Below are 57,671 nucleotides of genomic sequence, written 5' to 3' on the forward strand. Positions count from 1 at the left end.
ACACTCTTGCAAGCACAATATCTCCGTGCATAGCATTGTTTGTTTCAGTAGGGGGAATAAATACATCACCCGCATCTTTTTCTTCAGGAACTACGAACGCAAACCCTTTTGCATGTCCGCTTACTTTCCCTTTGACAAAATTCATTTGTTCCGGCAGCCCGTAGCGGTCATTTCTTGCTCGGATAATTAAACCCTTCTCTTCCATAATAACAAGTGCCTTAACAAACTCTTTGAATGACTCTGCATCCTCCGTATTAAATTCTTTTGCAAGCTCTTGGACAGTCAAAGGTTTGTAATTATCCCTTTTCATAAAATCCAATATTTCATTCATATAGGGCTGATTTTCTTCTTTCACATCATGTCCCTCCTTTTTCCTTATTCGTATTATCTCTATTACCAATCAAGTGATTCCAAAAATGCATATACATCCTCGTGAAGCTGATCTCGCTCTTTATCAAAGGTAATGGTATGACCAGATTCTTCGTACCACTTTATATCTTTTGTAGGAGACTCGACGCTATTATAAATAATATTGGCGCTGTCTGTATTAATCATATGATCATGACGACCTTGTACAACAAATGTCGGTGCATAAATCATATCAACTGAATTTCGCACTTCAGCGATTAATTCCTGTAAAGACTTTAACGTGTTCATTGGTGTTTGTTTGAACTCTTCCATTTCTTGTTCAATCTGTTCAGACGATTTACCTTCACGCTTTTTATATTCGCGTGCATACGCTAAAACACCTTCATACATGACTTCTTCACTCTTTATATACATAGGCGCGCACATAGGCACAATACCCTTTATAGGTACAGTGTAACCTAATTTCAGTGAAAATACGCCACCTAGTGAAAGACCTACAGCGGCAATACTTTCATGGCCTTTACTTTTCAAAAACTCATAGCCTTCCATGACATCTTTCCACCAATCTTTTGGACCAGTATGAACAAGCTCTTCAGGCGCTACACCGTGTCCTTTATAGTGAGGTGCGTGGCATGTGTATCCTTTTTTCTCTAAAAAACGACCTAACATACGAACATCAGCAGAATTTCCGGTAAAACCGTGAAGTAATAAAACAGCCTTTTCGCCGCCTTCAAATGTAAATGGCTTTGGTTGTGCAATTTTCATATATCATTTAACTCCTTTTAGTTATAATATCTGCAGTCATAATAGAAAAAAACATGTATTTATGTGACGGTCATCACATAACAAGAGATGTGTCCGTCAACTTTTACGCTTTTATACTATATTTAGTACTTTTTTCTAAAGCTATATTATATCATTACTTAAAAATGAAATTAAAGTATTCAACACGCCCATTAAAAAAGCCACCTAATACATAAGTTGGTATACACCAAGTACGTATGCATTAGGTGGCAGTCTATCCAGTAACATATTAAAGTTTGAAATAAGATACAGCAAGTGTTAACGCAAAGAATAAGATAGATAACACTACTGTCAAACGGTGTAAAACTAAGTCAATTCCACGTGCTTTTTGTTTTCCAAATAACGTTTCAGCTCCACCGGAAATAGCTCCAGATAATCCAGTAGTTTTGCTTGATTGTAAAACGACCACAACAATCAATGCAATTGAAACAATCACTAGCAAAGTAATCAGCAATGTATGCACTAAGACACACCTCCTACACCAAGTAATAGTCAATCAGCGGGGTTTCTTCATCCCTTCTGATTGGCATTACCGGGGATAAAGTACGCGCACTACGCTAAGGTTAATTTATCATAAAAAACCCTCTCATACAAGTAATGACAGCGAAATACACCGGATTTTAACATAAAAAAACGGATGACAATCGTCATCCGTTTTTTATGATTTCAACTTATTTTTTTAAGTTGTAGAAAGATTTAGCGCCATCGTATACAGCTAGAACACCTAGCTCGTCTTCGATGCGTAGTAATTGGTTGTATTTCGCAATACGGTCTGTACGGCTCATAGAACCAGTTTTGATTTGACCAGCATTTGTTGCAACAGCGATATCAGCGATTGTTGCATCTTCAGTTTCACCAGAACGGTGAGAAACTACTGCTGTGTAACCAGCACGTTTAGCCATTTCAATAGCTTCGAACGTTTCAGTTAATGTACCGATTTGGTTAACTTTGATAAGGATAGAGTTACCTACGCCTTGTTCGATACCTTGAGAAAGTTTTTTCGTGTTTGTTACGAATAAATCGTCACCAACAAGCTGTACTTTGCCGCCAATGCGCTCAGTTAATAGCTTGTGACCATCCCAGTCATTTTCGTCTAAACCGTCTTCGATTGAAACGATTGGGAATTCGTTAACTAACTGCTCGTAGAAATCTACCATTTCAGCAGAAGTTACGCCTGTACGACCTTCGCCTGCTAAGTCATATTTACCAGTTTCTTTGTTGAAGAATTCAGAAGAAGCAACGTCCATACCTAATTGGATGTCTTGACCAGCTTTGTAGCCAGCTTTTTCGATTGCTTCAACAATTACTTCTAATGCTTCACGGTTAGAACCAAGGTTTGGAGCGAATCCACCTTCGTCACCTACAGCTGTATTTAAGCCTTTTGCAGATAAAACAGATTTTAACGCGTGGAATACTTCAGCACCCATACGGATTGCTTCTTTGAATGTAGGAGCTCCTACAGGTAAAATCATGAACTCTTGGAAGTCAACGTTGTTATCAGCATGAGAACCACCGTTGATGATGTTCATCATTGGAGTTGGTAATTGCTTCGCGTTGAATCCACCAAGGTAACGATATAATGGAAGACCTACGAAATCAGCTGCTGCGTGAGCTACTGCCATAGATACACCAAGGATAGCGTTAGCACCTAATTTACCTTTGTTTTCCGTACCATCTAGCTCAATCATAAGGCGGTCGATACCGATTTGATCAGTTGCGTCCATACCTACTAATTCAGGAGCGATAATTTCGTTTACGTTTTCTACTGCTTTTAATACACCTTTACCTAGGTAGCGAGATTTGTCACCATCGCGTAATTCTACTGCTTCGTGTTCACCAGTAGAAGCACCACTTGGTACGATTGCGCGTCCGAAAGCGCCTGATTCAGTATATACTTCTACTTCAACTGTTGGGTTACCGCGAGAATCTAATACTTCGCGTGCATAAATGTCAAGAATTGTTGGCATTTTAAAACTCTCCTTTATAATTAATTATTTAATTAATGTTTTACCTGTCATTTCTTTTGGCTGTGCTACATCTAGAAGAGTAAGCATTGTAGGAGCTAGATCCCCTAGAATACCGTCTTCACGAAGCTCTAAGCCTTGTTTTGTTACAATTACCGGAACAGGATTCGTTGTATGAGCCGTCATTGGATTACCTTCAAGTGTAATCACTTCATCAGCATTACCATGGTCTGCTGTGATAATTGCTGTACCGCCTTTAGCTAAAATTGCATCTACAATTTTGCCTAAGCACTCATCTACTGTTTCAATCGCTTTTACCGTTGGTTCTAACATACCTGAATGACCTACCATATCAGGGTTTGCAAAGTTTAATAAAATAGCGTCCTGCTTGTCGCCCTCGATTTCTGCAAGCAACGCGTCCGTCACTTCATAAGCACTCATCTCAGGTTTCAAGTCATATGTTGCTACTTTTGGTGAATCGATTAAGATACGTGTTTCACCAGGAAACTCTGCTTCACGTCCACCGCTCATAAAGAACGTTACGTGAGGATATTTTTCCGTTTCAGCAATACGAAGCTGCTTTAAGTTATTTTGAGATAATACTTCACCAAGCGTATTATCTAAGTTAATTGGCTTAAAGGCTACATATCCGTCAACTGTTTCGCTGAAGTGAGTTAGACATACAAAATGTAAGTTTTTCGGATGTTTCTCACCGCGATCAAATGAGCGGAAATCTTCGTTTGCGAACGTATTTGAAATTTGAATTGCGCGATCGGGACGGAAGTTGTAGAAAATGACTGCATCTTCGTCTTGAATTGTCGCAACTGGCGATCCGTCTTCCTTTGTAATAACAGAAGGTAAAACGAATTCGTCATAGATTCCATTTTCATATGAATCTTTTACGCACTCTTCAGCGCTTGTATATGATGGACCTTCACCGTACACCATTGCGCGGTATGATTTCTCTACGCGCTCCCAGCGTTTGTCGCGGTCCATTGAGTAGTAACGTCCTGAAAGTGTTGCAATTTCACCAACGCCGTACTCTTCAATTTTTTCATTAAGTTCTTTTAAATACGTTTCAGCAGATTGAGGTGCTACGTCACGACCATCTAAGAAGCCATGAATGTAGACTTTTTCTAAGCCTTCACTCTTAGCTAGACGCAATAATGCATAAAGATGTTCGATATGACTGTGTACACCGCCATCAGATAAAAGTCCGAAAAGATGAAGGTTTGTACCCTTTTCTTTTGCGTGCTTTACAGCTGCTACAAGCGTTTCGTTTTGTTCAAACTCGCCTTCACGAATTGCTACGTTTACACGAGTTAAGCTTTGGTACACAATTCGGCCTGCACCGATGTTTAAGTGACCTACTTCAGAGTTACCCATTTGGCCTTCCGGTAAGCCTACAGCTTCTCCAGACGCCTGAAGTGTAGCATGAGGATACTCGTTCCAGAAACGGTCGAAGTTTGGTTTTTTTGCATGTGTTACCGCATTACCTTTATCTTCATCGCGTAATGCAAAACCATCTAAGATGATTAATGCTACTGGCTTTTTACTCATTACTTACCAGCCTCCAAAAGCTGTAAGAAAGAATCTGCTTCTAAGCTTGCTCCACCTACTAAAGCTCCGTCAATGTCTGATTGAGACATATATTCTTTAATATTAGCAGGTTTTACGCTACCGCCGTATTGAATACGTACAGCATCTGCAACATCTTGAGAGAATTGTTCTGCAACAACGCTACGGATGTATGCACAAACTTCGTTTGCACCTTCAGCAGTTGAAGATTTACCTGTACCGATTGCCCAGATTGGCTCATATGCGATAACCGTTTGTTTTACTTGCTCATCAGTTAGACCAGCTAATGCTTTTTGTACTTGATTAGCTACAACTGTTTTTGTTTGGTCTTGTTCATACTCTTCGTTTGTTTCACCGCAGCAAACGATTGGTGTTAAACCGTGTTTGAATGCAGCAATTGTTTTTTGGTTTACTGTTTCGTCCGTTTCAGCAAACATTTCACGACGTTCAGAGTGTCCTAAAATTACGTAGTTCACACCTAGGTCTGCTAATGCAACAGGGCTCACTTCTCCAGTGAACGCACCGTTTTCTTCGAAGTGCATGTTTTGTGCACCAATTTTTAAGTCTGTGCCTTTAGTCGCTTCTACTAAACGATCTAAAAATAGTGCAGGTGCACATACTACTGAATCTACGCTTTCAGGAGATGGTACTGCTCCTTTTACTTCTTCAACAAAGCTAGTTGCTTCAGAAAGTACTTTATTCATTTTCCAGTTTCCTGCAATAATTGGTTTACGCATGTGTAACACCGTCCTTTGTTTATTGTGGGTTTTCACTTCACGCGTTAGATGTCCAAGAGGGTGCTGTTAAAAGTGATTCGGTCCCTTTTATCTCTTGGTCATCCTTCTTCGCTGCTTGATAATTATTTATATTATCAGTCGTCAGGTCGGTCCTCCGTCTTACTGAAATATAAACTTACTTATCGTTTAGTGCAACTACGCCTGGAAGTTCTTTACCTTCCATAAACTCTAGTGACGCACCGCCACCTGTAGAAATATGGCTCATTTTATCAGCTAGGTTGAATTTTTCAACAGCTGCTGCAGAGTCTCCTCCGCCGATTACTGAATATGTGTCAGTTGCTTCTGCTAAAGCTTCAGCTACTGCTTTTGTTCCATTAGCAAATGCGTCTAATTCAAATACACCCATTGGTCCATTCCAAATAACTAACTTAGAGTTTTTGATTACGTCAGCATAGATTTCACGCGTTTTCGGTCCTGCGTCTAAGCCTTCCCAATCGCTTGGAATGTTTTCAATTGATACAACTTGAATATTAGCATCATTTGAGAAGTCATCTGCTACTACCACGTCCACTGGCATGTAGAAGTTTACTCCGTTTTTCTTAGCTTTTTCCATGAAAGATTTTGCAAGTTCAATCTTGTCTTCTTCAAGAAGTGATTTACCTACTTCATGGCCTAGTGCCTTAATAAATGTGTAAGAAAGTCCTCCACCGATGATTAAGTTATCTACTTTATCAAGTAAGTGGTCAATTACACCGATTTTGTCTTTAACTTTTGCTCCACCAACGATTGCAGTAAATGGACGTTCTGGGTTCGATAATGCTTTTGAAAGCACATCAAGCTCTTTTTCCATTAAGAAACCTGCTACTGCTGGAATGTGTTGAGCAATTCCTTCTGTTGAAGCGTGCGCACGGTGAGCTGCACCGAATGCATCGTTTACGTATACATCTGCTAATTCAGCAAACGCTTTTGCTAATTCAGGATCGTTTTTCTCTTCGCCTGGGTAAAAACGTACGTTTTCAAGTACTAAAACATCGCCTTCGCTCATGCCGTCGATTGTTTTCTTTACTTCTTCACCAAAAGCTTCGTCAGCTTTTGCAACGTCTTTACCAAGAAGAGCTTGTAAACGTTCTGCAACAGCATTTAGACGTAACTCTTCAACAACTTCGCCTTTTGGACGTCCAAGATGGCTAGCTAAAATTACTTTTGCACCTTGTTCTACTAAATATTGAATAGTAGGAATAGCTGCACGAATACGAGTTTCGTCTGTTACTTTTCCGTCTTTCATTGGTACGTTAAAGTCTACGCGACAAAATACTCGCTTTCCTTTTACATCGATGTCTTTCAACGTTTTTTTGTTCATCGTTAAAAGGCCTCCTTAAGTATTTATGGTACTAAGCAAGTAGGCTTCTATGTAATCATCAATCCACAAACCACCGTAGATTTCATTTTATATATTGGCGCCTTTCTATATAAAGTGAAACTCCAGTTAGCTGCTTATGACGCTTTTTCATGTAGAAGCCAATACATAAATCAAGGAAGAGGGGGTATGCCCCTCTCTTCCTTAGCAAGTCTTATTATAGTCGTTCTATTTTCAGATATCCAATAAAAAAGGAAAGTCTAGTCGATTTCTGTCTTATTGAATAAAATAGAAGCGAATTTTAAGTTATTCTTATAGTCCTTTAGCAGCGATGTATTGAGCAAGGTCTACTACACGGTTAGAATATCCGCTCTCGTTATCGTACCAAGAGATAACTTTAACCATGTTACCTTCCATTACCATTGTAGATAATGCATCGATTGTAGAAGAGTTGATGTTACCATTGTAGTCACCAGATACTAGTGGCTCTTCGCTGTAACCAAGGATGCCTTTAAGATCGCCTTCAGCAGCTTCTTTAAGAGCGTTGTTTACATCTTCAACAGTTACTTCTTTATCAAGTTCAGCAACTAAGTCTACTAAAGAAACGTTTGGAGTTGGAACACGCATAGCTCCACCGTTTAATTTACCTTTTAATTCAGGTAATACTAGAGATACAGCTTTAGCAGCACCAGTTGAAGTTGGGATGATGTTTTCAGCAGCTGCACGAGCACGACGGTAATCTTTGTGTGGTAAGTCTAAGATTTGTTGGTCGTTTGTGTAAGAGTGAACTGTTGTCATCATTCCGCGTTTAAGACCGAACTTGTCGTTTAACACTTTAGCAAATGGCGCTAAGCAGTTAGTTGTACAAGAAGCATTTGAAATTACGTTGTGGTTAGCTGCATCGTATTTGTCTTCGTTAACACCCATTACGATTGTGATGTCTTCATCAGATGCTGGAGCAGAGATAATTACTTTTTTAGCTCCTGCTTCTAAGTGTTTTGCAGCGTCAGCGCGTTTTGTGAAGAATCCAGTAGATTCAACAACAACTTCTACGCCTTGTTTGCCCCAAGATAATTGAGCTGGGTCGCGTTCAGCAGAGATTTCGATTGTTTTACCGTTTACTACTAAGTTGCTACCATCTACTACTACTTCTGCATCTAATTTTCCGTGTACAGAATCATATTTTAAAAGGTGAGCAAGCATGTTAGCATCTGTTAAGTCGTTGATTGCTACTACTTCAACGTTATCATTTTTTAAAGCTGCGCGGAATACATTACGGCCGATACGACCAAATCCGTTAATACCAATTTTTACTGCCATGGGTATTTCCTCCTTGAATGTAAAAAGTATTTTTTTATATGAGGGATTAATTAAAATCCCTTACTAACTCTTTTGCGGCGCCTTCATCTGTAATGAGAATCGAATCATGCGCTTGTTGCATAAACGCTTTAATTGCCTTTGCTTTTGATGAACCTCCTGCAACAGCAATAACACATTTATTGTTCTTTAAATCATCGAGTTGTATGCCAACTGTTTTAACTTTATGAACAACTTCGCCTTGATGATTAAAATAGTATCCAAATGCCTCACCTACAGCATGTCCATTTTTCACTTTTTCTAAGTCAGCTTGTGGTGTTTTACGGCGTTCTGCCATTGTCATAGCGTCTCCTATTCCGTGAACAACCATACCAGCGGACTTGATTAAATGAAGCATGTCTTTAATAGATGGCTCACCGATAATGGATCGGTATGCTTCATCACTAAGCTGATCTGGAACATGAAGCAAGCGATAGTGACTCATGGACTTTTCAGCCATCTTAGCACAAATCGTGTTTGCTTGGTTTTGTACATTTTCACCTAGCCCTCCGCGAGCAGGTACAAAAAGTACATCAGGGTGTTTTGAATCAGGTGTCATCATTTCGGCAACGGCGGCAAGCGTTGTACCACCTGTAACAGCAACGGTATTTTTTTCACCAACAAGGCGCTCCTTGATACACGAAACAGATGCTCGACCCATTTCATTTTTGACCCAAGGAGACTGATCACTATCTCCAGATACAACAACAACTTCTGATAAAGAAAACGCCTCTTTTAATGTTGTTTCCAATAATCGAAGTCCTGAAACTTCCTTCATTACTTCTTCTAACTCAGCTAGAAGTAGTTCTCCCTCGTTTGTAAGCGTCATCCCACTAGGGTAAATGTCAATCAAATCTTGTTCTTTTAAGAATGTTACTTCGCTTCGTAACACACGCTCTGTTAGCCCAAGGCTTACAGCTAAGTTTCTGCGGCCAATCGGCTGCATTAAACGTATGTATTGCAAGATTTGATAGCGCTTTTGCATAACTGAGAGAAGTTCAGGTAATAATTTTCGTTGTACTTCTATTAAAGAACGCATGTTAAAATCCCCTTAAGGCATAAACTTGCTGGACATATTTTGTCCCATATAGACATATTATGTCCCACCTTGCGCAAAAAAAATTCACCCTGCTACAAAATCTATTCTAACAGGAGTGAATCCTTTATTCAACTCATGTGTTGCCTATTTTTAAAAGTAAGCGTTTTCTTAATGGAATACCTGTTATTTTTCCATATTCCACTTCTTCTCCATCCATTTCTACTACAGGAATCGCAAGGTGATACTTTTCCAGCCACTCATCGTTTTTGTAAATATCTCGTTCCATAAGCTGAAAGGGAAACTCAGACTGCATCTCTGCAAGCAGCTTCTTTGCATCATCGCATAAATGACAGCCATTTTTGGTATATAGTACGACTTCCACATTCCCACTCCTTTACTGCGTGACAAAAAGTTTTCGTTGACTGGATGGTAGAACGTTTAATTGGTCTCGATATTTGGCTACCGTTCTTCTTGAAATAGTAACGTTATAATTGCTTTGCAAGACGTTAGCCAACTGCTGATCTGAAAGCGGACGCTGTTTGTTTTCTTCTGATACTAGCTTTTTAAGCAGTTCTTTTACGTGAGTTGTAGAAGTCGCTTCGTTGTTGCCCAGTTGAATACTAGTTGAGAAAAAAGATTTCATTGAAAAGGTGCCAAAAGGCGTTTGAATATATTTGTGCCGAGTAGCACGGCTAATCGTTGATTCATGCACAGAGGTTTGTTCCGCTACTTCCTTCATCGTTAACGGCTTCAAATACGAAGGGCCCTTTTTAAAAAATGCTTCTTGTTCAACGAGTAAAGTATTCATTAATGCGTTTAATGTGTCTTTGCGTGTGTGTAAACTTTTCATAATCCATTGAAATTCACGATATTTCTCTTGCAAATAAGAAAACATTTCTTGGTTCTGCTTATTTTTCAGCTGAAGTTTGTATTGTTCGTTCACTGAAAGACGAGGTTCCAAATCCTCATTTGCATAAGCAACGACATTTCCATCTTCAATTTTCACAATAAAATCCGGTACAATGAATCGTTCATTGGACTTCATATAAAATGATCCAGGACGAGGATTTAATTTCTTAATCTGTTCATGTAATTGTTGAAGAGCTTCAAGTGAGATTTGACATAACTTTGAGATTTTCATCCATTTTTTATAAGCAAATTCCTCAAAGTGATGTGTCAAAATTTGCTCTATTTTTTCTGTCCATTGATTACTTCTTTTTAATTGGAGCATTAAGCACTCCTGTAAACTTCTCGCCCCTACTCCTGCCGGGTCCATCTGCTGCACAAGTTGAAGAGCCTTTTCAACCTGCTCTTGATCTTGGCCAAGCTGGTTAGCAAGTATGATTAACTCATCGTGCAAATAGCCAGCATCATCCAGACTATGAATAACAAACTCAACGGCTGCCTGCTCACATTCATCTAATTTTAATAATGCGGATTGATTCATTAAATGTTCGTACAGCGTTTCTTTAGGAGCTGGTATACTGCTCATATAATCTGTTGAATCAGAAGTTGCATGATTTTTTTGATTGTGAGATGTATTGACGGGCAGCTCTGAAAAATCTATAAGCGGATTTTGAAGCGCCTGCTCATGTAAAAACGCTACAATATCCATCGATGAATATTGTAAAAGAGAAATAGCTTGTGATAATTCTTTTGACATCGTCAGTTTTAACGACTGCTGCTGAAATAATCCAATCTCCATTATTTCTCCCCTCCCCTTCATCTATTTTACTATAAAAACGCTTTCAAAGAGCATGTAACTATTTTTTATATGTAATTTTTTCATCAAAAAATCTCCGTCAACCTTTGTTAACGAAGCATTTCATCCTATTTTTAGTTACTAACCATCAAAAAAGTAATAGAGCTATACACCTTTATAACTTTTCATTATAATTCGCGCCTACTACATGATCCCAGTACTAATTCGACATGACGTTTTCTTCGTCATGTCGAATTTTCTGCATTTGTATAATATATAGAAGAATTGCTTATTGAATAGTTTGTGCCATTTGCATAAACTTGTCTAAGTTTTCTGCGTCATTTTTCGTAAAAATGGTTAGCTTCATTGGTTTCTTTCCTTTAACCAACACGGCGTTTACCGTATGATCGCCAGATGTGGCTTCATACCAAACAGAATCTTTGAAGATTCCATTCTCTTCAAGATTCTTTTTCTCTGCTGCATTTTTATTAACTGCTGTTGCCGTTTGTTTAACAGATTGAGCAGCGTCATCCAGCGATGCTTCTGATGAAAGCATTTCAATACGCATAAATTGAGAATCATCTGAAGTTAACACTAACGCATCTTTTCCAGGTTCTTCACCCGTTAGTTTATAGCCGTCCATTACTTGAATAGAATAATCTTGTTCTGGGCTTTTTGTTAGTTTTGTTTCTGAAGAAGACCTTGACTGTCCACCTTCCGCCGTTTCGCTAGTCGATGATTGACTTCCTGAAGGTTCGGCTGAGACCTCAGCAGAATCCGCATCTTTTTTCGACTCTTCTTTTGCAGCGCCTGATGTTTGATCAGATTTAGAAGCTGTATCCTGCTGAACATTTTCTGCTTGATCATTAGACTTCGGCTGAGCAGAATCTTCGTTCGTCCCGCATGCAGATAGTAATAGGGCTACCGATGCACTGACAATGAAAAGTTTGTTCATGTATTTCATATTTATTCCTCCTCCGTTTTTCTTTTCCTTATATACTGTTTTATAGTATTCTGACAAATTCCGCAACCGGTACAATGGAATTAATTTCTTGCTTCCTTACGCGTATAAAGGGTTATAGAAGGAAAATAAATATTATTTTTTGAGAAGATGAGCCTTTTTACTCAAAATAAAAAACGTTGCGTAATCCGCAACGTTTTAAGACGCCCTCGACAGGATTCGAACCCACCCTAAGAGAACCGGAATCTCTTGTGCTATCCACTACACTACGAGGGCATATTTGTCACAACTTCCATTATAGGAGAGAAAACTTCTCTTTTCAATAGAATACTACGTTTATTTTTTTTAGAAGGGGGAAAAATTTTAATAATGTCAAAGAGGAATACATAGTCTTTTAAGCGAATATGTGTAGTAGAGGTTCTTTTGTTTGACCTTTATTGACCATACGTGTATTATAGGTACATAACAAATTATTCTTGTTAAGGAGGAATTTAATATGAACTTAATTCCTACAGTTATTGAACAAACAAACCGTGGTGAACGTGCTTATGACATTTATTCACGTTTATTAAAAGACCGCATTATTATTTTAGGTAGTGCTATTGATGATAATGTAGCTAACTCGATCGTTTCTCAGCTTCTATTCTTAGCTGCTGAAGACCCAGAAAAAGATATCTCACTTTATATCAACAGCCCAGGTGGCTCTATTACAGCTGGAATGGCTATCTATGATACGATGCAATTCATTAAGCCAAAAGTTTCTACAATTTGTATCGGTATGGCTGCATCAATGGGTGCTTTCTTACTGGCTGCTGGTGAAAAGGGCAAACGTTTTGCTCTTCCAAACAGCGAAGTAATGATTCATCAACCTCTTGGTGGTGCTCAAGGACAAGCTACTGAAATCGAAATTGCGGCAAAACGTATTCTATTCTTACGTGAAAAACTAAATTCAATTTTAGCTGAGCGTACAGGTCAACCGTTAGAAGTGCTACAACGTGATACAGATCGTGATAATTTCATGACTGCTGAACGCGCTTTAGAATACGGTCTAATTGACAAAGTATTAGAAAACGACCCTAAATAAGAAAAAAGCCTTTCCCACTTTGGGAAAGGCTTTTTTATGCATCGTTCTCTACGTAAGCGACTAACGCATCCATTGCTTCTTTTTCATCTACCCCTTCAACAATGAGCGTAATAAGAGAACCGTTATTAATCGCTAAGCTCATTAACCCCATGATACTTTTAGCGTTGACTACTTTCTCATCTTTCTTCAAGTACACATCAGATGTAAAACGAGTTGCTTCTTGCACGAATAGTGCCGCAACACGAGCTTGTAATCCCGTTTTTAATTTTACTTCTACTTGTTTTTCCATGATAAAATCCTCCCCCTTGCAATTCCCCTTATGTGACTGGCTGACCGGCGCGAAGCTTGTCTGCTATTTGGTCAATTTTACGCAATCGATGGTTAATGCCTGATTTGCTAATTTGACCTCCAGATACCATCTCACCAAGCTCCTTTAACGTAACGTCTTGATATTCCACACGCAAACGAGCAATTTCTCTCAGCTTTTCTGGTAAGATATCTAATCCAGCTGTTTCATCAATATAACGAATGTTTTCCACTTGACGAATGGCCGCTCCGATTGTTTTGTTTAAGTTAGCTGTTTCACAATTAACTAAGCGATTAACGGAATTTCGCATATCTCGGACAATTCTTACATCCTCAAACCGTAAAAGAGCGTTATGGGCTCCAATGATATTTAGAAACTCCGTAATTTTTTCAGCTTCTTTCAAATAGTTAATATAGCCTTTTTTTCGTTCTAATGTTTTACTATTCAATTGAAATTCGTTCATTAAATTGCATAAAGCTTCGTTGTGCTCTTCATACAATGAAAAGATTTCAAGATGGTACGATGATGTCTCCGGGTTATTAATAGAGCCGCCGGCTAAAAATGCGCCTCTTAAGTAGGATCGCTTACAGCATTTCTTTTGTACTAGCTCTGGTGAAATACGATGTGTAAACGTGAATCCTTCTTCTACAATTTTTAAGTCTTCCAAAAGCATTCTTGTTTTCTCTACTAATCGAACAATATACACATTGTTTTTCTTCAGCCGCATTTTCTTACGTACAAGCAGTTCTACTGACACATCATAATTTTTCTTAAGCAGGACATAAATGCGTCGAGCAATCGCTGCATTTTCAGTTTGGACATCAACTGTGAATTTTTTATTCGAAAAAGAAAGTGAACCATTCATTCGAATTAATGCAGAGAGCTCTGCTTTTGCACAGCAATCCTTGACTTCTAAATTCGTTAACTCTTTTTTTGTTTCTGATGCAAATGACATAACTTCACCTCCAATCTACATACGGAAATAGTGTTAAACACCAGTATTCGCTTTACCTTGCAGCGATGTCAGCATAGAATACACAAGCTTTGCTACTTTTTTTGTATCATGCCTAATTACGCTGCCGTCATACTGAATAATTTGATCTTCAATCACTTCTAAACCTAATTTTAGCAATACTTCACGGTCATATTCTACAGGCTGAGCCTGCTCTACTTGATATTTCTTTTTTAAAGGTGCCGGAATAGGTGCATTATTGACAATAATCGCATCTAAAAACGCACACGGCATATGGTTGTAAAGCGCTTTAATATGATCACTTGCCTTAAAACCCAATGTCTCACCCGGCTGCGTCATCACGTTGCACACGTACACTTTCTTTGCTTTTGTCGAACAAAGCTCATTACAAATATCTTGCACCAGTAAATTCGGCAAAATACTTGTATAAAGACTTCCCGGCCCCAATACAATTAAATCAGCGCGTCGAATAGCTTTTATTGTCTCGACAAGCGGTTTCACATCGGCAGGCGATAAAAACACTTTATTAATTTTTTTATTAACTTCTGGAATTTTAGATTCACCTGTTACGATGGATCCATCTTGCATCTCCGCATGCAGCACAACACTTTGATTAGCTGCCGGAAGCACTTTCCCTCTGACGTTTAGTACTTTGCTCATTTCTCGTATAGCATGCACAAAATCGCCAGTAATAGACGTCATAGCTGCAAGCAACAAATTGCCAAGAGAATGGCCTGTAAGCTCATTTCCTGTATCAAATCGATGTTGAAAAAGCTCTTCAACTAGTGGCTCTACATCAGATAAAGCAGCTAGCACATTTCGAATATCACCAGGAGCAGGGATTTCAAGTTCATCGCGCAATCGGCCAGAACTTCCCCCGTCGTCTGCTACGGTTACGATGGCTGTAAGATCAAGAGGGTATTCCTTCAACCCTCTTAACAGCACTGGTAAACCCGTTCCTCCCCCAATGACGACAACTTTTGGAAGCTGTTCACTGCTCATCTATGATTTTCCTTTCTCCTCTCAATGTCACGATGAGAAATATGAGTTTTGTATTCATTCTGGAAATGGTGACCTAAATATTCAGCTAATGTGACGGAGCGATGCTGTCCCCCTGTACACCCTATAGCGATGACCAGCTGGCTTTTACCTTCTCGCTTGTACTGCGGAAGCATAAACGAAAGTAGGTCTACTACTTTTTCAATGAACTTTTGAGTTTCCGTCCATTTTAATACGTAAGAAGAAACCTCTTCTTCAAGCCCTGTTTTAGGACGCATATGGTCAATATAGTGAGGGTTTGGCAAAAAGCGCACATCAAAGACTAAATCAGCGTCAATAGGCACCCCGTATTTAAAACCAAATGACATCACATTAACAGTAAAAACTTGTGAAGCGTGCGAAGAAAACTGAGTTAAAATCTTTTCTCTAAGCTCTCTTGGCTTTAACTCTGATGTCTCATAAATAAGCTGAGCTCTTCCTTTTAACTCCTCAAGCAGCTCCCGTTCCATACCAATTCCTTCTAACGGTAAACCCGAAGGAGCTAGCGGATGTGAACGTCTCGTTTCTTTGTAGCGCGTCACCAGTACAGAATCTTTTGCATCTAAAAATAAAATTTGTGGCGTGACCCACGTTGTTTCACTCATGTTATCTAATGCTTCAAATAGGCTTTCAAAAAACTCTCTGCCTCGCAAATCCATAACAAGAGCAACTTTATTCATTTTATTCCCTGACTCTTTCATGAGTTCCAAAAATTTCGGTAGCAATGTAGGGGGTAAATTATCTACACAAAAGAACCCTAAATCTTCAAAACTCTGAATTGCTACTGTTTTTCCTGCACCTGACATTCCAGTAATAATCACTAATTGAATATCGCTTACAGACCCAGTACTCATTTTTCATCCCCCTCAATCTATGCATACATGTCTATTTATCATTAACAAGGATCAATTCGATAAGATAATAACTCGAAATCCGTTGTATACGTAAAGTTGCCATAAATAACACCCGACCCTTTTGCTACATAATCGATAATGTGATGATCTCCCGGGGCCATCGGCAATTCACTTACTTCACTCAAATTATGCCAACCGAGTTTGCCTTCTTCTGATTCTAGCACATTTGTCCCATCAAAATCTGTAGCAAAAAAAGTAAACATCATCCACTCAGATGAAATTTGATCGTTTTCTTTCATCGTAAATGTAAAAATACCTTTTACAGTGGGATTTTTCAAATAAATTCCTGTTTCTTCACGAAATTCTCTTACAACAGAGTCTTTTACAGATTCTCCTTGCTCCATTTTCCCACCCGGGGCCACCCACCAGTTTCTTCGTGGCTTTTGAAGCAACAATACTTTATCGTCTTTCATTAATACACAATTTGTGACCCTTTGCATGTTTTCCACCTCATCATATGTATACTGACATTTTCTTTTATTATACTACGAAACAAACTTCTCTCACAACGGAGATGAACTAACTATTACTAAATTTTCTGAAAATAAACGCTTGCTGTTATATACGTAAATTCAATCTGTTATAGTCAAAAAAAAGAGGCATAGGAACACGTCCTATGCCCGACATACATATATTTTATAAAAGGGGGTCAATTACTATCTATATAGTACCCCATCAATGTTTCACAGGTGTTACAGAACAGTTAAAACCGAATTACGTTTTGTAAACGATTGATTTCAGCCTTATTGCTGAATAGCTTTTAACTTTTCTTTTAACTCTTCTACATAGTGCTGAGCCGTTTGAGCAGCAATGCTGCCATCACCTGTAGCTGTTACAATTTGACGAAGAGCCTTTTCACGAACGTCTCCAGCTGCGAACACACCTGGTACTTTTGTTTCCATTTGCTCGTTCGTTTCAATATATCCTTCTTTATTCGTGATGTTTAGGCTTTCGAATGGTTTTGTTAGTGGAACCATTCCAACATAAATGAATACGCCGTCCGCACCAAACTCGCGCTCTTCACCTGTTTTTGTGTCTACTAACGTTACGCTGCCTACTTTACCGTCTTTTTCATTTACTTCTTTGACTGTTGTATTCCAGATAAAATCAACTTTTTCGTTGTCAAATGCACGCTGCTGTAGGATTTTCTGCGCGCGAAGCTCATCGCGTCGGTGAATAATTGTTACTTTTGTTGCGAAGCGTGTTAAATATACGCCTTCCTCAACCGCAGAGTCTCCACCGCCTACAACGACTAGCTCTTTACCTTTAAAGAATGCACCGTCACATACAGCACAATAAGATACGCCGCGGCCGCCTAGTTCTTTTTCTCCTGGCGCACCTAATTTTTTATATTCAGCACCAGTAGCAACGATTACTGAACGTGTTTTATATTCTTTGCTGCCTGCACGAACTGTCTTGTATTCTTCTCCGTCGATGATTTCTTTAATATCACCGTACGCATATTCCGCACCGAATTTTTTTGCATGCTCAAACATTTTGTTAGAAAGGTCAGGACCAAGGATATGATCATAACCTGGATAGTTTTCTACATCTTCCGTATTAGCCATTTGACCGCCTGGAATTCCGCGTTCAATCATTAGTGTTGATAAATCTGCACGAGATGTATATACAGCAGCAGTCATACCTGCTGGACCTGCCCCAATAATAATGACATCATAAATTTTTTCTTCTGTCATTTCTTTACACTCCTTTTAGGAAATTCCTTCGTAGTTGATTCCAAATTTATGGATAATTATTTCGTTACCACTATCCTAATATGTTCTTCCTATTATCGTCTATTTTTTTGCTCAATTTAATAACGTATTCACAATTTTACTGTACTTTCTAACTGTTGCAGCCGAAATGGAATATTGTTTTGCCGCATCGGCTTGAGTAATAGACTGGTTTTGTTCTTTCGCCCATATATATGTGACGGCTGCAGCCCATGCATTTACGTTGACATGCTGAAAATCATAGGATTGTTTATATACCTGTACATATACATAAAACCAAAAGCTTAAAAGATCCTGGGTATCACTTTCAGTCTGCGATTCCATCTCCAGTTCAATAACATCTGCCACCTCAAAAATCACATGTTGTTTATCCTGCCATACATACGTATATACTTCATCCAAAAGTGTACTCATATGTATGGACGATTTGATTTCTTCTAAAAGAAGCAGACGCTGCTGTTCAGGAAGCTTTTTTGCCATATACAAGCTGTAAAGCTGATCGTGAACATTGTTTGTTGCACACTTCTTTTTCGCTGTAACATCCACTTTCGATTGAAAAACCTTCGCAGCTTTTTGACTGATGCGCCAAGGCTCCTCTCCTTCTTTATCAGGAACGTCTTCCAATGCCAGCTTCCACATTTCTTTAGCGAAGGCTTCATGTCCAGTATAGTAAGAGGCGTATGAAAGCCAATAATGAAATGAGTTGTCTCCTTGAAAACCTTGTGTATAAAGCTTTTTTAACCATCTGTATGATAGTTTGTATTGACCAATCAACGCAAATGTTGCTCCAAGCTTATAGCGGTGTTCAAATGACATCGGATAAACGCGGCTAAGCCCGTCTGTAAGCTCCTCAACTTCTTTATGCTTATGGCAATAATAATAGAAAATCAGCTGATTGCATAACGCATGAAGATTTCCAGGGTTTTTCTCCAATACTTCATTCAGCAAATCCATTGCCTCATCAATTTTATTTAAATAAAAATAAGCTAACGCTAAATTATTATATGCAGACCAGAATTCTGGATACTCATCAATTATTTCAGTTAACAAATCCACTGCTTCTTCAAAATTCGTTGCTTCAAGCAGTCGTTTTGCTTGTTCTTGTTTTATAATCAGCATGTCGCCTAGCTGATTTTTAGGCTCTTCATCTTCTTCATCCACATCAATTGATAGTAAATCTAACAGATCTGTAGCCGATCGAAAGAGGTCACCATTTGGAAAATGCTCAATGTAATACATCGCGTATTTTTTTGATTCTTCAAACAGTCCAAGATGCGCATAGCTGTTGGCTATATAGTAGTAACAGCTTCCTAATGTATCGTCCATATGATGAATCACATGGAGAAAAAGCTCGTTGGCATCTTGATAATCTCCCTGCTCCGTTAAAGCTACTCCAACGTTTGTAAGAAGCTGTGGATTACGGGCATTTTCTTTGTTTGCACGCGTTAAATACTTGAGCGCTTTATCTGACTCCTCTTCTTCAAACGCCTGCAGCGCTTTTTCGAAATAGAAGTCACCCGTTTGCGAAAATGGAATTACTTGTGCCATTTTTTGAATTACTTTTGAGTGTTTTTCCATTAAGCCCTCCAAATAAGTTGATAATTTCGACGTTCGTAGTATATCACATTTGCCAAGAAGTTTAATACCTCTATTCAAAAAAGGAGCCTGCAAGCAGTCGTTTCTTGACGCAAATAAGAGAAGGTTTTGCCTCTTTTATCTAAAATGAGACAACTCCTTCTCTCCTTTCACTATGTAGCTATTAGCTAGAGTGACGTTCCTTTAATACTGATAGGACATCGTCCAAAGGCAGCTTTTGCTCACGAAGTAAAACAAGTACGTGGTACAGTAAATCCGCAACTTCCCACTTCAGCTCATCATGGTCACGATTTTTTGCTGCAATAATCACTTCACCTGCTTCTTCTCCTACTTTTTTGAGGATTTTATCTACGCCTTTATCGAATAAGTACGTCGTATAAGCTCCTTCTGGCATTTCAGCTTCACGCTTAGCAATCACTTCTTCTAGCTCATTAATAATAGCAAACCGATTATCATTTTGTTTATTTTCGCCAAGAATTGTTTCATTAAAACAGCTGTAAGCCCCCGTATGACAAGCAGGACCTTGAGGCTCCACTTTTACAACAAGAGAATCAGCATCACAGTCATATGCCATGCTCACAATTTTTTGTGTGTTCCCAGAGGTTGCGCCCTTGTGCCATAACTCTTGTCGAGAACGGCTGTAAAACCATGTTTCACGTGTATCAATTGATTTTTGAAGTGATTCTTCGTTCATATAAGCCAATGTTAAAACTTCTTTGCTCACAGCATCTTGTACAATAGCTGGCACAAGTCCATCACTGTTGAATTTAATGTTTTCAATCGTCATCGAATGCTCACTCCTTGTTGTTTTGCATAGCTTTTAATTTCTTTTACAGATGTTTCTTTATAGTGAAAGATCGAAGCCGCCAAAGCCGCGTCAGCTTCTCCTTTTTCAAACGCATCGACAAAATCTTGACCATTTCCTGCGCCGCCAGAAGCAATAACAGGAACGCTCACCGCTTGGCTGACCGCTTTGGTTAACGCTAAATCAAACCCTGACTTTTCGCCGTCTTTATCCATGCTCGTTAACAAGATCTCACCCGCACCGCGCTTCACTGCTTCTCTTGCCCAGTCGATTACTTCCCAGTCCGTTGCATTGCGGCCTCCGTGTGTATAGACTCGCCATGATTGTAAGCTTTCATCGTACTTAGCATCGATTGCTACCACAATACACTGAGCTCCAAAAAAGTCGGACCCTTCTGTAATCAGTGCTGGATTGAGTACGGCCGCTGTATTTAATGACACTTTGTCTGCACCAGCACGAAGCATTCTCTTCATATCTTCTAATGCATTAATTCCTCCGCCCACCGTAAAAGGAATCGCTAGCTGAGATGCTACTTCTTCTACAACATGTACCATTGTTTTGCGTCCTTCATGAGAAGCAGAAATATCTAAAAAGACTAATTCATCTGCGCCTTCTTCATCATAAAATTTCGCCAACTCTACAGGATCTCCTGCATCTCGAAGTTCCACAAACTGAACTCCTTTTACCACACGGCCGTCCTTTACATCTAAACAAGGAATGATTCGTTTTGTAATCATTACGCTTTCACCTCTTGAAGTGCTTCAGCTACTGTAAACTTATTTGTATAAAGTGCTTTCCCTACAATCGCACCAATAACGCCGTCAGCTTCATATTTCTTTAGTGCATCTAGATCAGCAAGCTTACTAACTCCCCCTGATGCAATCACACCTTTTCCAGTAGCCTTAGCCATTTCAACAATTCCTTCCACATTAGGACCAGACAGCATACCATCTGTAGAAATATCCGTGAAAATAAATGTTTCCGCACCAGCATTAGCCAATTCTTTTCCTAGTTCTGTCGCTTTGATTGTAGATGTTTCCACCCAGCCTTCCGTCGCAACATAGCCATCACGTGCATCAATACCAATAGCAATACGCGCACCATATTCCTTCAACATTTTTTTCACAAATTCAGGATTTGAAATAGCTGCACTTCCTAAAATGACGCGGTCAATTCCGTTTTCTAAATAGTAAGCAACGTCAGCTTCTGAGCGAATGCCTCCTCCAATTTGCACACGTACATTTAATTTCTTTTTCACGCCTAGCACAAATTCATCATTCACGCGCTTAGCCGCTTTTGCGCCGTCTAAATCAACCATGTGAATCCACTGAGCGCCTTCACTTGCGAATTGTGTGGCCATATCTACCGGAGAGTCTCCGTACACCGTTTCTTTTGTGTAATCTCCTTGAAGCAAACGGACGCACTTCCCTCCGCGCATATCAATGGCTGGATATATTTCAAATTTGCTCATACGATGGGCTCCTTTTCTCTACGAAGTTTGCATAATTTTGAAGCATTTGCATTCCGATTGCACTGCTTTTTTCAGGGTGGAATTGAGTGCCAAATACGTGTTCTTTTCCAACAACTGCTGGAACTTCAACATCATAAGGACTTGTTGCTAAAAGCACGTCTTGGTCGTTTGTTTTTACGTAATAAGAGTGAACAAAGTACACGTGACCTGTACTGATTCCATCAAGCAGAGCGGACTGCTGATGAAAATCTAAAGAGTTCCAGCCCATATGCGGAACTTTATATGTCTGTCCTTCCGCAGTAATGCCGGGAATACGCTCGACTCTCCCTTTTAACAGTTCCAGCCCTTTTGTTACACCGTTCTCATCGCTTTCTTCAAATAAAAGCTGCATACCTAAACAAATTCCAAGCAAAGGCATTCCTTTTTCTACTTCTTCTTTAATAAAGTCCGTCAGCTTTGTTTGATTCAGCTGTTCCATCGCATCTTTGAATGCTCCAACTCCAGGAAGAATCAGCCCTTTTGCCTTTCTTAGTTCTGCAGGATCTGCGGAGATGATATAGTCATAGTTTAATCGTTCAAGAGCTTTACTTACGCTGTATAAGTTTCCCATCCCATAGTCAATAATGCCAATCATTTACAACATCCCTTTCGTCGAAGGCACACCTTTGACACGCGGATCAATCGTTGTCGCTTCGTCCAAAGCACGTGCTAATGCCTTAAATACCGCTTCAATAATGTGGTGCGTATTTTTACCGTAGTGTACGATTACATGTACATTCATGCGAGATTCTAATGCAAATTTCCATAAAAATTCATATACAAGCTCTGTATCAAATGTACCGACGCGCGAAGCGGGAATGTCACCTTTAAATTCAAAATGAGGACGATTGCTTAAATCTACTACGACTTGGGCTAACGCGTCATCCATTGGTACAAACGCATTTCCATAGCGTTTAATTCCTTTTTTATCACCGAGCGCTTCTTTGAAGGTTTGACCAAGGCAAATACCGATATCTTCCGTTGTATGGTGATCATCAATCTCCGTGTCTCCATCTGCTTTTACATCAAGGTTAAACTGTCCGTGTTTTGTAAATAAATCGAGCATATGATTTAAAAAAGGAACGCCTGTATCAATGTTCGCTTTTCCTTCTCCATCGATTCCAATCGCTAATGCAATATCCGTTTCGTTTGTTGTACGTTTAATACTTGACTCTCTCATTGTGAAACTCCTTTCAACTGTGCATGTAATAAGTAAAGAAAAGAACATTTCTACTCTTTTTTTTAATCTCCGTCTTATTTTTTAAAGCGTTCTTCAACCGCCCTTGCATGAGCTTCTAGCCCTTCTAAACGAGCAAACGCTGCGATTTTTGAGACATTTTTATGCAGGGCTTGTTGGCTGTATGAAATAATACTAGACTTCTTCACAAATGAATCAACTGATAAAGGACTTGAGAATTTTGCTGTCCCATTGGTTGGAAGAACATGGTTTGGTCCAGCGAAATAATCGCCAACAGGTTCTGAACTGTATCTTCCTAGAAAAATAGCACCGGCATGACGAATGGAACCTAAAAGTTCAAGCGGACTTTCAGTCATAATTTCTAAATGCTCAGGGGCTAATTGATTCACAGCTTCAACCGCTTCTTCTAATGACCCGGTCACATAAATAGCGCCATGGTTATCAATAGAAGGTTTGGCAATTTCTTTACGTGGTAAAGATTCTACTTGCCTTTCCACTTCTTCTTTAACAGCTTCGGCTAACTTCATAGAAGGCGTAACTAAAATACTTGAAGCTAATTTGTCATGTTCTGCTTGAGACAATAAATCAGCGGCCACTTCGTTCGGCTTAGCCGTATCGTCTGCTAGTACGACAATTTCACTAGGTCCAGCAATTGAGTCAATGTCTACTAAGCCATATACTTCTCTCTTCGCCAATGCAACAAAGATATTACCAGGCCCTACAATTTTATCGACGGGTTGAATTGTTTCTGTTCCATAGGCAAGTGCTCCTACTGCCTGAGCTCCCCCTACTTTATAAATCTCTTCGACCCCAAGCTCACTCGCTGCTACAACTACTCCAGCAGGAAGCGCGCCGTCTTTTCCTGGAGGTGAAACCATCACGATACGTTTTACACCTGCCACTTGAGCAGGAATGACATTCATTAAAACGGAAGAAGGATACGCTGCAAGACCTCCCGGTACATAAACACCTACTGCATCTAAAGGCGTTACTTTCTGCCCTAAAATGGTGCCGTCTTCTTTTGTTGTCATCCAAGACTGCTCGACCATTCTTTCGTGGTAATCACGAATGTTGTCAGCAGCTTCACGAATGATTGACAGCATATCTGCATCAACCAGCTCATAAGCACGCTTCTTTTCTTGTTCTGTCACAAGCAAAGAAGAAAGCTCAACGCCGTCAAATTGGGCTGTATATCTTTTTAAAGCTTCGTCTTTTTGCTCTTGCACTTGTTTTAAAATATTTACGACAATTTCTCTTTGGGCACTCGTCCCTTGATCAATCGTACGCTTTAAGCTCACTTGTTCTGTTACACGTGTAATTTTCAATGTATGTCACCTCTTTTATACAGGTTGAACCACTTGGGCTAAACGATTCACTAAATCATCAATTCGTTCGTCTTTTAAACGATAGCTTACAGGGTTCACAATCAAACGCGATGTAATATCTTCAATGTGCTCCAATTCAACAAGTCCGTTCTCTTTTAGTGTTTGTCCTGTTGATACAATATCAACAATCCGATCAGCAAGGCCGATTAAAGGCGCTAATTCAATCGAACCATTCAATTTAATAATCTCTACTTGCTCTCCTTGCTCCCTGAAATAAGTAGATGCTACATTTGGATATTTGGTTGCCACTTTTTGAGCAATTTCTGATTTTTTAGCATTAGGCAAGCCGGCAACGGCCAGATGACATTTACTAATATTTAAATCCAACAGCTCATAGACATCTCGTTCTTCTTCTAACATTACGTCTTTGCCTGCAATACCAAGATCCGCTACTCCGTATTCTACATAAGTAGTAACGTCCATTGGTTTCGCTAAAATAAAGCGCATGTTCTCTTCAGGAATGTCTACAATCAGCTTGCGCGAATCGTCAAATTCTGGCGGCAATTGAAAGTATGCTTGACGCAAAAGTTCAGCTGCTTCTTCAAAAATACGTCCTTTTGGCATTGCAATTGTTAATAGTTCACTCATTATTGTCCCCCCTTGCCTCGTTTTCCAATTAGAAACGTGACTTCTTCAAACTGTGCAGTAAATACATCAACATCATCAACGCCCGCAATTTCCTGAGTCACTACCCGGTATCCTTGCTTGCGCTGTTCAGCAGCTAAAGCTAATGCCTCATCTAAACGCTCTTGACTATATAATATGCCGTACACTACTGAAGGCTCATATACTTCTTCGCCCAGCGCTTCAATTAAGCGGTCGAGCTGAATTCCAAATCCTGTAGCTGGTGTTTTAGACGCGAATTTTTCAAGAAGCTGGTCATAACGTCCTCCATTACCGATATGGAAACCAACGTTTTCAGCAAAAACTTCAAATAAAATACCTGTGTAATAGCTCATATGACTGACTAAGTTAAAATCAATTTTAATTTCATCCGTTACACCGTACGCATCAAGCATATTCCATAGCTTTTTCAAATCACCGGCTGCTTTTTGCCCAGCTTCGTTTTCAACGAGTTCAACCGCTTCTTCAATCTTCTTTTCATCTCCACGCAGGTTAAGCAGCTGAAGGAGACGCTGTTTATCGATAGAAGATAGATTCAAATCTTTTACATGATTACGATAACCCACGTAATTTTTCTCATATAAAAAGCGGCGAAGCACGTTAGCACGTTCTTCATTTCCGACAATCTCTAAAAAAAGCGAATTAACGAACCCGATGTGGCCAATTGCGACTTTAAATGATTTAAGTCCCGCTCTTTTTAATGCGCCGATCATGAGAGCAATGACTTCAGCATCGCTGCTCATCGTAGCATCTCCAATTAGCTCAACGCCTATTTGCTCAAACTCCGCCGGGCGGCCACCCTCACGCTGCTGAGCTCGGAATACATTTGCTTCATAAGCTAAGCGCAAAGGAGAATTATTTAAAAGTTTTGAAGCGGCCACACGTGCAAATGGCGTTGTTACATCCGGTCGCAGCACAAGCGTATGCCCTTCTTTATCTAAAAGTTTAAACAATTGTTGATCTAAAATAGCTGATGCGCTTCCTACCGTCTCGTAGTATTCCACAGTAGGTGTTGCCATATATTGATAGCCCCAGCTGCTGATTTCATCTGCCAGCTGACTGCGAACTTGTTTTTTTCTTTCAAAAAGAGCTGGCAGGGTATCTCTCATTCCAAGGGGTTTTTCAAACATAAATAACTTTGACATTCTGACACGTCCTTTAAGCTTGATTTTATCTATTAAGGAACCATTGATAGGTTGATTTTACTTTATCGCGCTAATGTATTAGCGAAATAACAAATTAAAGTTATTGATAGTTTACACCCGATAAAGTCAGCCGTCAACCGCCAGCTGTTCAAATTTACAAAAAAAACCACAGCTTAGTTCTTGCTAAGTTGTGGCTTTAGGTTCTGCTTCCCTGCGCTTTTCCATTTCTTCTTTTGTATAGATGACACGCATAGGGTTACCTCCAACAAAGAAACCGGGTGCTACATCTTTATGAACCACCGTTCCAGCCGCTACAACCGCTTCGTTGCCGATTGTTACACCTGGAAGGATGGTGCTATTTGCTCCAATCATCACTTCATCCCCAATGATGACATCTCCAAGACGATATTCCGTTATCAGATATTCATGAGCGAGAATAGTGGTATTGTATCCAATGACCGTATTGCGTCCTACTTGTATTTTTTCAGGAAACATAATATCAAGCATCACCATAAGGGCAAAGGATGTTTGAGGTCCTACTTTCATCCCTAAGCACGCTTTATACAGCCAGTTTTTCATCGAAAGAACAGGCGTATAACGAGCGCATTGAATGATGAGGAAGTTGCGCACTACTTTCCAAAAAGGCACGGTCTTATAGACATGCCAAAGGGAGTTAGCTCCTTTAACCGGATAGCGCGTTGTTTTTCTCACTGACGTTCTCCTTTTAATATATTAATTAAATCCGTCATATTTTCTAAAATAATATCAGGGTTATAAGAAGCGATATGATCTCTTCCTTTTGCACTCCAAGCAACTCCAGCTGTTTTCGTGTAAGCTCTTTGGCCGGAAACGATATCGTGATGGTTATCTCCTACCATCAGCGCTTCTTCAGGTTTAGCATCAAGCAGATTCAGCGCTTTTTCGACCGGCTCAGGATGCGGCTTTGCATTTGTTACGTCTTCAATTGCGACAATCGTATTAAAGAACTGATCTAACTTTGTTAACTTAAGCCCCATCATGACCGTATTTCTTTGCTTAGTTGTGACAATACCTAATTTATAATTCTGCTCGTGCAGCCATTTAACTGTTTCAAGTACGCCTTCAAATTCTTTCACAAGCAAATCATGATTGGCTAGATTATGCGTGCGATACATCTCAATCATTTCGTTTACTTTCGTTTTATCCATTTCTACAAACGTGTCGTATAAAGGCGGACCCATGAACTGTAAAATATCTTCACGAGTGTATTGTTCAGGATAATAGTGATTAAGCGTATGAGTAAACGAAGCAATAATTAATTCATTTGTATCAATTAACGTACCGTCTAAATCAAACAAAACCGTATTAATCGTCATTATTCATTTCCTTCCCTTGCGTCAAATCAAGTTTGTCTAAACCTTGTAGCTTTTCTTCATTTACGCCTTAGATTGTGTTTCTTCATTCTCTAAGTATTTCTGTTTACTCATTCCCGTCACGCGGCGGATAATAATTAAAATAATGGCTATGACAATCAGTGCAAGTGAAACAACTTGAGCGATTCTGAGTGTATGCGTCAGCATTAAACTATCCGTGCGAAGCCCTTCTACAAAGAAGCGTCCAACTGAGTACCAGATTAAATAAGATAAGAAAATTTCTCCTTTTCGCAGACTGGTGCGGCGAAGTACCATTAACAGGATAAATCCGGCAAAATCCCATAATGATTCGTATAAAAACGTAGGGTGATAATATGTACCATTAATATACATTTGGTTAATAATAAAATTTGGAAGGTGCAACCCTTCTAAAAAAGCACGGGTAACCGGCCCCCCATGTGCCTCTTGATTCATAAAGTTGCCCCAGCGCCCAATGGCTTGGCCAAGGATTAAACTAGGCGCAGCAATATCAGCCAACTTCCAAAATGAAATCTTTTTTACTTTCGAATACACAATGGCAGTTAATACGCCTCCGATTAAGCCACCATGAATGGCGATCCCGCCTTGCCAAATCTGAGGTATTTCGTTCAAATGCTTTGAATAGTATCCCCATTCAAAGGATACATAATAAATTCGTGCACAAATAATAGCTATTGGCACAGCAAATAGAATAAGATCAACAAATGTATCTTTTGATAAGCCTCTTCTTACGCTTTCTCTTGTCGCAATATAAAGACCCAACAGAACACCTGCACCGATAATGACACCATACCAGTAGACCGTTAGAGGGCCAATTTCAAGGAAAACGCGATCTAACGGCTGAATAGTTGCTTCCACAAGTTAACACCCTTTCTTATAAATCTTCACGGTCTCCTTCTTCAATTACATCTGTTAGACGTGCAGAAAATTGTTCTGCTGCGTTAATACCCATACGCTTTAAGCGGAAGTTCATTGCTGCCACTTCAATGATAACAGCTAAGTTTCGTCCCGGACGTACTGGCAATGTAATTTTTGTAACGTCTGTATCAATAATTTTCATTTTATCTTCTTCTAAACCAAGGCGATCATAATGTTTCTGCTGATCCCATGTCTCTAACTGAATAACAAGTGAAATTCGCTTATAGCTTCGTACAGCTCCTGCGCCGAATAGCGTCATCACATTGATGATCCCTAGTCCTCGAATTTCAAGCAAATGCTCGATTAAACCAGGCGCATTTCCTACAAGGGTGTCTTGATCTTCTTGACGGATTTCCACACAGTCATCGGCTACTAGACGATGACCCCTCTTAACAAGCTCTAGAGCTGTTTCACTTTTACCAACGCCGCTTTTTCCCATGATTAATACACCAATTCCGTATATATCAACTAATACGCCGTGCAGGGCAGTCGTAGGTGCTAGCCGGCTTTCAAGAAAATTCGTTAAATGGCTGGAAAGTCGCGTTGTTTTAAAGCTCGAACGCAGCACAGGAACTGATTCACGCTCTGAAGCTTCGATAAGTTCTTTCGGTACATCCATTTCGCGCGAAACAATGATAGCCGGCGTGATATCTGTACACATCTTTTCCATTCGAACTTTTTTTTGTTCATCATCTAACTGTTTAAAAAATGATAGTTCTGTTTTACCTAACAGCTGAATACGTTCTGCTGGGTAATATGTAAAATAACCTGCCATTTCAATACCCGGGCGTGAAATATCACTTGTTGAAATAGGACGGTCGATTCCTTCTTCTCCGCTAATAAGCTCTAATTTAAATTTCTCAATGATGTCTTTTGTACGTACTTTAACCACCGTGCATCCTCCTTTTATAAACAGTCATATACCTGTTCATGTCTACAGTATATCCAACTCTCGCTTTTATGTCGCGTTTGGTTCTACTAGCCACTTTATTTTATCATTAATACGGAAAGAAAAGAAAAAAAGATGGCATAGGCTGCATCGCCTTACCATCTTTTTTAGAAAATTAAATATTGCAAGAAAGTTATCTTCTATTTTGAAGCGGTTCAACAATCACTCGTTGAATAAGCGCATTTAAAAGCGACATGATTACTGAGGCTAAAAGCGCTGTACCAAACCCGTCAATATTAAAAGAATCTCCCATAACACTTTGTGTAATCATCAGCGTAATGGCATTAATGACGAATAAGAATAGGCCAAGCGTAAGAAACGTCACCGGCAGGGTGAGTAAAATTAAAATCGGCTTAACAAACACATTCAAAATCGATAGAATTAAGCTCGCGATAATAGCTGCACTGACCGATTCCAAGTGAAAGGTGTCAATATAACCTGCGATTACGATTAATACGAGGGCATTGATTAAAATACTAATGATTCCACGCAATAACATTTTTAGAAATCTCCTTCTTCATTTGGAACTAAAAACACAAAAATCATATATAAAATGACCGGAGTACCTACTGTAAAAAATAAACTGATGATAAACAATACGCGGAGTAGTGAAGCATCTATTCCGATATACTGAGAAATACCGCCGATAACACCCGCAAGCTTGCGATTTGTTCGCGAACGATACAACTTTCGCACGTTAATCATCTCCTTTGTTTTTTTACTAAAACAAGCATTTTCTATTTTATAACAATTGAGCCCGTTTTGGATTCAGCTAACAATTTATAGCCTTTCGGCGAAGCGACATTTGCTTTGAAACGAAGTTGTTTCATCACCGTTTCTTTTTTCTCATCTACTATTTCCATCTCAGGAAGTGTACACGTAAAATTCCCAAAGTTAGATTTCAAATCTCCATCAACGGAGAGGTGGGACGGCGTATAGAGCGTAATGCTTCCTGTAGTCGTTTTGAAAAATGCTTTTTCAATACGCTCTCCTTTTAAATACGTATCAATATCCCCGTTAAATGTCTGAACATCAATCTTTTTTGTATCTCCATCAAATTTAACCGTTCCATTGATTGTTTCAAGCTCACATTTCGAAGCGAGTATTCGAGAAAGTTCCATATGCCCGTTTGATGTCTCCATTTCAAGAGAATGGCTATTCACATCGTAAAAGCGGATGGTGCCATTAGCTGTTTTGGCTTTCAGGTCTCGTACGCTTAGTCTTTCCCCATCGATTGAACCATTAAACATACGGAGCTTGACGCGTTCATATTCCATTTCTGGAATATAAATAATCGCTTTCACCTTCATTTGCTTTTGCTGAATTGCAAAGCGCAGTTTGCCATTTTCGATGGAAAATGCGGTATGCTGCAAGAAAGTGCGGCGCGCTTCATCCGAATTCTCTACTTTGTAGATAGCAGCTTCACACTCTATTCGTACTTCTGTACTTCCCCAAGGTCGGAGTTGAACGCTTCCATTTGCTAAATCTACGTCAATCTCTTGAATATATGCTTCTGATTGCTGAAAGATGTGCTGAACGTCAATCGAAGGACCAAAATTAAAATCTAAATCTCCTTCTTTTACTTTTTTTACCGTTTGATCTACAAATGTAAATAATTTTTCCTTTAAAGAGCTTTGAGATGACTTAGAAGCGTACGTTTTTTTCTGTTTTCCTCCTACATAAGGGGATAGCTCAGCTTTATCAGGCGTAGCATAGTAAGAGTCATTAGCTGAGTCTTTTTCCAGTGAATTCAGCAAGGTTAAAGCCTCATCTACGCTAAGTTTCCCTTCTTCTACCATCTGTAAAATTTGTTTGCGCTTTTCACTCATACCTTCCATCTCCTCTTTACGTTTTAGTCATTTAACTTTTATCTGCTTAATATTTGTATCCCTTTTACAATATTCCATACAAACACAACAACATTAACTAAAGAAACAACAACTAAAGCTACAATTAAAAGAATAAATACCGTTCCACTAGAGCCAGTAAGAGCAGGAAGCAAGAAAAATAAGAACAAGATCGCTGTAGCGATAGGTAATAAATGTGACAAAAATGCAGTTTTTGCATGTTTCTTTACTTCTATGTTATGAACAACAAAATAAATAATAATAGGTAATAAAAATGGTGCAAAGAAAACGCTAAAATAATTTAAGGAAGATAGTATGCGATTTCCTTCCATAATAATCAGCTCCTTATATCATGTATTACGTTTTAATGAGTTAAAAAGTTTCATTCTTTATAAAAAAGACACCAATGCTGGTGTCTTTTAACGAGTTAATGCCTCTGCTTTTTCAACTTTTTTCTCCATACGCTTACGGTCACGTTCTAAAATTGGCTTCAGATAATGGCCCGTATAGGATTCTTTTACTTTCGCCACTTCTTCTGGCGTACCCGTAGCCACAATTTGTCCGCCTTTATCTCCACCTTCAGGCCCTAAATCAAGTAGATAATCAGCTGCTTTGATCACGTCTAAATTATGTTCGATCACTAGAACTGTATCTCCATTTTCAACTAAACGCTGAAGCACTTTTAATAAACGTGCGATATCATCGACATGAAGACCGGTAGTCGGTTCGTCTAAAATGTACAGCGTTCTTCCTGTTGAGCGACGGTGAAGCTCTGAAGCTAACTTTACACGCTGGGCCTCTCCACCCGATAAAGTAGTGGCCGGCTGTCCAAGCGTGATATAGCCAAGTCCTACATCGTAAATGGTCTGCAGCTTCCGCTTAATCTTTGGAATGTTTTCAAAGAAGTGAAGCGCGTCTTCAACTGTCATATCCAACACATCTGAAATGTTTTGATCTTTGTATTTTACTTCTAAAGTTTCCCGGTTATATCGTTTGCCGTGGCAGACTTCGCAAGGAACGTATACATCTGGCAGGAAATGCATTTCGATTTTAATAATACCGTCTCCTCGACAAGCTTCACAGCGGCCGCCTTTCACGTTAAAGCTAAAGCGGCCTTTTTTATATCCGCGCACTTTTGCTTCGTTTGTTTGGGCAAATACATCTCGAATGTCATCAAATACACCTGTATAGGTTGCAGGGTTTGAACGAGGCGTACGGCCTATGGGAGACTGATCAATATCAATGACTTTATCTAAATGTTCAATGCCTTTGATTTCTTTATGTTCTCCTGCTTTGCTTTTTGCTTTATGCAGCTTTTGCGCCAATGATTTGTGAAGGATATCATTTACAAGCGTACTCTTACCTGATCCAGATACACCTGTAACAGCTGTGAATACACCTAACGGAAGCTTTGCTTTTACATTTTTCAAATTGTTTTCTTTTGCTCCTATAATTTCAATCATCCGATCTTTATCTATCGAACGTCTTTCGGCTGGAAGTGGAATAAACTTCTCTCCTGATAGATATTGACCCGTTAAGGAATTTTCATCATCCATCACTTCCTGAGGCGTGCCTTGAGAAACAACGGCACCCCCGTGTACGCCGGCTCCTGGTCCGATATCAATTAAATAATCAGCTGCCATCATCGTATCTTCATCATGCTCTACAACAATCAACGTATTTCCAATATCGCGCATGTCTTGCATTGTGCGAATTAAGCGATCGTTGTCACGTTGATGAAGACCGATAGAAGGTTCATCTAAAATATAAAGAACCCCCGTCAAACGAGAACCGATTTGAGTAGCCAAGCGAATGCGCTGCGCTTCCCCTCCTGAAAGAGTTCCAGCAGAGCGGTTCAATGTTAAGTAATCAAGTCCCACGTTAATGAGAAAGCTTAGACGCTCACGAATTTCACGCAGTATCATATCCGCAATCTTCATGTCTTTTTCAGATAAACTGAGACTTTCAAAAAAGTCATATGCTTCTTTTACTGAAAAGCGTGTTGTATCTCCTATATGCTTTTCGTCAATAAGCACCGCTAAGCTTTCGCGTTTTAAACGATTTCCTTTACATTTTGGACAAGCTTGCTGAGCCATGTATTTTTCCATTTGCTCACGGATATAATCAGAACTTGTTTCATGATAACGGCGTTCTACGTTCCGAAGCACACCTTCAAATTCGATATGATTTTCTCTTACTTGGCCAAAATCATTTTCATAGCGAAAGTAAATTTTTTCTTTACCGCTGCCATATAATACTTTATCAAATAAATGTTCCGGGATATCTCGAACCGGCACATCCATGTCGATGCCGTAATGTGTACATACGGCTTCAAGCAGCTGCGGATAGTATTGAGAACTTGTTGGCTCCCAAGGTGCAATTGCGTGCTGATGAAGTGTTAAGTCATAGTTAGGAATCACTAAATCTTTATCCACTTCCAATTTCGTTCCTAACCCGTCACACGTTGGACACGCCCCGTACGGACTATTAAATGAAAACATGCGGGGCTCAAGTTCTCCAATGGAGAAGCCACATTTTGGACAAGCATGATGCTCGCTAAAAAGTAATTCTTCCTCACCTATTACATCAATAATTACTTTCCCATCTCCAAGGCGAAGAGCTGATTCCAAAGAGTCCGACAAACGAGCGGCTACACCTTCTTTGACAACAACGCGATCAATCACTACTTCAATGGAGTGCTTTTTGTTTTTTTCCAGTTCAATTTCTTCTGTTATTTCACGCATTTCTCCGTCTACTCGAATGCGAACGTACCCTTCCTTTTTAATATCTTCTAATACTTTTACATGGGTGCCTTTTCGGCCAGATACCACAGGGGCCAGTACTTGAAGTTTTGTACGTTCAGGGTACTCTAAAATTCTATCTACCATTTGCTCAATCGTTTGAGACGTAATTTCAATTCCATGATTAGGACAAATCGGCTTTCCTACACGAGCAAACAAAAGGCGCAAATAGTCATAGATTTCGGTCACAGTTCCGACGGTTGAACGAGGGTTTCGGCTCGTTGTTTTTTGATCGATTGAAATAGCAGGCGACAATCCTTCGATCGAATCTACATCTGGCTTATCCATTTGACCTAAAAACTGTCTTGCATACGCCGAAAGTGACTCGACATAACGTCTTTGTCCTTCAGCATAGATTGTATCGAAAGCTAAAGAAGATTTACCAGAACCTGACAACCCTGTTAATACCACTAATTTGTCTCGCGGGATTTCAATATCGATATTTTTCAAATTGTGGGCTCGTGCACCTTTTACCACGATTTTTTCCATCGCCATGTTTTATCACCCTTCCGCTTTTAATTCTAGAATCAAGTCACGAAGCTCAGCTGCGCGTTCAAAGTTAAGCGCTTTGGCTGCTTCTTTCATTTCTTGTTCCATTTCTTCTACGAGCTTTGCTTTTTCTTTTTTATTGAGTTTATCAAATGCCGGTGCTTCTTCATACGTTTCTGTATCTTCTGCTACTACTGTTGCACGAATTGAGCCTCGAACTTCTTTTTGAATCGTTGTCGGTGTAATACCATGCTCTTCGTTGTAAGCTTCTTGAATACTTCTACGACGCTTGGTCTCATTGATAGCAATGTCCATAGAGTTTGTGATGCGATCTGCATACATAATGACATGTCCATTAGCATTTCGAGCAGCACGTCCAATGGTTTGAATAAGCGATCGTTCTGAACGCAAGAATCCTTCTTTGTCCGCATCTAATATGGTTACTAACGAAACTTCTGGAATATCTAAACCTTCACGAAGTAAGTTAATCCCTATGAGCACATCATATTTTCCAAGCCGCAGCTCTCGGATAATTTCAATACGCTCGAGCGTCTTCACCTCAGAGTGAAGATATTGAACTTTAATGCCAATTTCTTTTAAGTAGTTCGTTAAATCCTCAGACATTTTCTTTGTTAACGTCGTGACGAGCACTCGTTCATTTCGCTTAATCCGGTCGTGAATTTCTCCAATTAAATCATCAATCTGCCCTTCAATTGGTCGAACTTCAATATTTGGATCTAATAATCCCGTTGGACGGATAATTTGTTCAATCACCTCAGGCGCCTTCTCAAGTTCGTAAGGACCTGGTGTTGCTGAAACATGGACGATTTGTTTAATATGCTGTTCAAATTCATCAAATTTAAGCGGACGGTTATCTAATGCAGACGGCAAGCGGAAACCATGGTCCACCAACACTTGTTTACGCGCTTGGTCTCCATTATACATTCCTCTAACTTGAGGAATGGTAACGTGGGATTCATCCACCACAAGAAGGAAATCTTCCGGGAAGAAATCCAGCAGTGTATAAGGTGTAGAACCAGCCGGACGAAGCGTTAAATGACGAGAGTAATTCTCGATTCCTGAACAAAATCCCATTTCTCTCATCATTTCTAGGTCGTAGCGAGTGCGCTGCTCCAAGCGCTGCGCTTCTAAAAGCTTTCCTGCTTCTTTTAACTTCTCTAGCTGTTCTTCTAGTTCTTTTTCAATGTTTTGAATGGCCACACGCATTTTTTCTTCCCTCGTGACGAAGTGAGATGCCGGGAAGATAGCCACGTGTTCACGATCTCCAATAATTTCTCCTGTTAAGGCGTCGACTTCGCGAATGCGGTCAATTTCATCCCCGAAAAATTCCACGCGAATACAGTGTTCATCTCGAGACACAGGAAAAATCTCAACAACATCACCGCGAACGCGGAACGTTCCACGCTTGAAGTCAATATCGTTTCTTTCGTACTGTACATCCACTAGCGTACGAAGCAGCTGATTGCGTTCTTTTTCCATTCCTACTCGAAGAGATACGACCATTTCTTTGTATTCTTCCGGAGACCCTAATCCATAAATACAGGATACGCTGGCAATAATAATGACATCTTTTCGTTCAAAAAGAGCAGAAGTTGCCGAGTGACGAAGTTTATCAATCTCGTCATTAATGCTTGCATCTTTTTCAATAAATGTATCTGTTTGAGGTACATAAGCTTCAGGCTGATAGTAATCATAGTAACTGACAAAGTATTCGACTGCATTATTAGGAAAAAACTCTTTAAACTCACTGTACAATTGACCAGCAAGCGTTTTGTTATGAGCCATAATTAATGTTGGCTTATTTATTTCCTTAATAACATTAGACATAGTGAAGGTTTTTCCCGTTCCTGTAGCACCTAATAATACTTGATGCTGCTTACCTTCTTTAATTCCTTTCACAATCTTTTCAATTGCCTTTGGCTGATCACCTTGCGGTTGATATGGGGATACTAATTCAAACTGATCTTTCAAATGAAGGCCTCCGTTTCTATTTTCTTGTTTTATCTATTTTTATTACGATATGTAAAAACCGAAAACACGAACTGATATTCGTATTTTATCACTTTATACTCATAAATGAAACTAATGAGTATTAATCTTATATAGTGTTTGTTTGTTTTGATTTTTTACCCTGTTACTTTATTACCCACTAAATTCTTATACTACCCTTTTCGAGGGGAATACAACTCTTTAGATGAAAGCAATAAAAGAAAGTAAGCTGCCTAATTGTTTGAAAAAGATAGGCTTTTGCGCCAATTTCTAAATTATGATACAGTATAAAAAATATGTACTGAGAGGGGTTTAGTATGGCAAGCGTTGATCAAGTTCTTATAAATAACTCCTTTATAACAGTTGAAGAATCAACTTCTTTAGCTAAAGTGAAATCTGAACTTTCCAACTATGATTTCGTTGTAGTCACAGCAAGTACCTTTTATGTAATACAAAAAGATGAACGATACCTTTTAACAGGTCATGACGAGGCATCGTCCATTAAAAAAGTAATAGCGGACACAAATTGGCCTTCATCTTCTACTTCTACGTTAGCCAATTTACAAGCCAACACAAACTGGAATAGACCAGTCCTCATTCAAGCAGAAAACCAAGAAACCACAATAGGACTTGTAACACCTTCACAGTGGATTACACATTTGCATAGCCAAAACGAGATATTAGCTTCCTATTTTGATACATTGGCAGAAACCATTAATGATGCAGTGACAGCGGTCGATCATGAAGGAAATGTAATCTTGTGGAATACTGCTGCGGAACATACGTATAAGATTCAGAGAGATGATATTATTGGTAGAAAAATCGGAGAGCATTTTAAAGATGAATCCATCATTCTACATACGATTCTAAATGAAGGGCGTCCTGTGCGCGGAACGTATCATCGTCCTAATGAACAAACTCACGTGCTCATCAATGCATCTCCTATTATAAGAAACAACCGAGTCATAGGTGGAGTCGCAACCGAACATGACATTACCAATATTGTAAGACTAAATGAAGAAATTGATGTATCTCTTCTCATTCCGAAAGATAATCCATTTTCTTCTTTTGCGGGTATCAGTCCTGAAATTAAGCAAGCCGTTGACATTGCCAAAAAAGTGGCATCTACAGATATGCCTATTTTATTAACAGGAGAACCTGGTTCTGGGAAAGAAATGCTGGCTCAGGCCATCCACTACGGGGGATCCAAACATAAAGAACCTTTTTTATCTTTAAATTGCGCCACTATTCCATCTGGACTTCTGGAAATTGAACTCTTTGGTCATCAAAAAGACGTCTTTTCAGAAGATCCAACGACCATTGCAGGAAAACTGGAGCAGGCTCATAACGGGACGTTATTTATTGAAGAAATTGATAAAATGCCTCTTGAAATTCAAGTTAAGTTTCTCCGTTACTTGGAAGAACGAGCCTTTTATCACGTTGGAGGCACGGAAGAAATTCAAGTCCAAACCCGAATTGTAGCCTCTACTACGACGCCTTTGGAAGAGTTGCTAAAAGCCGGTGAATTCCATGAAAATCTTTACTATTTGCTGACCGTCATTAATATTATCATTCCGCCGCTTCGAGACCATAAAGAAGACATTGAAGCATTAACGCAGCAATTTGTACAGGAATTTAGTAAAAAGTATAAAAAGAAGGCTCCTTTCATCAGCTCTGAAGTTCTCGAAGCCTTTATGCAATACGATTGGCCAGGAAATATTCGCGAGCTGAGAAATACGATTGAACGAATGATTTTTCTTAGTGATCAGTCGTTGATTACCCTTACGCACCTTCCTGACAATCTGAAGGATGCCAGTTCTTTCACAGAAGTTCAAAAAGAAGAAGATTCTCTCCAAGAAGCTAGGCTAATAGAAGAGACTCTTCAAAAAACCTATGGAAACAAAAGTGCAGCAGCAGATCTGCTTGGCATTTCGCGCGGCACCCTTTATAACAAAATCAAAGAATACGGATTAAACTAATTAAAAAATTCGACACGAAGCTCAGGATACTTGTGTCGAATTTTTTATGTTTCTTGAACTGAACTTATTTGGAGAAATTTTTTAATACGAACCATACGTTGGCGGGGCGTTCGGCTAGGCGTCTCATGAAATACCCAAACCAATCAATTCCGTAAGGAACATAAACCCTGACTTTATATCCTTCTTTGACCAGACGATCCTGTAGCTCTACGCAAATTCCATAAAGCATTTGGAACTCAAACTGATCATTTGAAATGCCGTTTTCTCTTACTAATCGTTTTGTATACTGAATCATTTCCTCATCGTGACTTGCTACAGCTGTATAGTGTCCATTTAATAAATGCATTTTAATGATTTTTTTATAGTTTTCATCTACGTCTTTCTTTTCCGGAAACGATACTTCTGGCGATTCTTTGTAAGCTCCTTTTACCAGACGTAAATTGGCTTGATATTGATGTAAGTCATTCATATCTTGTTCTGTACGATAAAGATACGCTTGAATCACAATTCCAATATTATCAAATTCTTTACGTAATTCTTTATACATATCAAGGGAGATTTGGCAGTGCAAGTAGTCTTCCATATCAATTCGAACAAAAATATCATTCACTCTGGCTGTGTGTAGAATTCTGCGCATATTTTCCATACAAAGCTCTTTGCTAATATCCAATCCTAAAGAAGTCATCTTTAATGATAAATTTGATTGAACGCCCGATGCTGCAATGGCTTCTAGTGTCTGAATGCACATGGCCGTAGATAACCTAGCTTCCTCTTCTGTAAAAACAAATTCGCCTAAATGATCGAGTGTCACAACTTTCCCACCATTGTTAAGCTCCTTGGATGTTTGAATTGCTGATTCAATTGAGTCTCCAGCAACAAAACGAGCTGCCCCCATCCGCAATCCATACTTTTTAGCTAATTTATTCATTGAATGATTTTTGCCAAGCGACTGAAACATCGTTCTCATTAACACTTCCATCGATACTAAACCTCCTTTTATTTTTAAAAATCAAAATAAATATAATTTTCAGATTAATTTCTTTATTTTTCTATACCCCAACTACATATTTGTACACACATTTAAAATAATTTACACAAAATTGTTTAAGTTATTTTATTTACAAACATATTTGTATAATTAATTTAATTATACTCATTTATCGATGGAACCGTAACAACAGTGTTATGAGTTCTAACTCGTTTTTCGACATAAAAAAGCTCTCCACATTTCGTAGAGAGCTTTTGCGTACGTTTTGATAATAGGACGATTCACTTATCATCAAAGCAACAATCTTTATTTTCCAGCTGCTAGCATGCCTTTTGCATATATAAAACCAATGGCTGCTGAAAGTAAATCTATTAAAATAATAAGCGGATAATCTGCGTACCCTTTATATACAGAAACAGCTATCAACAAAAGCGTCAGCGCTGTGGCAACATATAGGTTATATGTTACTCTAGCAAACAGAACAAGCAATATGGCGGGTAGAAAAACTGCGGCAATCGTTTTGACTTCCACAAACATTTCTCCTTTTTATCCGTCTTTTAACCAGCTTGTGAATTACGTTTTGTATAATTGTGTACAAACAAAATACCTAGTTCATGATGTTCGTTGTCATACAATGCTCGCTGAGTAAAGCGAACTTCTCCATTTTCGTCAATAACTTCTAGCTTACAAAAAGCACGGTTATTCACTTGTAATGCTTCATAAAATTTATGGACTTCAGATATAGCGATTCCATTTACTTTAATAATCACTTCTCCTACTTTCAAACCCATTTTCTCTGCCGGAGAATGAGGGATGATTCCTAACACAACCAAACCTTGTGTACGCTTAGTAAATAGTGCGGGCGCTTTTTCATCGCTTCGACGCTGCTGCAAACGAATCCACTCTCTTCCTATGATCGCTAGAATAACAACAGCGACAGCGGCAGGAGGATAAAGAATAGCAGCAATTGTAATAATCGTTAATCCCACGCCTAATGCTAATACACGCTTACCGGTAAATTCAATAGATTTAAACGGAACCATACTTTGAATTCGCTGATAAAAACCGATAGCAAAAGGAACAAAAAACAGGCTAAATGATGTTCCGTCAATAGATAACACAGGCCACCATGGAAACACAGACGTAATGGCGCTGCCTGGAATTAAGACAAAAAGCGGAACAACCCATAATTTTTGAGAATAATGAGCCCCAATTTCCTGCCCTCTTTTACTTTTCACAATGGCTGGAGACGTACCTTTTGCTCCAAACTTCCAAATTAAATATCCTTCTGCTAATACAAGCAGCGACATTAAAATAGTAAGAGAAGGTAAATCTGCGTTATGAGCTTGCACAGACCACGTTTGAATAAATCCTTCACCGAAACCAGCTGCAGGAATAAGCAAGGTCGCAAGCACAGCCAGTCCTACGGTATAAGAAGGAGAAAGCCATTTAAACGTCCACGGGCCGCTTATGATAAAAGTTAAAACAGCTACAAGTACAATCGTTCCTATAGATACATAGACACCTAGCAACACGGTAACAACGGATAAAATCAAACCAATAATGATACCTGGAAAAAATAAATATTTTGCTTCTAAAATAAAATCAAACACGCGAACATGAAAATTCTGACGCTCTCTCTTGACGCGAGAAAGACCTACAAAAAACGAGACGAGCAGAAATAAATAAGTTAACGGGTGCAAAAATAAACGCCCGATACCTTTTAAAAGCTCTAATGCAAAATCCATTTTTTCACCACCTGTATTTTTCACATTTTTATTACAACATTTACGATTGATTGTTATGTATCATAGGCTTCTTTATTTTATCAAAATGCATCACTAACCGACAATGTTGTTTTTACTAAAAAAAGTTCCGTGCTTTGGAAAAGCACGGAACTTTTTCTGCTTCTTATTGACTAGCTAGCTTTAAAGCCGTTTGAAGCTGACGATCTTCATCTTTGGATTTAATTTTTTCTAATAGTTTTGTTTGTAAAAGCGCTGCTGTATCTTCATCAATTTCACCTGTAGCTTTTTGCTTATTGGCTTTTTGGAATGCAGTTACAGCTGTTTCTGTCTCTTTACTAAAATATCCGTCTGTACGTCCAGGTTCAAAGCCAAGGCCTTTTAGCATCACTTGAGCATTCTTCACTTGGTCACCTGTCATATCACGTGTTAATGGCTTTTTATCAACTTGAATTGGATTTGCATAATAGTAATCCGGCTGCTTGACTTCTACCGTTGGTTTTATACCTTTTTCGTTAATCCAGTTTCCATCAGGCGTTAGCCATTTATAGAACGTTAATTTTAAATTACTGCCGTCTTCCATTGGAACAGCTTGTTGAACCGTTCCTTTTCCATAGGATTTTTCACCGACTAGCTTGTATCCGCCTGCTTCTTTTAATGCCCCGGCAAGAATTTCAGAAGCAGATGCACTTCCTCCATCAATCAAGGCCACAATTGGATAATCCTTTTGCTTTTTCATTGAAGAAACCACTTTTTGACGTTCACCGTTACGATCTTCAATTTGAATGTATGGCTTTTTATTCGTTACTAATTTATCGAGCATTTTTTCAACACTCGTTAAATAGCCACCAGGATTTCCACGAACATCTAGAACTAAACCATCAATATGTTTATTTTCAAGTTTTTTCAACTGTTTCGTAAATTCGTCTCCCGTTGATTCAGAGAATGACGTAATTTCCATGTAACCAATTTTTTTATTGTTTACATTTTTAACAGAAGAATAGACGGTTTCAATTGGAATCTCATCTCTTACAACTTTTACTTTCATCGTTTCTTTCACGCCTGGTCTTTGAACATCTAATGTCACGGTAGAGCCTTTTTTACCTCGAATTTTTAATACCGCTTCATTCAATTCAAGACCCGCGATACTTTTACCATCGATCTTTAAAATCTGATCATTTGGTTTTAATCCTGCTTTTTCCGCAGGAGATTGTTTAAACGGAGCTACGATTGTTACTTTTCCATCTACCATGCTTACTTCAGCACCAATCCCCTCAAACGATGAATCAAGAGACTGCGTGAATTGCTGTGCCGTTTTCTTATCCATGTAAGATGAGTGAGGGTCTCCTAAGGTTTGTACCATTCCTTGGATTGCGCCATCTAATAATTTTTTGTCATCTACATCTTTGTAATATTTTGAAGATATCAGTTCGTAAGCCTGCTTGATTTTGTCTAGCTCTTCCTTTTCCACTTTACTATCATTTGAAGAAGTTGTAAGGGGGGTACTGACCGTTCCAGCATTTGCATACTGAATGCCAAAATATGTACCTGCTGCTCCAACAACTAAGGAGAGTGCCATTAATAGTGCAACGATTTTCCGATTCAAGTTCTTTCATCCTCCTCAACCTTAAGCCATCTCTTCTTATTATAATAGATACAACCAAAACTATGTAATAAAAAGGATGCATGTGTTATTTGTAGCAAAAGGCACCACACAAATCAAGTGCGATGCCTTTTTGTTAAACTATATGTTGAGCTTGTACCACGTATGCTAGGAACTTAAAATTTAATATAACGTTCAGGGTTTACAGCAGAGCTTTTGCCTTTCCAATCGCCCTTATGCAATTCAAAATGCAGGTGAGCACCAAACGAACGTCCTGTGTTCCCTATATAACCTAATTGTTGACCTTTATTGATAGATTGACCACTTGAGACGCTGTAGCTCTCTAAGTGAGCATAAACTGTAACCCACGTCTGACCTTCGACATTGTGACGAATAAATACGGCATTACCAAAAGAAGAAGAATGATATGCTCTAATTACTTTTCCGCTTGCTGCGGCTACAACTGGCACACTTTCTCCTCGCTTTCCAATATCAATACCGTAATGTCCTCTTCCAAACGTTTCTCGATATCCAAAATGAGATGTTACCGGGCCCTTTGCCGGCCTCATAAACGACCCGCTTGTAACAGGTGGTGCCTCCTCTGTTGCCCCGGCTTTTTCAATTTCTTGCTGTTGAGCTTGTGCTGCATTTTTTTGATCGGCTAAAATAGAAGCTTGCTCTTCTAATCCAACGGCTTCTTCATTAAATTCTTTTTCCTGATCTTTGAGCGTTTGCATGAGGTGATTCTTTTCATCCACTTGTTTTTGCAGCTGCGCACGAAGATTTTTAAGTTCTTCAAGCGCTTGATTTACTTCCGTTAGCTTGTTTTGAACTTTTGTTTCTTTCTCTTCTTTTGCCTTTTTATCAGCTTCATGCTGCATTAACAAATCGCGGTCAGCCCCTACAATTGTCGAAACCGCACTCACTCTGCTAATAAAGTCTCCGAAGCTTTCAGAGCCTAGCAGTACATCTATGTAATCCACAGACCCGCCGTTTTCTTGTAAAGCACGAGCACGCTTTTTTAATAGCTCATTTCGTTTTTCAATTCTTTTTTTTACAACGTCAATTTCATTTTTCAGCTTTTCGATGTCTTGCTTTGCTTTTTCTACTTCAGCTTCACGGCTGCGGATGTCTGCATTTGTCTGTCCGACTTCTGAATCCAAACGCGCAATCTCAGCTTCTTCGTTTTTTTGCTGTTCTTGAACTTCTTTTAATTTCTCTTTATTTTGATTAATATTTTGGTTCACATCGTTACTTTTTTTCTCTAAATCACTGAGTTTAGTAGTGCTGGCACTTTCTGCATAAGCAACTTTTTCATTACCTATCCAAGCTGTACCTAGTCCAACTAAAACTGCTGCTGTCATTACTAATGTCTTACGTGTCATTTGTTTCTCCCCATTTGCACATATTTCCCCGTATAAACGGGCATTAGCAAGACCCCCATTAGCACTTTTTTCTATTTTTATCTGTAATTACACAACAACCTCACATCTGATAAACATCAAATGTGAGGTTGTTATAATCTATTATGTTAAAAATCTATCTTTATTTTCGTAAGAATTTACGGATGGATAATGTACTTCCCCACATCCCAATTAGACCACCGATTACAAGTAGTAATAGCGATACTTGAAGCACGAATGGAAAAGCAGGTAAAAGTTCAAAGAATCCATCGAACTTAGGCTGAACTTCATTATATAAAACGCTGTACACACCGATAATAACAGCAATTGGCACAATAGAACCAAGCACTCCTAAAAACAGACCTTCAATAAAGAACGGCCAGCGAATAAAGGAGTTTGTGGCTCCAACTAAGCGCATAATTTCAATCTCTTCACGGCGAGCTACAATCGTAATTTTAATTGTATTTGAAATGAGGAACATCGCTGTAAATAGAAGCCCTAAAATCAGTACTACTCCGATATTACGAGCTACTTTCAGCACTTTAAATAACTTTTCAACTTGATCTTGTCCGTATTGAACTTTTGCTGCATACGGATATTTCTCAATTTGTTTAGCTACTTTTGCGACATCAGTCGGCTCTTTTGTTTTAACAACAAACACATCATTTAATGGGTTTTGCTGCTCAAACGGTTCAAAAGCTTGTCCTTCATCACCCATACTATTAATTAAATCTTTTAACTCTTTATCTTTAGAAGAAAACGTCACCGTATCAACTTGCTTAATTGCATCTAGCTTTTCTTTCATTGCTTTTCGATCATCCGCTGTCGCTGCAGCATCAACGTGAACGCGAATTTCCACATCATTTTCAATCAATTTAGCAATGTGGTTTAAATTCATCATCAACATAAAAAATACGCCTACAAGCAAGAGCGTCACGGTAACCGCGCTTGCAGATGCGAATGTCATCCAGCCGTTTCTTCCTAAACTTTTAGATCCTTCACGTAAGTGGCGACCGAATGTCCTAGCCTTCATATCCGTATTCACCTCTTACTTCATCACGCACAACATTTCCATTTTCAATCGCAATTACGCGCTTTCGAATTGTATTTACAATTTCACGGTTATGCGTTGCCATTAAAATAGTCGTACCGCGTTTATTAATCTCCTCAAAAATATCCATGATTTCCCATGAAGTCTCCGGATCAAGGTTCCCTGTCGGTTCGTCGGCGATGACAACCTTAGGACTATTCACAATTGAACGCGCAATAGACACACGCTGCTGCTCTCCTCCAGATAATTCATCAGGGAAAGAATCCATTTTACCCTTTAACTTAACAAGCTCTAGCACCTCTAGCACTCGCTTTTTAATTTCTTCGGGACTTTGCTCAATTACTTCTAGTGCAAAAGCAATGTTTTCATAGACCGTTAATTTTGGAAGCAGCTTGAAATCTTGAAAGACTACACCAATATGACGTCTAAAGATAGGAACTCTGCTATCTTTTATTTTTGCTACATTTGCACCGTTTACAATGATATTTCCTGAAGAAGGCTTTTCTTCACGATACATCATTTTAATAAAAGTGGATTTTCCTGCTCCACTTGGTCCTACGATATAAGCAAACTCACCTTGATTAATCTTGATGCTAATGCCATTGATTGCTTTTACACCGTTCGGATACGTTTTATATACATTTTGCATTTCAATCATAAGTAATCACCTAATCAAGTGTGTTATTTTAATACTATGTAAAACTTGTCAAAATACGACAAAACTCTACAATTCAAACCAAAAATTCGACTCTTCTCACGCGCTTTCTCATTATAACATCACTCTTCGTGAAAATAAGCCCCAAAAATATTACATTTTTATTTCAAATATGACATAAGTAGGATATTTTTAGCAGGGTATGAGAATTTATCCTTATTTTTAATTCTGTTGTTTTTTGCTGTTCATTTTTTTACGAATATCGTTAGACAAAGCACATTCATGTCTACTTTTTTACAAACAAGGTATGATAAATAAGAAAAACGATGAGGAGAGATAACATGATCACTATTTATGGAAGTTCACGGGAAAACGGAAATACGGAAGAATTGGCTAAAGCAGTCTTAAAAGATATCAATACTGAAGAAGTTTACTTACGTAGGCATACCATTAACCCCATTACTGATATGCGTCACGATGAACATGGATTTACCAATCAACAAGATGATTATTATGATATAGCGAAAAAGATGGCAGCGCACGATACTATTTTATTTGTTACGCCTCTTTACTGGTACGGTATGAGCGGATTGATGAAGAACTTTGTGGATCGTTGGTCTGAAAGCCTTAGAGATTCGACAATCAACTTTAAAGAACAAATGAAAAATAAGCGCGTCTATGTATTAGTAGTCGGGGGCACAGGCGCATCTGTAAAGGCCCTTCCTCTTATTATGCAATTTCAATACATTGTCGATTTTATTGGTTCTTCCTTTAGCGGATACATCATTGGAGAAGCCAATGCACCTGGAGACATAGCAAAAGATGTCAAAGCTCAACAGCAAGCTATTGTCTTAAATGAACAATTAAAGCAGCTTTAACACAAAAATAAGACGGATACCCGTCTTATTTTTTCTTTGCCAGCCAAGCCGCAACTTTTTTGGCATCTTCTTCATTAATCAGTCCTTTTGGCATACCGCCTTGACCATTGTTAATAATGTTTTCAATTTCAGCTTCTGAGTGCTTGCTGCCTACATGCTGCAAGCTTGGCCCATTTGCTCCTCCTAAATCTACACCGTGACAGCCTGTACAGTTTTTCTTCACAATATCTTCTGCACTCGCTGAAGATTCACCGGCAGATTCATTTTTGGAACTGCCTCCGCCGCACGCGGACAAAACAAGCGCTAGGCCAATTGTTAACGTTAATAATACTTTTTTCAAGCCTTCTCCCCCTTGCTGTAGAGTTTTCACTCTATTATAACCTACTCAAGAATGTTTAAAACACTCTGTTTACAAGGACTTTGTTTCAATTTCATGAATTCTCTCATCGTATTTATGTATGAGGTCAAGCAATTGATTCGTTTCCTAAACGTTTTTTGTATACTACGCGTGAAATTGTCACACTGAGCTCATATAAGAGCAGAAGCGGGACAATGACTAAAATATCCGAAATAAAATCAGGAGGAGTAATAAGCACAGATATCACAATTAAAGCAAAATAAGATAACTTCCTTGCTTTAGCTAACCTCACTGGATTTAGAACCCCTAAACGCGTTAAAAATAAGACAACTAAAGGCATTTCAAATAAAAAACCAAATGGTAAACACAGATTAAGCATAAAACGGAAATAATGCTCCGCCGTAAACATGAGTGAAAACTGATCATTCGACAAACCTGTTAAAAATGCTAAAACCATTGGAAATAAAACAAAATAACCAAACCCCAAGCCACTTACAAATAAGAGAAAAAAGAATGGAATGAAGGTAATCATAATCTTATGCTCTTCCTTTTTTAATCCCGGTGAAACAAACCGAAATACTTGATAAGCAGCTACTGGAAGTGTAAAAGCAAGCGCAAAAACAAATGCAATCACCATATAAATCCATACAATTTCACTTGGTCCAAGTACAGCAAGCTTACCGTCCAAATCTTTCACTAGCCACTGATAAATATCTTGTACAAATACAAAACTGACAATAAGTAAAACTACAAATGCACAAAGTGTTTTAATAATACGAACACGCAATTCTTCAAGGTGCTCCATCAAGCTCATTTCTCCCATTGTCTATTTCTCCTTTCTGACAAGTAGAAATAGACGAGTTTCCTCGTCTATTTCCTTACTTGCAATGTCGATTCATTCCTTTTTTGTTCAGAAACGGTTGCTGCCTGCTTTTCTTTAACACTTTCATCATCTGATACGAGCCCTTTTGCTGCTCCTTTAAATTCAGTTAATGTTCGCCCAAACGCCCGTCCAACTTCCGGCAGCTTAGACGGCCCAAAAATAATTAACGCAATGATCAAAATAATAACTAAACCAGGAATTCCAATATTAGAAAGCATACTTGACCTCCTTTCCCTTACTCAATTTACTGCTGTACTTTTTCTTTCTTTTTCAACTCTTGTTTTTCATGTGCTTTCCCGTGTGCCCGCATACGATCTTCCTCTACTTCCTTAGAAATCTTTAGCCCACGCGGCACGTTATTTACTTCAACTTCTGTCATACCTTTTCCATCTTTTTTATATTGAAAGGAAGCTCGAGTTGAAATTTCCGCACCAGGTTCTGTTACAAAAGGCACAACGCGATAATCAGCTTGCCATATATCAGGAGTGACCGTACACCTTACATATCCTCTGTAATCATTAAAGAATGTAAGATGTGGATTTTGACTTAAAATTTTATCCGTATCAGCTCGTTTATCTGCTCCGTTCCCTCCGGAAGTGATGGAGGTGCCAACGAACTCTGCACCAATAATTCTTGAATTAAGATTGGCAAAATCCGTGTGTAAATTAGAAGCCCAGTTAGCGTGCACATCTCCAGTTAGTACAATGACGTTGTCCAACTTTTTCTTTTCAATAAAATCAATAACACGCTGACGATTCGCCGTATACCCATCCCATGCATCCATGCTGTATGTAGGCTTAGCCGCCGTTCCAAATTTTCTGGGAGCAAAGAAAATTTGTTGAGCCAGTACGTTCCAATGACACGCTGATTTTTCAAGATTAGTAAAAAGCCATTTTTCTTGTTCAATCCCTAATAGTGTACGTTTAGGATCAAGAGATTCTGGCGTTTGCGGCTTTGTTCCGTCTCCGTTTGCTTGATCGTCTCTGTATTGACGCGTATCCAACACTTGAAAGGAAGCTAGTTTCCCATATGAAAAGTCACGATACAATCTCATATCCGTTCCGTGAGGCAAGGATGTTTGACGCAAAGGCATATGTTCGTAATAAGCTTGATAAGCTGCCGCGCGGCGTTGAATAAATGCTTCTACTGATTGTCCTTTTTCAGGAATTACATTTGCATAATTGTTTTCTACTTCATGATCATCCCACGTCACAATCCAAGGAAAAGCAGCATGAGCAGACTTCAAATTGGCATCTGACCTGTACTGAGCATGCCTGTTTCGATAGTCTTGAAGCGTTTGAATTTCTGCGCTGCTGTGAGTACGAACATTTCCGCTTGCAGCCACATACTCGTTTGGTCCATATTCATAGATGTAATCGCCCAAATGAACCACAAAATCCAATTGTTCTTTAACCATATGTTCATAAGCTGTAAAGTAACCATGTTCATACTGTTGACACGAAGCGAATGCAAACGTCATGCTGGCTACTTCTGCATTTGCTGAAGGAAGTGTTTTTGTTTTTCCAACCGGGCTTAACTCATGACCGCTTTTAAATCGATAATAATAAATACGGCCTGGCTTTAATCCTTTTACATCAACGTGAACAGAGTGAGCAAGTTCAGGTCTAGCTATTTCTGTTCCTCGTTTGACAATTCGATGAAAGTCTTCATCTTCGGCAAGCTCCCATTTTACTGGAACGGGTTGATTAGGCATTCCCCCGCCATTCAATGGGTCTGGTGCTAATCTTGTCCAAAGAACAATACTATCTGCTAAAGGATCTCCCGATGCGACGCCTAAAGTGAACGGATAACTTGAAAATTTAGGCGCTGCCGCTGAAACTTCTACTGCATTTAAACCGATAGACTGAGCAATTGTTAAGCCAAGTGATACTCCTGCTACTTTTCCAGCTCCTTGTAAAAAACGCCTTCTATCAAACCCTTTACTCGAAGAAAAACTGTTCTGTTTTACTTGCTCTATTAATTCGTGTAACGATTTATTTGCCACTGCACATGCCCCTTCCTCTTGATTTAACTCAAATTATAAAAGCTGTTTGTAAAAGAGGTATAAAGGATTGTAAAGAAGCATTTACCATAAAATAGGTATTTTAAACCATTTTATTTCATTGACAAAATAAGCGAACGGACGACAGCAACCTTTAAATTTCTGCATTTTCTTAATTTTCTATCTACAAATAGTTCTTTACGCTCGTTTTTCTTCATTCAAATTTTACAAAGTCCTAACAACTAAAAAAAGGCAGCATACCGAGGTATACTGCCTTTTGATTAAATATGAGAACGTAAATACGCATCAATAAACGGATCTAGATCTCCATCCATTACACTTTGCGTGTTTCCGACTTCGGTATTTGTGCGGTGATCTTTTACTAACGAATACGGATGGAATACGTAAGAACGAATTTGACTTCCCCATCCAATATCTTTTTGTTCTCCGCGGATTTCAGCTAGCTGTTCTTGCTGCTTCTCAATTTCTAACTGATACAACTTAGATTTTAACATCTTCATTGCTTGCTCACGGTTTTTAATTTGTGAACGTTCCGTCTGACAAGATACGACTACATTAGTTGGGAGGTGAGTAATACGAACAGCTGAATCTGTTGTATTGATATGCTGACCTCCGGCACCGCTTGCACGGTACGTATCAACCTTCAAATCTTCCGTACGAATATCAATTGAAATTTCATCGTTAAATTCCGGCATTATGTCGCACGATACGAATGACGTATGGCGACGGCCTGATGAATCAAACGGAGAAATACGAACGAGACGATGAACGCCTTTTTCAGCTTTTAAATACCCGTACGCATTATGGCCTTTAATTAAAAGCGTTACACTTTTAATACCAGCTTCATCCCCAGGTAAGTAATCAAGTGTTTCTACTTTGAAACCTTTTTTCTCCGCCCAGCGCGTATACATACGTAGTAACATTGAACCCCAATCCTGTGATTCTGTTCCACCAGCACCTGGGTGCAATTCTAAAATGGCGTTATTTTTATCATACGGCTCGCTTAAAAGCAGCTGTAATTCAAAGTCGTTCATGCCTGAAATAAGCTCTTTTAGTTCACTAACTAGTTCTTCTGCTAAATCTTCATCGTATTCTTCTTTTACAAGTTCATGAGATATCTGTAAATTTTCGTATGTTTCATCTAAGTGGTTAAATTGATTTACTGCATCTTTTAAACCATTGGCTTCATTAATAACAGTCTGAGCTGCCTGCTGGTCATTCCAAAAATTTGGATCAGCCATAGTCTCATCTAATTCATCGATACGAGCTTGTTTTGTATCGAGGTCAAAGAGACCCCCTAAAGTCCGCTAATCGCTTAGCTGTTTTGTCAAGTTCTTGCTTAATTTCTACTAAATCCATGAGTTAAACACCTCTATTTTATTTTTGACGCACAGGAAGGAAATGAGAAGACTCATTTCCTTCCTGTACTAGTTCATTCTATACTAATTGACTCTTATTTTATGATTCTTTACCGCAGCAGTTTTTATACTTTTTGCCACTTCCACAGATACAAGGATCATTTCGGCCAACTTCTATCGCATTTACTTTTGGCTTCTTCTTAGCCGGCGCGTCTCCTTCTTTTGGATGAACAGCCGCCTGACCTTGCGCTACTTCTTGACGCTCAAGGTTGTTGTTAATTTCTGCTTTCATGATATACTTCGTCACTTCTTCTTCAATGGTTGCAATCATATTTTCAAACATCGCAAAACCTTCCATTTGGTATTCGCGAAGAGGATCTGTTTGGCCGTACGCACGAAGGTGGATACCTTGGCGAAGCTGATCCATCGTATCGATATGATCCATCCATTTAGAATCAACTGCTCTAAGAACAACTACTTTTTCGAATTCACGCATTTGTTCTTCAGGGAGCTGCTCTTCTTTTTCATTATAACGAGCTTTTGCATGATCTACCAGCAGTTCTACCATTTCTTCAGGCTCTTTACGGCGAAGATCTTCTTCTGTGACTTCGCCTTCTTCAAGAACATTAGCATTTACGTAATCAATAATCGCTTGTAAATTCCATTCTTCTTCTAATTCTTCACGCGGTGTATTTACCTCAACCACACGCTGTAGCGTTGATTCAATCATACGTTCTACAATCGCACGTAAGTTGTCTGAATCAAGCACTTCAAAGCGCTGTTTGTAAATAACTTCACGCTGCTGACGAAGAACATCATCATATTGAAGCAATTGTTTACGCGCATCAAAGTTATTACCTTCAACGCGTTTTTGAGCGGATTCAACAGCTCTTGTTACAATTTTACTTTGAATTGGCTGTGAATCATCCATACCAAGACGATCCATCATCGCCATCATATTATCAGAACCAAATCGGCGCATTAATTCATCTTCCATGGATAGATAGAATTGAGACACCCCTGGGTCCCCTTGACGTCCAGCACGTCCGCGGAGCTGATTATCAATACGGCGTGATTCATGACGCTCTGTACCAATTACAGCAAGACCTCCAGCTTCAACGACACCTTCACCTAGTTTAATATCCGTACCACGACCGGCCATATTCGTTGCGATTGTTACCGCACCTTTGTGACCCGCATTCTCGATAATATCCGCTTCACGCTCATGCTGTTTTGCATTTAAAACGTGATGGCGAATGCCTTTTTTCTTTAATAATGCTGATAAAACTTCAGATGTTTCAATCGCAACTGTACCAACAAGAACAGGCTGTCCTTTTGCGTGGCGCTCGGCAATATCTTCCACTACCGCATTAAACTTGCCTTCCATTGACTTGTAAATTAAATCCGCTTTATCATCACGTGAAATTGGCTTGTTTGTCGGAATAACGACAACGTGCATGTTGTAGATATTACGGAATTCTTCTTCTTCCGTTTTAGCTGTACCCGTCATACCTGATAATTTTTCATACATACGGAAGTAGTTTTGGAATGTAATTGTAGCTAACGTCATGCTTTCATTTTGAATCTCAACGTTCTCTTTAGCTTCGATAGCTTGATGCAAGCCGTCACTAAAACGTCTTCCTTTCATCAAACGACCAGTAAATTGGTCAACGATTACGACTTGATCTTCATCAATTACATAATCCACATCGTTTTGCATCGTTACATGTGCTTTAAGCGCTTGGTTGATGTGATGGTTTAGCGCTACGTGTGAAATATCAAATAAGTTTTCAATGCCAAATGCGCGCTCGGCTTTTGACATACCTTCTTCGGTTAGCTGAACGCTTTTTGTTTTGATATCAAAAGTAAAATCGGTTTCTTTATCAAGCGTGCGAACGAATGCATTAGCTTGAATATAAAGCGCAGTCGATTTCTGTGCGCTGCCGGATATAATAAGCGGCGTACGTGCTTCATCAATTAAGATAGAGTCAACTTCATCGATTACAGCAAAATGAAGCGGACGTTGAACCATTTGTTCTTTATAAAGCACCATGTTATCACGTAAATAGTCAAATCCTAGTTCATTATTTGTACTATACGTAATATCCGCTGCATATGCTTCTTGTTTTTCTTCACGCGTTAAATGGTTTAAGTTTAACCCTACTTTCAAGCCTAGGAATTCATATAAACGACCCATTTCACTAGCATCACGGCTCGCTAAGTATTCATTGACTGTTACTACATGTACACCTTTGCCTGTAATGGCGTTTAAGTATACAGGCATAGTAGCTGTCAACGTTTTACCTTCACCCGTTTTCATTTCCGAGATATTCCCTTCATGCAGAGAAATACCCCCCATTAGCTGAACTTTGTACGGATACATGCCTAACACACGTTTCGCTGCTTCACGTACAACCGCAAAAGCTTCATCTAATAGGTTATCGAGCGATTCACCATTTTGGTAGCGTTGTTGAAATTCAGCTGTTTTTTCACGAAGCTGATCGTCCGTTAAAGACGCTATTTCAGGACCTAACGCATCAATTTGGTCCGCCATTTTTTCTAAACGGCCGATTTGGCGCTGATTGCCGTCAAACACTTTTTTAAATAATCCAAGCATATTAAAACGCTCCTCTATTTATAATCAGTACATTTTATACTATTTTCATTCATATCTGTATCTTTCATTATAAAACATTCTGAGTAAAATTGTAACATTGCAGCTAAACAAGTAGCAACTTGTACCCTTTTTCGTCTGTCTCTTTACTAGTACTACTCTATTAAGGAGTTATTTTCTATTGTGATTTTCCCTGCCTCACTCTTACAATAAAAAAGGGGAATGTAGAATGAACGTTCAAACGATTACGAAAGAACAAGCTTGGGAAGTCCGACATATCGTCATGTGGCCTCATAAAGATTTCAGTTATGTTCAGCTGAAAGAGGATCCATCAGGCATGCACTATGGACTGTTTGCAGAAGGAGAGTTAAAATCAGTTGTTTCCTTATTTATAACAGGTGATGAAGCTCAATTCCGGAAATTTGCTACGCTCAAAGAAGAACAAGGAAAAGGGTACGGCAGTCATTTGCTAAAAGAAGTTTTGTTCAAACTCAAGAATCTTGGGATACGAAGGGTCTGGTGTAACGCACGAGAAAATAAAGTATCTTTTTATCAGGCATTCAAAATGAAAGAAACCACGCGTGTATTCACCAAATCTTCTACACGCTATGTAGTTATGGAACTATTTTTTTAAACAGCTAAAAAAGCAGCGTGCGGAAGCACGCTGCTTTTATTTTACTGCTCTTATTTAAGAAAGACTGTAACCTTTAGTTTGGTTCAATCAATCCATATCGGCCATCTTTTCTTCGGTACACAACGTTTGTAATGTTTGTCTCAGCATTTGTAAATACAAAGAAACTATGTCCTAACATATTCATTTGTAAAATAGCCTCTTCGCTATCCATTGGTTTTAAATTAAATCGTTTTGTACGAACTAGCTCTAATTCATCCTCTTCAGTTGCAACAGCTACGTTCGCTTCACTTTCTAATGCTGCAAATAGATACTTCTCAGCACCTTTTTCACGCATTTTTCGATTCACTTTTGTTTTATGTTTACGAATTTGACGCTCTAATTTATCTAGGACAAGATCGACAGCTGCGTATAAATCACTGTGGGTCTCTTCAGCTCTCAATACGAGATCATTCATTGGGATTGTGACTTCTATTTTTTGATCGTTATTGTAGACTTTTAAGTTTACATTTACGTCAGCAGTTGGTGTCTCGTCGAAATAACGCTCTAACTTACCAAGCTTTTTCTCTACGTATTCCCTAATTGCTGGAGTCACCTCAATGTTTTCACCGCGAATGTTATACATCATGTTCGAACTCCTCCTTTAATCCATTGCTATACCTCTACAATTCTACAATACCCGACACAATCCCTTCCTAAACTATTAAAATTTTTAGAAAATTTAGTGAAAATTTTTGGAACCTGAGAAAAGTTTATGAAAAAACCAAAAAAATAGACCTTCTTCATAAGAAGAAGGGTTGTATTTTTTACGCAAAATTAATTTTTTTTATCGTAAAACATCCCATCAAACGATTTCATTTCGTAAGGGTTTACATAGCTGTTATTATGCTTTTTTTTCACTTTTAGCAAACGGAGATCTTCCATGATTCGATGCCGGATGAAGATCAGATTTTGATCAATCGTCTTATTCATTTCGACAATTTTCTTACCCATCCATTCATGATCTCTACTTTTTGGCGGCAGCTTCTCCATGAGGTCACGTCTTTTTAATAGAAGATACTCTAATTTCTGAATGTCCTCTTCTCGATTTTTGTCAGAAAATATTTGAGTAAGTCGGTAAATCTCGTCAGTTATTCGATACAGTTCGTTTATCATATTTATGCTTGGCCGCCGCTTCCATGGACTTGCTGGCGGTGAAGCTGCACAACTTGCTTCCACGTATCGCGGAACTCTGTTACATATTGTTCGGCTTCATCCAAGCTCTCTATGTCATTTTTTGTGTTCGCTTCAATTAAACACTGGTTGATATAGTCATACATAGTCATCATAGACTTAGCAACTTGCACGTTTGTATCAAGGGTAATCATTAATTCTTGAATAATATTTTGTGCTTTTAACAAATTCGTATTTTTTAGCTCAATATTTTTTTCCTGTATGCCTGTTCGTGCAAGTTTGATAAATTTCAAACACCCGTTATACAGCATAAGCGTTAACTCTCCTGGAGAGGCAGTCTGAACAGCTCCCTGCTGATACGCTTGATATGGATTATTTGCTGCCATAAACGTTCACTCCTTCTTAACTAAAATATTGCGATAACTGCGCGCTTTGAGCATTTGCATTTTGAATGGCTTTCTCCATTGCTGTAAACTGACGATAATACCGGTCCTCTACTTGTGTGAGCCTGCTTTCAAAACTAGTAATTTGGCTGTTTACGCTTTTTAAATTCCGCCCAAGCAAAAATTGTTCACTTGTCCATGTTGAACGGCCAGCGCGCTGCTCAACTTTGGATACGGTTTGAGTAATCGTATCTCGTAAACGTCGTACAATCCCTTTTTCACTTGTTGTACTTCCACTTTTCATAAATAAATCCATAACAGACTGCGGGTCTTTTTCAATTGCTTCTTTTAATTTAGTCCCGTCACCTTCAATCACTAGCTTGCCTCGATCACTATAGTTTGCGCTAGTTGAAATACCGATGTCCGTTAGCTGTGAAAATGCTCCGCTCACTCCTGATACAGAGGCATACCAGTTAGAACGCATTTGATTCAGCCCGCTTGATAAAATTGTGTCTCCTTTTAACAAACCGCTTTTTGCTTTATCATCCCACTGCTCAGCTTGTTTGTCCGTTAGCTTTTCTCTTTCTTGATCCGTCAAAGGCTGATAGTTTCGGTCTCTTTCTTCGGTAATCTTTCCATTAATTTTCTCAATCAGCTCATTATATTTAGTCACAAAATCTTTGATTGTATCAAATACTTTTTGCGTATCATTGCTTACGTTAACGCGCACATCTCCTGTGAAATTATTTTGAAGGGTATAGGTAACGCCTCCCGTTGTAAATGTATTAGACTTACGAGTTGTTTCTAGACCGTTTAGCGTAAATTTTGCGTCTGTTCCGCCGGTTTCTTTTTGAGTATTTAATTTTAAGAAATTGGTTAAAAACTCTCCTGAGAACACCATTTTTTGACCGCCTGCACTACCGGTTTTTGACAAATCTCCTGTGTCTTTGCGAGTAAAGACAACTTTATCTGTTCCTTCATCGTAAAAGGCTGAAATACCTACTTTTGAATTACTAAGTTGGGTCAAAACAGTATTTAATGACGCTGAACCATCAAATTCAAATGACATACTGCCGTCTTCGTTATCTCCTGTTGCTTTTCCATTGCTGTCATACGTTGTAATAGAAAACTGGAGGACATTTTGCTTATACGTAAATCCTTGAACAGTACTACCGTTTGCTAACGTGGAACCGAATGTCATTTCGCCCGTATTCATATTAACGAATACATCATTCTCTCCTATTAAAGTAGGATCACCTGTAGTTTTTATATTAAATTCTTGAGAAGATTCTCCATTTTTCACTTGAATAGAGGAAGGCAGGCTTCCCTCAAAAATGGCTCCTTTGGATAACTTGGCAGTCT

The 57,671-nt window shown here is 39.0% G+C and carries 58 protein-coding genes and 1 tRNA gene (2 of these 59 cut by a window edge); 4 read left to right on the forward strand and 55 right to left on the reverse strand.

Translation table 11 applies throughout. From position 1 onward, the window contains the following. From rnr to AC1VNJ_RS19140, 13 genes are all read right to left on the reverse strand, one after another. Positions 1–355, reverse strand: partial view of a ribonuclease R gene (rnr, locus tag AC1VNJ_RS19080; protein WP_028412057.1) — the 5' portion only. It extends 1,988 nt beyond the left edge of the window; 355 of the gene's 2,343 nt are visible here — the first part of the coding sequence; it begins with the start codon at positions 353–355; its stop codon lies beyond the left edge, outside the window. Between the two features lie 38 nt (positions 356–393). After that, entirely contained in the window at positions 394–1,134 is a 741-nt protein-coding gene (locus AC1VNJ_RS19085) for an alpha/beta hydrolase (protein ID WP_028412056.1), read from the reverse strand. A 268-nt stretch (positions 1,135–1,402) separates the two neighbouring features. Next, on the reverse strand, positions 1,403–1,636 hold the full coding sequence (gene secG, locus AC1VNJ_RS19090) for a preprotein translocase subunit SecG (RefSeq protein WP_014457843.1): 234 nt from the start codon (positions 1,634–1,636) through the stop codon (positions 1,403–1,405). Positions 1,637–1,844: 208 nt separating this feature from the next. Continuing rightward, complete coding sequence (eno, locus tag AC1VNJ_RS19095) at positions 1,845–3,140, reverse strand: phosphopyruvate hydratase (RefSeq protein WP_028412055.1); 1,296 nt, start codon at positions 3,138–3,140, stop codon at positions 1,845–1,847. 24 nt (positions 3,141–3,164) lie between these two features. Continuing rightward, complete coding sequence (gene gpmI, locus AC1VNJ_RS19100) at positions 3,165–4,697, reverse strand: 2,3-bisphosphoglycerate-independent phosphoglycerate mutase (protein ID WP_028412054.1); 1,533 nt, start codon at positions 4,695–4,697, stop codon at positions 3,165–3,167. After that, on the reverse strand, positions 4,697–5,452 hold the full coding sequence (tpiA, locus tag AC1VNJ_RS19105; RefSeq protein WP_013085385.1) for a triose-phosphate isomerase: 756 nt from the start codon (positions 5,450–5,452) through the stop codon (positions 4,697–4,699). Before tpiA ends, gpmI begins: the two co-directional genes overlap by 1 nt. Before the next feature lie 175 nt (positions 5,453–5,627). Then, positions 5,628–6,812 (reverse strand): phosphoglycerate kinase, encoded by a 1,185-nt coding sequence (locus tag AC1VNJ_RS19110; protein WP_338705147.1) that lies wholly within the window; start codon positions 6,810–6,812, stop codon positions 5,628–5,630. A gap of 309 nt (positions 6,813–7,121) precedes the next feature. After that, a complete protein-coding gene (gene gap / locus AC1VNJ_RS19115; RefSeq protein WP_014457839.1) occupies positions 7,122–8,129 on the reverse strand; it encodes a type I glyceraldehyde-3-phosphate dehydrogenase in 1,008 nt (335 codons plus the stop codon). Positions 8,130–8,175: 46 nt separating this feature from the next. Beyond that, positions 8,176–9,204 carry a sugar-binding transcriptional regulator gene (locus AC1VNJ_RS19120; RefSeq protein WP_014457838.1) on the reverse strand — a complete coding sequence of 343 codons (1,029 nt, stop codon included), beginning with the start codon at positions 9,202–9,204 and terminating at the stop codon, positions 8,176–8,178. Positions 9,205–9,337: 133 nt separating this feature from the next. Next, complete coding sequence (locus tag AC1VNJ_RS19125) at positions 9,338–9,586, reverse strand: glutaredoxin family protein (RefSeq protein ID WP_033580423.1); 249 nt, start codon at positions 9,584–9,586, stop codon at positions 9,338–9,340. Positions 9,587–9,598: 12 nt separating this feature from the next. Then, on the reverse strand, positions 9,599–10,909 hold the full coding sequence (gene rpoN, locus AC1VNJ_RS19130) for an RNA polymerase factor sigma-54 (protein ID WP_028412050.1): 1,311 nt from the start codon (positions 10,907–10,909) through the stop codon (positions 9,599–9,601). A 286-nt stretch (positions 10,910–11,195) separates the two neighbouring features. Continuing rightward, a complete protein-coding gene (locus AC1VNJ_RS19135; protein ID WP_028412049.1) occupies positions 11,196–11,870 on the reverse strand; it encodes a hypothetical protein in 675 nt (224 codons plus the stop codon). A gap of 201 nt (positions 11,871–12,071) precedes the next feature. After that, positions 12,072–12,143: transfer RNA gene (locus AC1VNJ_RS19140), tRNA-Arg, on the reverse strand. Positions 12,144–12,363: 220 nt separating this feature from the next. Here AC1VNJ_RS19140 and clpP point away from each other — a divergent pair. Next, a complete protein-coding gene (clpP, locus tag AC1VNJ_RS19145; RefSeq protein ID WP_013059707.1) occupies positions 12,364–12,951 on the forward strand; it encodes an ATP-dependent Clp endopeptidase proteolytic subunit ClpP in 588 nt (195 codons plus the stop codon). Positions 12,952–12,985: 34 nt separating this feature from the next. On the opposite strand, the gene AC1VNJ_RS19150 is transcribed toward clpP, so the two are convergent. The 25 genes from AC1VNJ_RS19150 to uvrB form a co-directional block, all read right to left on the reverse strand. Beyond that, positions 12,986–13,240: an HPr family phosphocarrier protein gene (locus AC1VNJ_RS19150; RefSeq protein WP_013059708.1), complete on the reverse strand. Its 255-nt coding sequence runs from the start codon at positions 13,238–13,240 to the stop codon at positions 12,986–12,988. A 28-nt stretch (positions 13,241–13,268) separates the two neighbouring features. Next, entirely contained in the window at positions 13,269–14,213 is a 945-nt protein-coding gene (gene whiA / locus AC1VNJ_RS19155) for a DNA-binding protein WhiA (RefSeq protein ID WP_013085390.1), read from the reverse strand. 33 nt (positions 14,214–14,246) lie between these two features. Then, on the reverse strand, positions 14,247–15,233 hold the full coding sequence (locus AC1VNJ_RS19160) for a gluconeogenesis factor YvcK family protein (protein ID WP_028412048.1): 987 nt from the start codon (positions 15,231–15,233) through the stop codon (positions 14,247–14,249). Continuing rightward, entirely contained in the window at positions 15,230–16,123 is an 894-nt protein-coding gene (gene rapZ / locus AC1VNJ_RS19165; protein ID WP_013059711.1) for an RNase adapter RapZ, read from the reverse strand. Before rapZ ends, AC1VNJ_RS19160 begins: the two co-directional genes overlap by 4 nt. Before the next feature lie 41 nt (positions 16,124–16,164). Further along, positions 16,165–16,623: an 8-oxo-dGTP diphosphatase gene (locus AC1VNJ_RS19170; RefSeq protein WP_013059712.1), complete on the reverse strand. Its 459-nt coding sequence runs from the start codon at positions 16,621–16,623 to the stop codon at positions 16,165–16,167. A gap of 303 nt (positions 16,624–16,926) precedes the next feature. Beyond that, positions 16,927–17,880: a thioredoxin-disulfide reductase gene (gene trxB, locus AC1VNJ_RS19175; RefSeq protein ID WP_482641187.1), complete on the reverse strand. Its 954-nt coding sequence runs from the start codon at positions 17,878–17,880 to the stop codon at positions 16,927–16,929. A 111-nt stretch (positions 17,881–17,991) separates the two neighbouring features. Continuing rightward, positions 17,992–19,494: a tetratricopeptide repeat protein gene (locus AC1VNJ_RS19180; RefSeq protein WP_033580422.1), complete on the reverse strand. Its 1,503-nt coding sequence runs from the start codon at positions 19,492–19,494 to the stop codon at positions 17,992–17,994. 181 nt (positions 19,495–19,675) lie between these two features. Next, entirely contained in the window at positions 19,676–20,299 is a 624-nt protein-coding gene (gene hisIE / locus AC1VNJ_RS19185; RefSeq protein WP_013059715.1) for a bifunctional phosphoribosyl-AMP cyclohydrolase/phosphoribosyl-ATP diphosphatase HisIE, read from the reverse strand. Then, the gene (hisF, locus tag AC1VNJ_RS19190; RefSeq protein WP_025752585.1) at positions 20,296–21,054 is read right to left on the reverse strand and encodes an imidazole glycerol phosphate synthase subunit HisF; all 759 of its coding nucleotides are present in this window, start codon (positions 21,052–21,054) and stop codon (positions 20,296–20,298) included. The genes hisIE and hisF overlap by 4 nt, the downstream gene beginning before the upstream one ends. After that, positions 21,054–21,788, reverse strand: coding sequence for a 1-(5-phosphoribosyl)-5-[(5-phosphoribosylamino)methylideneamino]imidazole-4-carboxamide isomerase (gene hisA, locus AC1VNJ_RS19195; protein WP_025752584.1), 735 nt, complete (start codon positions 21,786–21,788; stop codon positions 21,054–21,056). The genes hisF and hisA overlap by 1 nt, the downstream gene beginning before the upstream one ends. After that, positions 21,775–22,422 (reverse strand): imidazole glycerol phosphate synthase subunit HisH, encoded by a 648-nt coding sequence (gene hisH, locus AC1VNJ_RS19200; RefSeq protein WP_028412045.1) that lies wholly within the window; start codon positions 22,420–22,422, stop codon positions 21,775–21,777. The genes hisA and hisH overlap by 14 nt, the downstream gene beginning before the upstream one ends. Beyond that, a complete protein-coding gene (gene hisB, locus AC1VNJ_RS19205) occupies positions 22,423–23,007 on the reverse strand; it encodes an imidazoleglycerol-phosphate dehydratase HisB (RefSeq protein ID WP_013059719.1) in 585 nt (194 codons plus the stop codon). Positions 23,008–23,081: 74 nt separating this feature from the next. Then, positions 23,082–24,350: a histidinol dehydrogenase gene (gene hisD / locus AC1VNJ_RS19210; RefSeq protein WP_099000235.1), complete on the reverse strand. Its 1,269-nt coding sequence runs from the start codon at positions 24,348–24,350 to the stop codon at positions 23,082–23,084. A gap of 15 nt (positions 24,351–24,365) precedes the next feature. Continuing rightward, the gene (gene hisG, locus AC1VNJ_RS19215) at positions 24,366–24,998 is read right to left on the reverse strand and encodes an ATP phosphoribosyltransferase (protein WP_482641188.1); all 633 of its coding nucleotides are present in this window, start codon (positions 24,996–24,998) and stop codon (positions 24,366–24,368) included. Continuing rightward, positions 24,998–26,179 (reverse strand): ATP phosphoribosyltransferase regulatory subunit, encoded by a 1,182-nt coding sequence (locus AC1VNJ_RS19220; RefSeq protein WP_028412043.1) that lies wholly within the window; start codon positions 26,177–26,179, stop codon positions 24,998–25,000. Before AC1VNJ_RS19220 ends, hisG begins: the two co-directional genes overlap by 1 nt. A gap of 183 nt (positions 26,180–26,362) precedes the next feature. Next, positions 26,363–26,890, reverse strand: coding sequence for an acyltransferase (locus AC1VNJ_RS19225; protein WP_155008476.1), 528 nt, complete (start codon positions 26,888–26,890; stop codon positions 26,363–26,365). Next, entirely contained in the window at positions 26,887–27,534 is a 648-nt protein-coding gene (gene ppaX / locus AC1VNJ_RS19230) for a pyrophosphatase PpaX (RefSeq protein WP_482641189.1), read from the reverse strand. The genes AC1VNJ_RS19225 and ppaX overlap by 4 nt, the downstream gene beginning before the upstream one ends. A gap of 60 nt (positions 27,535–27,594) precedes the next feature. Continuing rightward, complete coding sequence (gene lgt, locus AC1VNJ_RS19235) at positions 27,595–28,428, reverse strand: prolipoprotein diacylglyceryl transferase (protein ID WP_033580417.1); 834 nt, start codon at positions 28,426–28,428, stop codon at positions 27,595–27,597. Positions 28,429–28,444: 16 nt separating this feature from the next. After that, positions 28,445–29,380 (reverse strand): HPr(Ser) kinase/phosphatase, encoded by a 936-nt coding sequence (gene hprK / locus AC1VNJ_RS19240; RefSeq protein WP_013059726.1) that lies wholly within the window; start codon positions 29,378–29,380, stop codon positions 28,445–28,447. A 190-nt stretch (positions 29,381–29,570) separates the two neighbouring features. Further along, positions 29,571–29,936, reverse strand: a complete 366-nt coding sequence (locus AC1VNJ_RS19245; protein ID WP_013059727.1) for a phage holin family protein — start codon at positions 29,934–29,936, stop codon at positions 29,571–29,573. Positions 29,937–29,938: 2 nt separating this feature from the next. Continuing rightward, positions 29,939–30,133, reverse strand: a complete 195-nt coding sequence (locus AC1VNJ_RS19250; protein ID WP_013059728.1) for a PspC domain-containing protein — start codon at positions 30,131–30,133, stop codon at positions 29,939–29,941. Positions 30,134–30,174: 41 nt separating this feature from the next. Continuing rightward, positions 30,175–31,266, reverse strand: a complete 1,092-nt coding sequence (locus AC1VNJ_RS19255; RefSeq protein WP_028412039.1) for a DUF4097 family beta strand repeat-containing protein — start codon at positions 31,264–31,266, stop codon at positions 30,175–30,177. A 38-nt stretch (positions 31,267–31,304) separates the two neighbouring features. Next, a complete protein-coding gene (locus AC1VNJ_RS19260; protein ID WP_013059730.1) occupies positions 31,305–31,616 on the reverse strand; it encodes a hypothetical protein in 312 nt (103 codons plus the stop codon). Positions 31,617–31,703: 87 nt separating this feature from the next. Further along, complete coding sequence (gene uvrA / locus AC1VNJ_RS19265) at positions 31,704–34,580, reverse strand: excinuclease ABC subunit UvrA (RefSeq protein ID WP_028412038.1); 2,877 nt, start codon at positions 34,578–34,580, stop codon at positions 31,704–31,706. A gap of 6 nt (positions 34,581–34,586) precedes the next feature. Beyond that, on the reverse strand, positions 34,587–36,566 hold the full coding sequence (uvrB, locus tag AC1VNJ_RS19270) for an excinuclease ABC subunit UvrB (protein WP_033580416.1): 1,980 nt from the start codon (positions 36,564–36,566) through the stop codon (positions 34,587–34,589). 335 nt (positions 36,567–36,901) lie between these two features. Between uvrB and AC1VNJ_RS19275 the strand changes: the two genes are divergently transcribed. Next, the gene (locus tag AC1VNJ_RS19275; RefSeq protein WP_047749599.1) at positions 36,902–38,563 is read left to right on the forward strand and encodes a sigma-54 interaction domain-containing protein; all 1,662 of its coding nucleotides are present in this window, start codon (positions 36,902–36,904) and stop codon (positions 38,561–38,563) included. Positions 38,564–38,627: 64 nt separating this feature from the next. Here AC1VNJ_RS19275 and AC1VNJ_RS19280 read toward each other — a convergent pair whose 3' ends face one another. The 7 genes from AC1VNJ_RS19280 to ftsE form a co-directional block, all read right to left on the reverse strand. Then, a complete protein-coding gene (locus AC1VNJ_RS19280; RefSeq protein WP_028412035.1) occupies positions 38,628–39,542 on the reverse strand; it encodes a proline dehydrogenase family protein in 915 nt (304 codons plus the stop codon). Between the two features lie 315 nt (positions 39,543–39,857). Continuing rightward, positions 39,858–40,082 carry a DUF2198 family protein gene (locus tag AC1VNJ_RS19285; protein WP_028412034.1) on the reverse strand — a complete coding sequence of 75 codons (225 nt, stop codon included), beginning with the start codon at positions 40,080–40,082 and terminating at the stop codon, positions 39,858–39,860. A 26-nt stretch (positions 40,083–40,108) separates the two neighbouring features. Beyond that, the gene (locus AC1VNJ_RS19290) at positions 40,109–41,299 is read right to left on the reverse strand and encodes a PDZ domain-containing protein (RefSeq protein WP_034264283.1); all 1,191 of its coding nucleotides are present in this window, start codon (positions 41,297–41,299) and stop codon (positions 40,109–40,111) included. 163 nt (positions 41,300–41,462) lie between these two features. Beyond that, positions 41,463–42,902 carry a S41 family peptidase gene (locus tag AC1VNJ_RS19295; RefSeq protein WP_028412032.1) on the reverse strand — a complete coding sequence of 480 codons (1,440 nt, stop codon included), beginning with the start codon at positions 42,900–42,902 and terminating at the stop codon, positions 41,463–41,465. A gap of 173 nt (positions 42,903–43,075) precedes the next feature. Then, positions 43,076–44,284, reverse strand: a complete 1,209-nt coding sequence (locus AC1VNJ_RS19300; protein ID WP_033580413.1) for a murein hydrolase activator EnvC family protein — start codon at positions 44,282–44,284, stop codon at positions 43,076–43,078. A gap of 160 nt (positions 44,285–44,444) precedes the next feature. Then, the gene (gene ftsX, locus AC1VNJ_RS19305) at positions 44,445–45,335 is read right to left on the reverse strand and encodes a permease-like cell division protein FtsX (protein ID WP_014457813.1); all 891 of its coding nucleotides are present in this window, start codon (positions 45,333–45,335) and stop codon (positions 44,445–44,447) included. Continuing rightward, positions 45,325–46,011, reverse strand: coding sequence for a cell division ATP-binding protein FtsE (ftsE, locus tag AC1VNJ_RS19310; RefSeq protein WP_013085414.1), 687 nt, complete (start codon positions 46,009–46,011; stop codon positions 45,325–45,327). Before ftsE ends, ftsX begins: the two co-directional genes overlap by 11 nt. Positions 46,012–46,349: 338 nt before the next feature. On the opposite strand from ftsE, the gene AC1VNJ_RS19315 reads away from it, so the two are divergent. Continuing rightward, on the forward strand, positions 46,350–46,886 hold the full coding sequence (locus AC1VNJ_RS19315) for a flavodoxin family protein (protein ID WP_028412030.1): 537 nt from the start codon (positions 46,350–46,352) through the stop codon (positions 46,884–46,886). 25 nt (positions 46,887–46,911) lie between these two features. Here AC1VNJ_RS19315 and cccB read toward each other — a convergent pair whose 3' ends face one another. From cccB to secA, 6 genes are all read right to left on the reverse strand, one after another. After that, positions 46,912–47,226, reverse strand: coding sequence for a cytochrome c551 (gene cccB, locus AC1VNJ_RS19320; RefSeq protein ID WP_013059743.1), 315 nt, complete (start codon positions 47,224–47,226; stop codon positions 46,912–46,914). 124 nt (positions 47,227–47,350) lie between these two features. Continuing rightward, entirely contained in the window at positions 47,351–48,067 is a 717-nt protein-coding gene (gene tatC, locus AC1VNJ_RS19325; RefSeq protein WP_047749597.1) for a twin-arginine translocase subunit TatC, read from the reverse strand. 47 nt (positions 48,068–48,114) lie between these two features. Further along, complete coding sequence (locus tag AC1VNJ_RS19330; RefSeq protein ID WP_482641190.1) at positions 48,115–48,345, reverse strand: twin-arginine translocase TatA/TatE family subunit; 231 nt, start codon at positions 48,343–48,345, stop codon at positions 48,115–48,117. A gap of 26 nt (positions 48,346–48,371) precedes the next feature. Further along, entirely contained in the window at positions 48,372–50,105 is a 1,734-nt protein-coding gene (locus tag AC1VNJ_RS19335; RefSeq protein WP_371129336.1) for an alkaline phosphatase D family protein, read from the reverse strand. 305 nt (positions 50,106–50,410) lie between these two features. After that, positions 50,411–51,509 (reverse strand): peptide chain release factor 2 gene (gene prfB / locus AC1VNJ_RS19340; protein WP_114896991.1). Its coding sequence is split into 2 segments (ribosomal slippage): positions 50,411–51,445 and positions 51,447–51,509, totalling 1,098 coding nucleotides; the frame shifts between segments, so codons are not numbered across the junction. Positions 51,510–51,608: 99 nt separating this feature from the next. Next, positions 51,609–54,125: a preprotein translocase subunit SecA gene (gene secA, locus AC1VNJ_RS19345; protein WP_013059748.1), complete on the reverse strand. Its 2,517-nt coding sequence runs from the start codon at positions 54,123–54,125 to the stop codon at positions 51,609–51,611. 226 nt (positions 54,126–54,351) lie between these two features. Between secA and AC1VNJ_RS19350 the strand changes: the two genes are divergently transcribed. Further along, positions 54,352–54,756: a GNAT family N-acetyltransferase gene (locus AC1VNJ_RS19350; protein ID WP_034264301.1), complete on the forward strand. Its 405-nt coding sequence runs from the start codon at positions 54,352–54,354 to the stop codon at positions 54,754–54,756. A gap of 73 nt (positions 54,757–54,829) precedes the next feature. Here AC1VNJ_RS19350 and hpf read toward each other — a convergent pair whose 3' ends face one another. The 4 genes from hpf to fliD all read right to left on the reverse strand — a co-directional run. After that, entirely contained in the window at positions 54,830–55,381 is a 552-nt protein-coding gene (gene hpf, locus AC1VNJ_RS19355; RefSeq protein ID WP_013059750.1) for a ribosome hibernation-promoting factor, HPF/YfiA family, read from the reverse strand. A 188-nt stretch (positions 55,382–55,569) separates the two neighbouring features. Continuing rightward, the gene (gene fliT / locus AC1VNJ_RS19360) at positions 55,570–55,908 is read right to left on the reverse strand and encodes a flagellar protein FliT (RefSeq protein ID WP_482641191.1); all 339 of its coding nucleotides are present in this window, start codon (positions 55,906–55,908) and stop codon (positions 55,570–55,572) included. A gap of 2 nt (positions 55,909–55,910) precedes the next feature. Further along, positions 55,911–56,312, reverse strand: coding sequence for a flagellar export chaperone FliS (gene fliS, locus AC1VNJ_RS19365; RefSeq protein ID WP_028412023.1), 402 nt, complete (start codon positions 56,310–56,312; stop codon positions 55,911–55,913). Positions 56,313–56,328: 16 nt separating this feature from the next. Continuing rightward, positions 56,329–57,671 carry the 3' portion of a flagellar filament capping protein FliD gene (gene fliD, locus AC1VNJ_RS19370; protein ID WP_033580411.1) on the reverse strand. It continues 454 nt past the right edge of the window, so the window shows 1,343 of its 1,797 coding nt (coding positions 455–1,797); its start codon lies beyond the right edge, outside the window; the stop codon is at positions 56,329–56,331.

The sequence above is a fragment of the Priestia sp. 3CA3 genome, from assembly GCF_056836725.1.

Coding starts and splice junctions, on each gene's coding strand:
- secA (WP_013059748.1), bottom strand. CDS start 54,125: ATGCTTGGATTATTTAAAAAAGTGTTTGACGGCAATCAGCGCCAAATC.
- tpiA (WP_013085385.1), bottom strand. CDS start 5,452: ATGCGTAAACCAATTATTGCAGGAAACTGGAAAATGAATAAAGTACTT.
- clpP (WP_013059707.1), top strand. CDS start 12,364: ATGAACTTAATTCCTACAGTTATTGAACAAACAAACCGTGGTGAACGT.
- rapZ (WP_013059711.1), bottom strand. CDS start 16,123: ATGAGTACTGGGTCTGTAAGCGATATTCAATTAGTGATTATTACTGGA.
- AC1VNJ_RS19180 (WP_033580422.1), bottom strand. CDS start 19,494: ATGGAAAAACACTCAAAAGTAATTCAAAAAATGGCACAAGTAATTCCA.
- hisH (WP_028412045.1), bottom strand. CDS start 22,422: ATGATTGGCATTATTGACTATGGGATGGGAAACTTATACAGCGTAAGT.
- AC1VNJ_RS19110 (WP_338705147.1), bottom strand. CDS start 6,812: ATGAACAAAAAAACGTTGAAAGACATCGATGTAAAAGGAAAGCGAGTA.
- hisF (WP_025752585.1), bottom strand. CDS start 21,054: ATGATTACAAAACGAATCATTCCTTGTTTAGATGTAAAGGACGGCCGT.
- fliS (WP_028412023.1), bottom strand. CDS start 56,312: ATGGCAGCAAATAATCCATATCAAGCGTATCAGCAGGGAGCTGTTCAG.
- tatC (WP_047749597.1), bottom strand. CDS start 48,067: ATGGGAGAAATGAGCTTGATGGAGCACCTTGAAGAATTGCGTGTTCGT.
- AC1VNJ_RS19280 (WP_028412035.1), bottom strand. CDS start 39,542: ATGGAAGTGTTAATGAGAACGATGTTTCAGTCGCTTGGCAAAAATCAT.
- AC1VNJ_RS19350 (WP_034264301.1), top strand. CDS start 54,352: ATGAACGTTCAAACGATTACGAAAGAACAAGCTTGGGAAGTCCGACAT.
- AC1VNJ_RS19150 (WP_013059708.1), bottom strand. CDS start 13,240: ATGGAAAAACAAGTAGAAGTAAAATTAAAAACGGGATTACAAGCTCGT.
- AC1VNJ_RS19315 (WP_028412030.1), top strand. CDS start 46,350: ATGATCACTATTTATGGAAGTTCACGGGAAAACGGAAATACGGAAGAA.
- hisA (WP_025752584.1), bottom strand. CDS start 21,788: ATGAGCAAATTTGAAATATATCCAGCCATTGATATGCGCGGAGGGAAG.
- AC1VNJ_RS19330 (WP_482641190.1), bottom strand. CDS start 48,345: ATGCTTTCTAATATTGGAATTCCTGGTTTAGTTATTATTTTGATCATT.
- AC1VNJ_RS19085 (WP_028412056.1), bottom strand. CDS start 1,134: ATGAAAATTGCACAACCAAAGCCATTTACATTTGAAGGCGGCGAAAAG.
- gap (WP_014457839.1), bottom strand. CDS start 8,129: ATGGCAGTAAAAATTGGTATTAACGGATTTGGTCGTATCGGCCGTAAT.
- ftsX (WP_014457813.1), bottom strand. CDS start 45,335: ATGAAGGCTAGGACATTCGGTCGCCACTTACGTGAAGGATCTAAAAGT.
- fliT (WP_482641191.1), bottom strand. CDS start 55,908: ATGATAAACGAACTGTATCGAATAACTGACGAGATTTACCGACTTACT.
- hisB (WP_013059719.1), bottom strand. CDS start 23,007: ATGAGAGAGTCAAGTATTAAACGTACAACAAACGAAACGGATATTGCA.
- AC1VNJ_RS19245 (WP_013059727.1), bottom strand. CDS start 29,936: ATGTTATTGCGTGGAATCATTAGTATTTTAATCAATGCCCTCGTATTA.
- hisIE (WP_013059715.1), bottom strand. CDS start 20,299: ATGACGATTGAAAACATTAAATTCAACAGTGATGGACTTGTGCCAGCT.
- AC1VNJ_RS19260 (WP_013059730.1), bottom strand. CDS start 31,616: ATGGAAGGAAATCGCATACTATCTTCCTTAAATTATTTTAGCGTTTTC.
- trxB (WP_482641187.1), bottom strand. CDS start 17,880: ATGACAGAAGAAAAAATTTATGATGTCATTATTATTGGGGCAGGTCCA.
- AC1VNJ_RS19255 (WP_028412039.1), bottom strand. CDS start 31,266: ATGAGTGAAAAGCGCAAACAAATTTTACAGATGGTAGAAGAAGGGAAA.
- AC1VNJ_RS19220 (WP_028412043.1), bottom strand. CDS start 26,179: ATGTCAAAGTTATTTATGTTTGAAAAACCCCTTGGAATGAGAGATACC.
- AC1VNJ_RS19170 (WP_013059712.1), bottom strand. CDS start 16,623: ATGCAAAGGGTCACAAATTGTGTATTAATGAAAGACGATAAAGTATTG.
- AC1VNJ_RS19275 (WP_047749599.1), top strand. CDS start 36,902: ATGGCAAGCGTTGATCAAGTTCTTATAAATAACTCCTTTATAACAGTT.
- rpoN (WP_028412050.1), bottom strand. CDS start 10,909: ATGGAGATTGGATTATTTCAGCAGCAGTCGTTAAAACTGACGATGTCA.
- gpmI (WP_028412054.1), bottom strand. CDS start 4,697: ATGAGTAAAAAGCCAGTAGCATTAATCATCTTAGATGGTTTTGCATTA.
- AC1VNJ_RS19300 (WP_033580413.1), bottom strand. CDS start 44,284: ATGACACGTAAGACATTAGTAATGACAGCAGCAGTTTTAGTTGGACTA.
- ppaX (WP_482641189.1), bottom strand. CDS start 27,534: ATGACGATTAATACGGTTTTGTTTGATTTAGACGGTACGTTAATTGAT.
- uvrA (WP_028412038.1), bottom strand. CDS start 34,580: ATGGCGATGGAAAAAATCGTGGTAAAAGGTGCACGAGCCCACAATTTG.
- hisG (WP_482641188.1), bottom strand. CDS start 24,998: ATGAGTGAACTATTAACAATTGCAATGCCAAAAGGACGTATTTTTGAA.
- ftsE (WP_013085414.1), bottom strand. CDS start 46,011: ATGATTGAAATGCAAAATGTATATAAAACGTATCCGAACGGTGTAAAA.
- whiA (WP_013085390.1), bottom strand. CDS start 14,213: ATGTCATTTGCATCAGAAACAAAAAAAGAGTTAACGAATTTAGAAGTC.
- hpf (WP_013059750.1), bottom strand. CDS start 55,381: ATGATGTATAACATTCGCGGTGAAAACATTGAGGTGACTCCAGCAATT.
- AC1VNJ_RS19290 (WP_034264283.1), bottom strand. CDS start 41,299: ATGGATTTTGCATTAGAGCTTTTAAAAGGTATCGGGCGTTTATTTTTG.
- AC1VNJ_RS19120 (WP_014457838.1), bottom strand. CDS start 9,204: ATGCGTTCTTTAATAGAAGTACAACGAAAATTATTACCTGAACTTCTC.
- AC1VNJ_RS19135 (WP_028412049.1), bottom strand. CDS start 11,870: ATGAAATACATGAACAAACTTTTCATTGTCAGTGCATCGGTAGCCCTA.
- eno (WP_028412055.1), bottom strand. CDS start 3,140: ATGCCAACAATTCTTGACATTTATGCACGCGAAGTATTAGATTCTCGC.
- AC1VNJ_RS19160 (WP_028412048.1), bottom strand. CDS start 15,233: ATGAGCAGTGAACAGCTTCCAAAAGTTGTCGTCATTGGGGGAGGAACG.